The sequence below is a fragment of the Motilimonas pumila genome, from assembly GCF_003596335.1.
Lineage (GTDB): Bacteria > Pseudomonadota > Gammaproteobacteria > Enterobacterales > CBDFNC01 > Motilimonas > Motilimonas pumila.
Window position 1 is genome coordinate 1 of the sequence record NZ_QZCH01000001.1, and the last position, 57,204, is coordinate 57,204.

58 protein-coding genes and 3 pseudogenes (1 of these 61 only partly in view) are annotated in these 57,204 nt (G+C 46.0%); 33 read left to right on the forward strand and 28 right to left on the reverse strand.

Translation table 11 applies throughout. The features are described from left to right. The 3 genes and pseudogenes from D1Z90_RS00005 to D1Z90_RS00015 all read left to right on the forward strand — a co-directional run. The coding region (locus D1Z90_RS00005) for an ISAs1 family transposase (protein WP_119908711.1) at positions 1–335 on the forward strand (335 nt) is incomplete at its 5' end. Continuing rightward, positions 325–702, forward strand: a pseudogene (locus D1Z90_RS22180) (transposase); the annotation flags it as partial. The gene D1Z90_RS00005 and the pseudogene D1Z90_RS22180, both read left to right, overlap by 11 nt. Next, positions 695–954: pseudogene (locus D1Z90_RS00015) on the forward strand (IS66 family transposase); the annotation flags it as partial. The pseudogenes D1Z90_RS22180 and D1Z90_RS00015, both read left to right, overlap by 8 nt. A gap of 213 nt (positions 955–1,167) precedes the next feature. Here the strand turns inward: D1Z90_RS00015 and D1Z90_RS00020 are convergent. Beyond that, entirely contained in the window at positions 1,168–3,084 is a 1,917-nt protein-coding gene (locus D1Z90_RS00020) for a S8 family peptidase (RefSeq protein WP_119908713.1), read from the reverse strand. 416 nt (positions 3,085–3,500) lie between these two features. On the opposite strand from D1Z90_RS00020, the gene D1Z90_RS22055 reads away from it, so the two are divergent. From D1Z90_RS22055 to D1Z90_RS00035, 3 genes are read left to right on the forward strand one after another with little or no spacing between them, the layout of a single operon-like run. Beyond that, a complete protein-coding gene (locus D1Z90_RS22055; RefSeq protein WP_369122267.1) occupies positions 3,501–3,680 on the forward strand; it encodes a DUF2798 domain-containing protein in 180 nt (59 codons plus the stop codon). Between the two features lie 5 nt (positions 3,681–3,685). Next, positions 3,686–3,871 carry a DUF2798 domain-containing protein gene (locus D1Z90_RS00030; protein ID WP_119908715.1) on the forward strand — a complete coding sequence of 62 codons (186 nt, stop codon included), beginning with the start codon at positions 3,686–3,688 and terminating at the stop codon, positions 3,869–3,871. Positions 3,872–3,916: 45 nt separating this feature from the next. Next, positions 3,917–4,225 (forward strand): DUF3861 domain-containing protein, encoded by a 309-nt coding sequence (locus D1Z90_RS00035; RefSeq protein WP_119908716.1) that lies wholly within the window; start codon positions 3,917–3,919, stop codon positions 4,223–4,225. A gap of 298 nt (positions 4,226–4,523) precedes the next feature. On the opposite strand, the gene D1Z90_RS00040 is transcribed toward D1Z90_RS00035, so the two are convergent. Continuing rightward, positions 4,524–5,456 carry a LysR family transcriptional regulator gene (locus D1Z90_RS00040; protein ID WP_158587015.1) on the reverse strand — a complete coding sequence of 311 codons (933 nt, stop codon included), beginning with the start codon at positions 5,454–5,456 and terminating at the stop codon, positions 4,524–4,526. 168 nt (positions 5,457–5,624) lie between these two features. On the opposite strand from D1Z90_RS00040, the gene D1Z90_RS00045 reads away from it, so the two are divergent. Then, positions 5,625–6,479, forward strand: a complete 855-nt coding sequence (locus D1Z90_RS00045) for an SDR family oxidoreductase (protein WP_119908718.1) — start codon at positions 5,625–5,627, stop codon at positions 6,477–6,479. A 104-nt stretch (positions 6,480–6,583) separates the two neighbouring features. Here the strand turns inward: D1Z90_RS00045 and D1Z90_RS00050 are convergent, their stop codons facing one another. Next, positions 6,584–7,306, reverse strand: coding sequence for a YebC/PmpR family DNA-binding transcriptional regulator (locus tag D1Z90_RS00050; RefSeq protein ID WP_119908719.1), 723 nt, complete (start codon positions 7,304–7,306; stop codon positions 6,584–6,586). A gap of 234 nt (positions 7,307–7,540) precedes the next feature. Here D1Z90_RS00050 and D1Z90_RS00055 point away from each other — a divergent pair, with 234 nt between their 5' ends. Further along, a complete protein-coding gene (locus D1Z90_RS00055; RefSeq protein ID WP_119908720.1) occupies positions 7,541–9,274 on the forward strand; it encodes a C13 family peptidase in 1,734 nt (577 codons plus the stop codon). A 49-nt stretch (positions 9,275–9,323) separates the two neighbouring features. On the opposite strand, the gene D1Z90_RS00060 is transcribed toward D1Z90_RS00055, so the two are convergent. After that, a complete protein-coding gene (locus tag D1Z90_RS00060; RefSeq protein ID WP_232525169.1) occupies positions 9,324–10,484 on the reverse strand; it encodes an MFS transporter in 1,161 nt (386 codons plus the stop codon). 488 nt (positions 10,485–10,972) lie between these two features. Continuing rightward, positions 10,973–12,595 carry a cellulase family glycosylhydrolase gene (locus D1Z90_RS00065; protein ID WP_198419008.1) on the reverse strand — a complete coding sequence of 541 codons (1,623 nt, stop codon included), beginning with the start codon at positions 12,593–12,595 and terminating at the stop codon, positions 10,973–10,975. A gap of 205 nt (positions 12,596–12,800) precedes the next feature. On the opposite strand from D1Z90_RS00065, the gene D1Z90_RS00075 reads away from it, so the two are divergent. Further along, positions 12,801–13,352, forward strand: a complete 552-nt coding sequence (locus D1Z90_RS00075; protein WP_119908723.1) for a hypothetical protein — start codon at positions 12,801–12,803, stop codon at positions 13,350–13,352. Between the two features lie 59 nt (positions 13,353–13,411). Here the strand turns inward: D1Z90_RS00075 and D1Z90_RS00080 are convergent, their stop codons facing one another. Both D1Z90_RS00080 and D1Z90_RS00085 read right to left on the reverse strand, forming a co-directional pair. Further along, positions 13,412–14,200: an SDR family NAD(P)-dependent oxidoreductase gene (locus D1Z90_RS00080; RefSeq protein ID WP_119908724.1), complete on the reverse strand. Its 789-nt coding sequence runs from the start codon at positions 14,198–14,200 to the stop codon at positions 13,412–13,414. Positions 14,201–14,343: 143 nt separating this feature from the next. Continuing rightward, entirely contained in the window at positions 14,344–15,330 is a 987-nt protein-coding gene (locus D1Z90_RS00085) for a zinc-dependent alcohol dehydrogenase family protein (RefSeq protein ID WP_119908725.1), read from the reverse strand. A gap of 221 nt (positions 15,331–15,551) precedes the next feature. Between D1Z90_RS00085 and D1Z90_RS00090 the strand changes: the two genes are divergently transcribed. Beyond that, positions 15,552–16,445, forward strand: coding sequence for a LysR family transcriptional regulator (locus tag D1Z90_RS00090; RefSeq protein WP_119908726.1), 894 nt, complete (start codon positions 15,552–15,554; stop codon positions 16,443–16,445). 52 nt (positions 16,446–16,497) lie between these two features. Here D1Z90_RS00090 and rluB read toward each other — a convergent pair whose 3' ends face one another. From rluB to rnm, 3 genes are all read right to left on the reverse strand, one after another. Next, complete coding sequence (gene rluB, locus D1Z90_RS00095; RefSeq protein ID WP_119908727.1) at positions 16,498–17,361, reverse strand: 23S rRNA pseudouridine(2605) synthase RluB; 864 nt, start codon at positions 17,359–17,361, stop codon at positions 16,498–16,500. A 141-nt stretch (positions 17,362–17,502) separates the two neighbouring features. Beyond that, on the reverse strand, positions 17,503–18,123 hold the full coding sequence (locus tag D1Z90_RS00100) for an L-threonylcarbamoyladenylate synthase (RefSeq protein ID WP_119908728.1): 621 nt from the start codon (positions 18,121–18,123) through the stop codon (positions 17,503–17,505). Positions 18,124–18,132: 9 nt separating this feature from the next. Then, positions 18,133–19,017, reverse strand: coding sequence for an RNase RNM (gene rnm / locus D1Z90_RS00105; RefSeq protein ID WP_269777019.1), 885 nt, complete (start codon positions 19,015–19,017; stop codon positions 18,133–18,135). Positions 19,018–19,334: 317 nt separating this feature from the next. On the opposite strand from rnm, the gene D1Z90_RS00110 reads away from it, so the two are divergent. The 8 genes from D1Z90_RS00110 (at position 19,335) to D1Z90_RS00145 (ending at position 27,217) form a co-directional block, all read left to right on the forward strand. After that, positions 19,335–20,927 carry an anthranilate synthase component 1 gene (locus tag D1Z90_RS00110; protein WP_119908730.1) on the forward strand — a complete coding sequence of 531 codons (1,593 nt, stop codon included), beginning with the start codon at positions 19,335–19,337 and terminating at the stop codon, positions 20,925–20,927. Beyond that, positions 20,920–21,513 (forward strand): aminodeoxychorismate/anthranilate synthase component II, encoded by a 594-nt coding sequence (locus tag D1Z90_RS00115; protein ID WP_119908731.1) that lies wholly within the window; start codon positions 20,920–20,922, stop codon positions 21,511–21,513. Before D1Z90_RS00110 ends, D1Z90_RS00115 begins: the two co-directional genes overlap by 8 nt. A gap of 15 nt (positions 21,514–21,528) precedes the next feature. Beyond that, on the forward strand, positions 21,529–22,536 hold the full coding sequence (trpD, locus tag D1Z90_RS00120; RefSeq protein WP_119908732.1) for an anthranilate phosphoribosyltransferase: 1,008 nt from the start codon (positions 21,529–21,531) through the stop codon (positions 22,534–22,536). After that, a complete protein-coding gene (gene trpCF, locus D1Z90_RS00125) occupies positions 22,530–23,903 on the forward strand; it encodes a bifunctional indole-3-glycerol-phosphate synthase TrpC/phosphoribosylanthranilate isomerase TrpF (RefSeq protein ID WP_119908733.1) in 1,374 nt (457 codons plus the stop codon). The genes trpD and trpCF overlap by 7 nt, the downstream gene beginning before the upstream one ends. A 9-nt stretch (positions 23,904–23,912) precedes the next feature. Further along, positions 23,913–25,100, forward strand: a complete 1,188-nt coding sequence (trpB, locus tag D1Z90_RS00130) for a tryptophan synthase subunit beta (protein WP_119908734.1) — start codon at positions 23,913–23,915, stop codon at positions 25,098–25,100. Then, the gene (trpA, locus tag D1Z90_RS00135) at positions 25,100–25,909 is read left to right on the forward strand and encodes a tryptophan synthase subunit alpha (RefSeq protein ID WP_119908735.1); all 810 of its coding nucleotides are present in this window, start codon (positions 25,100–25,102) and stop codon (positions 25,907–25,909) included. The genes trpB and trpA overlap by 1 nt, the downstream gene beginning before the upstream one ends. Before the next feature lie 153 nt (positions 25,910–26,062). Then, a complete protein-coding gene (locus tag D1Z90_RS00140) occupies positions 26,063–26,419 on the forward strand; it encodes a hypothetical protein (protein WP_119908736.1) in 357 nt (118 codons plus the stop codon). Between the two features lie 372 nt (positions 26,420–26,791). Beyond that, positions 26,792–27,217 carry a GNAT family N-acetyltransferase gene (locus tag D1Z90_RS00145; protein WP_119908737.1) on the forward strand — a complete coding sequence of 142 codons (426 nt, stop codon included), beginning with the start codon at positions 26,792–26,794 and terminating at the stop codon, positions 27,215–27,217. A 76-nt stretch (positions 27,218–27,293) separates the two neighbouring features. Here D1Z90_RS00145 and ptsG read toward each other — a convergent pair whose 3' ends face one another. From ptsG to D1Z90_RS00160, 3 genes are all read right to left on the reverse strand, one after another. Further along, positions 27,294–28,724 carry a PTS glucose transporter subunit IIBC gene (gene ptsG / locus D1Z90_RS00150; protein ID WP_119908738.1) on the reverse strand — a complete coding sequence of 477 codons (1,431 nt, stop codon included), beginning with the start codon at positions 28,722–28,724 and terminating at the stop codon, positions 27,294–27,296. Positions 28,725–29,186: 462 nt separating this feature from the next. After that, on the reverse strand, positions 29,187–30,005 hold the full coding sequence (gene truC / locus D1Z90_RS00155) for a tRNA pseudouridine(65) synthase TruC (protein ID WP_119908739.1): 819 nt from the start codon (positions 30,003–30,005) through the stop codon (positions 29,187–29,189). Then, positions 30,002–30,334 carry a YqcC family protein gene (locus D1Z90_RS00160; RefSeq protein ID WP_119908740.1) on the reverse strand — a complete coding sequence of 111 codons (333 nt, stop codon included), beginning with the start codon at positions 30,332–30,334 and terminating at the stop codon, positions 30,002–30,004. The genes truC and D1Z90_RS00160 overlap by 4 nt, the downstream gene beginning before the upstream one ends. Positions 30,335–30,440: 106 nt before the next feature. On the opposite strand from D1Z90_RS00160, the gene D1Z90_RS00165 reads away from it, so the two are divergent. From D1Z90_RS00165 to D1Z90_RS00190, 6 genes are all read left to right on the forward strand, one after another. Then, complete coding sequence (locus tag D1Z90_RS00165) at positions 30,441–31,469, forward strand: DUF3549 family protein (RefSeq protein WP_119908741.1); 1,029 nt, start codon at positions 30,441–30,443, stop codon at positions 31,467–31,469. A gap of 12 nt (positions 31,470–31,481) precedes the next feature. Further along, positions 31,482–31,772 (forward strand): DUF3301 domain-containing protein, encoded by a 291-nt coding sequence (locus tag D1Z90_RS00170; protein ID WP_119908742.1) that lies wholly within the window; start codon positions 31,482–31,484, stop codon positions 31,770–31,772. Between the two features lie 340 nt (positions 31,773–32,112). Further along, positions 32,113–33,429, forward strand: a complete 1,317-nt coding sequence (locus D1Z90_RS00175; protein WP_119908743.1) for an erythromycin esterase family protein — start codon at positions 32,113–32,115, stop codon at positions 33,427–33,429. Between the two features lie 319 nt (positions 33,430–33,748). Next, entirely contained in the window at positions 33,749–33,982 is a 234-nt protein-coding gene (locus tag D1Z90_RS00180; RefSeq protein WP_119908744.1) for a DUF2789 domain-containing protein, read from the forward strand. A 49-nt stretch (positions 33,983–34,031) separates the two neighbouring features. Continuing rightward, positions 34,032–34,376, forward strand: a complete 345-nt coding sequence (locus tag D1Z90_RS00185; protein ID WP_119908745.1) for a hypothetical protein — start codon at positions 34,032–34,034, stop codon at positions 34,374–34,376. Between the two features lie 3 nt (positions 34,377–34,379). Beyond that, positions 34,380–35,153 (forward strand): Zn-ribbon-containing protein, encoded by a 774-nt coding sequence (locus D1Z90_RS00190; protein ID WP_119908746.1) that lies wholly within the window; start codon positions 34,380–34,382, stop codon positions 35,151–35,153. A 62-nt stretch (positions 35,154–35,215) separates the two neighbouring features. Here D1Z90_RS00190 and syd read toward each other — a convergent pair whose 3' ends face one another. Beyond that, positions 35,216–35,779, reverse strand: coding sequence for a SecY-interacting protein (gene syd, locus D1Z90_RS00195; RefSeq protein WP_158587016.1), 564 nt, complete (start codon positions 35,777–35,779; stop codon positions 35,216–35,218). A 64-nt stretch (positions 35,780–35,843) separates the two neighbouring features. Between syd and queF the strand changes: the two genes are divergently transcribed. The 5 genes from queF (at position 35,844) to xni (ending at position 42,869) form a co-directional block, all read left to right on the forward strand. Continuing rightward, positions 35,844–36,689 carry an NADPH-dependent 7-cyano-7-deazaguanine reductase QueF gene (gene queF, locus D1Z90_RS00200; protein ID WP_119908748.1) on the forward strand — a complete coding sequence of 282 codons (846 nt, stop codon included), beginning with the start codon at positions 35,844–35,846 and terminating at the stop codon, positions 36,687–36,689. Between the two features lie 82 nt (positions 36,690–36,771). Continuing rightward, positions 36,772–38,994 carry a tetratricopeptide repeat protein gene (locus D1Z90_RS00205; protein WP_119908749.1) on the forward strand — a complete coding sequence of 741 codons (2,223 nt, stop codon included), beginning with the start codon at positions 36,772–36,774 and terminating at the stop codon, positions 38,992–38,994. A gap of 159 nt (positions 38,995–39,153) precedes the next feature. Then, positions 39,154–40,644, forward strand: coding sequence for a GGDEF domain-containing protein (locus D1Z90_RS00210; protein ID WP_119908750.1), 1,491 nt, complete (start codon positions 39,154–39,156; stop codon positions 40,642–40,644). An 80-nt stretch (positions 40,645–40,724) separates the two neighbouring features. Continuing rightward, positions 40,725–42,086 carry a nucleotide 5'-monophosphate nucleosidase PpnN gene (ppnN, locus tag D1Z90_RS00215; protein ID WP_119908751.1) on the forward strand — a complete coding sequence of 454 codons (1,362 nt, stop codon included), beginning with the start codon at positions 40,725–40,727 and terminating at the stop codon, positions 42,084–42,086. Next, complete coding sequence (gene xni / locus D1Z90_RS00220) at positions 42,087–42,869, forward strand: flap endonuclease Xni (protein ID WP_119908752.1); 783 nt, start codon at positions 42,087–42,089, stop codon at positions 42,867–42,869. 390 nt (positions 42,870–43,259) lie between these two features. Here xni and D1Z90_RS00225 read toward each other — a convergent pair whose 3' ends face one another. Continuing rightward, the gene (locus D1Z90_RS00225) at positions 43,260–44,495 is read right to left on the reverse strand and encodes a GIY-YIG nuclease family protein (RefSeq protein ID WP_119908753.1); all 1,236 of its coding nucleotides are present in this window, start codon (positions 44,493–44,495) and stop codon (positions 43,260–43,262) included. Between the two features lie 12 nt (positions 44,496–44,507). Continuing rightward, entirely contained in the window at positions 44,508–45,857 is a 1,350-nt protein-coding gene (locus D1Z90_RS21455; RefSeq protein WP_198419009.1) for an SNIPE associated domain-containing protein, read from the reverse strand. A 242-nt stretch (positions 45,858–46,099) separates the two neighbouring features. Between D1Z90_RS21455 and D1Z90_RS21240 the strand changes: the two genes are divergently transcribed. Next, positions 46,100–46,237, forward strand: a complete 138-nt coding sequence (locus D1Z90_RS21240) for a hypothetical protein (protein ID WP_158587017.1) — start codon at positions 46,100–46,102, stop codon at positions 46,235–46,237. Between the two features lie 202 nt (positions 46,238–46,439). Here D1Z90_RS21240 and D1Z90_RS00235 read toward each other — a convergent pair whose 3' ends face one another. The 3 genes from D1Z90_RS00235 to D1Z90_RS00245 all read right to left on the reverse strand — a co-directional run bounded on the left by D1Z90_RS00235 (position 46,440) and on the right by D1Z90_RS00245 (position 48,644). Then, positions 46,440–47,159, reverse strand: a complete 720-nt coding sequence (locus tag D1Z90_RS00235; protein ID WP_119908754.1) for an SDR family oxidoreductase — start codon at positions 47,157–47,159, stop codon at positions 46,440–46,442. A 152-nt stretch (positions 47,160–47,311) separates the two neighbouring features. Further along, on the reverse strand, positions 47,312–48,211 hold the full coding sequence (locus tag D1Z90_RS00240) for a LysR family transcriptional regulator (protein WP_119908755.1): 900 nt from the start codon (positions 48,209–48,211) through the stop codon (positions 47,312–47,314). Positions 48,212–48,284: 73 nt separating this feature from the next. After that, on the reverse strand, positions 48,285–48,644 hold the full coding sequence (locus D1Z90_RS00245) for a YgiW/YdeI family stress tolerance OB fold protein (protein ID WP_119908756.1): 360 nt from the start codon (positions 48,642–48,644) through the stop codon (positions 48,285–48,287). Between the two features lie 442 nt (positions 48,645–49,086). On the opposite strand from D1Z90_RS00245, the pseudogene D1Z90_RS22210 reads away from it, so the two are divergent. Both D1Z90_RS22210 and D1Z90_RS00250 read left to right on the forward strand, forming a co-directional pair. Further along, positions 49,087–49,140, forward strand: a pseudogene (locus D1Z90_RS22210) (hypothetical protein); the annotation flags it as partial. A gap of 21 nt (positions 49,141–49,161) precedes the next feature. Next, a complete protein-coding gene (locus D1Z90_RS00250) occupies positions 49,162–49,338 on the forward strand; it encodes an NINE protein (RefSeq protein WP_119908757.1) in 177 nt (58 codons plus the stop codon). Positions 49,339–49,432: 94 nt separating this feature from the next. On the opposite strand, the gene rlmM is transcribed toward D1Z90_RS00250, so the two are convergent. From rlmM to hemA, 9 genes are all read right to left on the reverse strand, one after another. Continuing rightward, on the reverse strand, positions 49,433–50,569 hold the full coding sequence (gene rlmM, locus D1Z90_RS00255; protein WP_119908758.1) for a 23S rRNA (cytidine(2498)-2'-O)-methyltransferase RlmM: 1,137 nt from the start codon (positions 50,567–50,569) through the stop codon (positions 49,433–49,435). Beyond that, positions 50,566–50,961, reverse strand: a complete 396-nt coding sequence (locus D1Z90_RS00260; RefSeq protein ID WP_119908759.1) for a DUF423 domain-containing protein — start codon at positions 50,959–50,961, stop codon at positions 50,566–50,568. Before D1Z90_RS00260 ends, rlmM begins: the two co-directional genes overlap by 4 nt. Continuing rightward, positions 50,951–51,565, reverse strand: coding sequence for an alpha/beta fold hydrolase (locus tag D1Z90_RS00265; protein ID WP_119908760.1), 615 nt, complete (start codon positions 51,563–51,565; stop codon positions 50,951–50,953). Before D1Z90_RS00265 ends, D1Z90_RS00260 begins: the two co-directional genes overlap by 11 nt. 80 nt (positions 51,566–51,645) lie before the next feature. Then, positions 51,646–52,488, reverse strand: coding sequence for a 3-deoxy-8-phosphooctulonate synthase (gene kdsA, locus D1Z90_RS00270; protein WP_119908761.1), 843 nt, complete (start codon positions 52,486–52,488; stop codon positions 51,646–51,648). 17 nt (positions 52,489–52,505) lie between these two features. Next, entirely contained in the window at positions 52,506–53,321 is an 816-nt protein-coding gene (locus D1Z90_RS00275) for a SirB1 family protein (RefSeq protein ID WP_119908762.1), read from the reverse strand. Positions 53,322–53,327: 6 nt separating this feature from the next. Beyond that, positions 53,328–53,711 carry a SirB2 family protein gene (locus tag D1Z90_RS00280; protein WP_158587018.1) on the reverse strand — a complete coding sequence of 128 codons (384 nt, stop codon included), beginning with the start codon at positions 53,709–53,711 and terminating at the stop codon, positions 53,328–53,330. Positions 53,712–53,716: 5 nt separating this feature from the next. Then, positions 53,717–54,556: a peptide chain release factor N(5)-glutamine methyltransferase gene (gene prmC / locus D1Z90_RS00285; RefSeq protein ID WP_119908764.1), complete on the reverse strand. Its 840-nt coding sequence runs from the start codon at positions 54,554–54,556 to the stop codon at positions 53,717–53,719. Continuing rightward, on the reverse strand, positions 54,546–55,637 hold the full coding sequence (prfA, locus tag D1Z90_RS00290) for a peptide chain release factor 1 (RefSeq protein WP_119908765.1): 1,092 nt from the start codon (positions 55,635–55,637) through the stop codon (positions 54,546–54,548). The genes prmC and prfA overlap by 11 nt, the downstream gene beginning before the upstream one ends. A gap of 27 nt (positions 55,638–55,664) precedes the next feature. Continuing rightward, positions 55,665–56,942 carry a glutamyl-tRNA reductase gene (gene hemA / locus D1Z90_RS00295; protein WP_119908766.1) on the reverse strand — a complete coding sequence of 426 codons (1,278 nt, stop codon included), beginning with the start codon at positions 56,940–56,942 and terminating at the stop codon, positions 55,665–55,667. 129 nt (positions 56,943–57,071) lie between these two features. Here hemA and lolB point away from each other — a divergent pair, with 129 nt between their 5' ends. Continuing rightward, positions 57,072–57,204: the start of a lipoprotein insertase outer membrane protein LolB gene (gene lolB, locus D1Z90_RS00300; RefSeq protein WP_147378716.1), read on the forward strand. 464 nt of this gene lie beyond the right edge of the window; 133 of the gene's 597 nt are visible here — the first part of the coding sequence; the start codon lies at positions 57,072–57,074; its stop codon lies off the right edge, out of view.

A 57,204-nucleotide genomic window follows, 5' to 3' on the forward strand; every position in this document is an offset into this window, starting at 1 on the left:
TGAACTTCAGGCAGGCGAAAGGGAAAGAAATCGAGCTGACATATCGCTATTACATCAGCTCCGCAGCTCTTGATGAGGTGTCACTGGCTCGCGCCGTTCGGGCTCACTGGGGTCTGCACTGGGTATTAGATGTCAGCATGAACGAAGACAAGTGCCAAATTTATCAAAATCACGCTGCAGAGAACTGGGCGATGTTGCGCCAATTATCACTTAATATGCTAAGAGCGGAGCCCTCAAAGGGAAGTATCCCCGCCAAACAAAAGCGAGCATGGATGAAAACAAGCTTCCTCGAAGGCGTGTTACATGCGGGATTGAGTCAGCTGATTGAAATATGAGCATTCATGCGGTTGCCCTGCCAATTGGAAGCAATACAACCATGCATTGAAGCAGCGAGGTTCGTTGACCTTTTGGATGGACGAGCAAGCCATAGCAAAGTGGAACAACACTGAGCGTAGCGGCCGCCGAGGACGAAGCCAGGCCTACAGTGACACCGCTATCGCAACCTCGCTGATGATTAAAGGCGTGTTCAAACTACTGTTCCGCGCTCTTGAAGGCTCTCTCAATTCATTGTTTCGTCTTCTGAAAGTTGATTTAAAGTCCCCCGACTACACCTGCATCAGCAAACGAGCGAAGACAGTTGAGTTTAATTACCGCTTACCTAGCCATGGCCAAGCAGCGCATCTTGTGATTGATGCCACAGGGTAAAGCAATAAAATATACGCTCGGCTAATGGCCAAAGCTCAGCGACTATATCGATGATGGTCACTTCTCTATCGACAATAACCATGCTGAACGCGAAGTAAAACCGCTGGTAATTAAAAGGCTCTTCTCGACCAAACCTAACGGGGCTGAAGCGAGCGCGATGCTTTACAGCATCGCCGAGACCGCGAAAGCCAATGGGCTCATCCTCTACGGCTACGTGGTCAAGTGCATGCCAGATTAGCGAAGTCTTAGCCCAATATCGATACACTCCTGCCATGGAGCTTCAAACACTAACAATATCACCCCGTGGGTTTATGGGACGCATACTAAGAGTCGTTGTGTACGTTTTGATACATCAAAAAAATATCCGATGATTCTAAGAATCATCGGATATTTTAGTTTTCCAGCTACCGCATTATCGGTAGCAGCTTAAAACAACCGTGACAGCATGATTATTGATCTTGCTTAACAGCCAGACGCATCAAGGGAACGCCATACGCCACATGGATTGTTTAGGCTTGGCTCGTTACCTTTAGTCCACCATTGGTTTGTCCAAGTATTCCCCTTCCAAATAACAATGTTACCTTTTCTACTATAAGTAGTGGCCTTATCCCACATAGGGTAAGTAGGTGCTGAGTCAGGAGTCTGTGTTAAAGTGACATTTGTTACCGCTTCTGATTGTCCATCACTAACTTTAAGTTCAAACACATAAACAGTATCTTGGGTAACTGCTTGCAGTTGAGCACTGGTATTTGCACTTTGGCTACTACTAAATGTCGCTAAAGGTTGTAAGGGTGAAACCTGACGCCACTGATAAGTGAGTAAATCACCATCGAAATCAGATGATTCTTCACCAGATAAATCAACACTGCCTGCGCCTGTCAAGGTAGCGGTGCTAATGCTTGCTATCGCTACCGGTGGCTGATTAATAATTTCGTCACTTAGCAGTTTAATACTTGCGGCGTGTAAGTCAGGGTGAGTACCAATAAATTGAGAGTTCGCAATATTAGGGTCAAGATCCGTTACTTTATAGGTTGCTGGAGAAGTGACAACATAACCAGTATCGGTCAATAAAGTACGCATAGCTTGTGGTGAGAGAACGCCTTTACCGTGTGCAATTGCAATCCCCTGTAAACTGGCTGCAGTGGCAGCAACAATTGGGTTTGCTGAAGAGGTACCGTTGAAGTGATGGGTATATAATGATTCATTATCATTATTCCCTCCAGCCGTTGTGGTTACTGATTTGCCCCAGGAGAATGAATCAATCCGTGAACCATAATTGCTAAAACTTGCTACATTGCCATAAGGGTCTGATGCCGCAACCATAATTGCACCCGAATCACGCTTGCTACGATCAAACTTTCCGGCAAAAAAAGCATGGTCTAGGTTTTCAAAGCCATTACCAGCGGCCTGAATAACATGAATGCCGTGCTCTTTAGTGGCATAACGGATAGCATCAACGACAGCATCACTCCAATCTGCCGGCACCAAACAGCTTGGGTCACAATGTTGGCCTAGTGCTGCCGAAAGTCTATATTGCACCCCCAACTGAATGACGCTGCCTGGTTTAAGCTGTTGTGCTACTTTTATAAGGTTCTGACCGTGTGCGTACTTTGCCCAACCTTGCCTTGCCTGATTCGCTATCCCTGTTACCCCATAACCATTATCGAAAGCCGTCATGACACCCACACTCTGAGTATCGTGATCAGGTGAGCTCGCAGACATATAAGAGGTATCACCAATCACAAGGAATGGGTAAGGCAAGTCATCGTGGTTAAAATGATAAGCTCCCATTTCAATACTGACAATATCAACCTCCTGTCCTTTACCTCCTGGCAGGGTCCAAGCATATTTAGCGTCCATGCCTCCCATCAAGGTACCGAGGTTATTACCATTTTTACCGTTTAAGTGATATTGAGCAAAGGTAAAGTCATCAACCGAAGCACGTTGAAGGTTGTTTGCTTGGCTATTAAGCTCAGCGGTAATAGAAGCACTTTCAACAGGGGGCTCAATGTAGGCAGTATCAACCTCAGGGTTGTTCTTAAGCTCTGAAAGAATTTGTTTTACTTTTTCTTTATCGGTTGAGTCAACTTCAACAATAAAATACTTATCCAGGTTATATTCGTTGTTTGTTGAGCGACTTAATATACTTGGCTTCGAAAACTCTGGAAAAAGGGGCTCGGCATCTGGCCTGACTGCTACTGAATTAAGTAAGCTTCTTGACTGGGGGCTAGCACTTTTTAATCGATAAATAATATTGACAGGGTTACCTTGGAAAAGGTCTAAATCAACATTGTCAATATATTCTTTTTGAGGGGTAGCATAGGTGTTTATACTGGTTAACAAACAAGTTGCGAATAACAACTTCAAACGTCCATTCACATTAATTTCCTTTGAGAATAAATATAAGGCATTATTTTTAAATAAGAAACAGTAAAGAAACTCACTGTTGAAAAGCGGTCATAGCTCGCTTAGCCACAACCTGGCAAAGACGGTAGTTGTAAAGACTAAAATTGTCCACCGCTATTTGATTTTATTTTTATCTCACAACGATTGACAATTGTGGAGCGTTCGATTTTGCGTTTTAATCTGCCCTTTTTAGACGTTAGGTTTCAGCTAGCCGTTGTCATGGTGTCGGGTACGAGATCAAAAAACACCAAAAATATTTGAAAAAATACAAGTCGGGGTAACACGATGACTGACAAAGCTATCATCAATGATGTATTTATGGCGCCACAAAAGCCCTCTTTTATACAGAAGAGATTGGAAGTGTAGGCCATAATTAGCCTATGGGTGGTATGATCACTGGCACAATGACCTACCTTCACCTTGGCTTAACAAACACTTTTTTGACTGATTGGGCTGTGAATTTTTTAACCGCATTGGTAACTGTTATTCCATTAGGTTTAACGATGATGGTGCTACTAACTAAAAGGGCAAAAAGCTACTACCCAATGACGAGACGCGTTTGTCATTAGTAGTTATGCCGCTGCTCATGGAAACATGCATGGCCTTTACGAGCGCCTATCACAATATTGGGATAGAGAACCACACCGAGTTTATCAGCGCCTGGGGCGATGGAGCGCTGAGTGCGCTTCCTGTGGTACTAGCACTTATGATTACGGTATCAATGGCGATTAAACCAAAGGTTGAAAAATTCCTTAATTAAAAATTAAATCAGGGCCCTACCGCATATTAGACAAGGGTAATGAATATGAATTCGACAATTCGCAAAGAGAAGCATTACAAAATCACCATTGAAGAAGTCGGTATAGAGAAACCGAAAACACTTGAGCTCAGCTACCAAGACCGTGAAGACCTGTTCAAGGCTGTAGATAACTTAAAAAAAGGAAGTGGCTTAACGCCAGAAACCGCAACTCAGGTAGCAGTCGCGTTGCGCTTGTTAGGGCCCGTGATGATTAAAGATCGCAAGCACCCATTGTTTGTGGCTTTTATGCCGCACTTTAAAAACTTTATGCAACACCTAAAAAGTACCGTGAAACAAGCAGTGAGTGGCGCGTAATCAGTCAGTGAAATGGATGTTGGAGAATTCACTTCTCAAACGCTTTAAGGCTTATTGTGTGGTGGAAAGTATTAACGCTAAAGATATTGCTGGTTTGTCATGCCATGTAGGCTTGAGTTCAATCGTGAGTATCGCAGCAAGCAGCCAGCGGTAATGCTTTGCGCCTTGCTTACTCTTGTTCGGTGGGTTGCTGGTGAGTCAACAGTGAAAGCACTTTACTTAACAGCCTGGTACGCTTCTTGGAGCCTGTCACCATTGCACTTATGGCAAGCATGCCGCTTCTACTGATACTCGGGCTTTACCCCTCGTTTAAAGATTGCATTTGCTGCCTGATAAAGGCGATAAATGCTTTGTCTTTCGCGGCTTGTAACTGACGCTCTGGGTACACCATGTAAAAGCCTACTGGCGCGGGCCAATACTCTTGCAAAAGAGGAATAAGTGGCGAAAGCCCTGTGGCTTGTAGCTGAGGGGGAGATTGTCCGTACGAAGCTGTCTGGTAGAACGCGAGGTTAGCTAAAAAAGCACAACCTAAACCTTGCATGGCTGCTTGGTAAGCCAGGTGCGAGTCTTCAAACTTCATCGCCGCAGAAGGGTAATACGCTCGGTCCTTACCGGCTTGTTGTAATAGCCAAGGCAATACTTTGGTGTCAGCAGTCAAGTTAATACAAGGCCAATCGTTTAGTTCATCTGGCGTTGAAATAACCTTGCCTTGTAATAGCTCTGCGCTGGCGTAAACCCCATATTGCAAATCTACCAGTTTTAAAGCCACTAAATTGGAATCCACTAAGGGGCCTTGGCGAAAAGCAAAATCAAACTTGTCTTGGTGTAAGTCCACCAGCCTGTTACTGCTAACGAGATCGATATCTACATCGGGATAAGCTTGGCGAAAGGCCATTAACCATTGCCCTAAAGGCCAATGAATAAAGCCTTGTGGCGCACTGATGCGAATTAAGCCTTGTGGCTTAACATGTTGACTCACGCTGATATGACCAATCGTTTCTTTGATGCCAATCAACTGCTCAGCTTGCTGCAACACCATGGTTCCCGCTTGCGTTAATTTAACGTGCCGCGTGTTTCGTAGCAGCAACTTTACCGCTAGCGCTTGTTCCAAGTTTTGTACCAACCGGCTAACGCTTGAGCTTGGCATTTGTAACTGACGCGCAGCTTCAGCAAAACTGCCCCACTTCGCCACATGCGCAAATACGTAAGCGGCATTTAAGTCTAACTTCATCTCACACTCTCCGTTAACACCCTGCATTTGCTCCTTATAGCCTAACCAAAACGGTAACAAGCGCCCTATTAACCCAAATATGGGATAGTTAATGCAATATTAACCTATTATCATCGCGAAAGTATCTCGATAACCTGTGTTTACATCAGCCAATGTAGGGAATGAGACATGAAAACAATCGCCGTGATAGGTGCCAGTGGCATGCTGGGGCAACCTGTAGTAAACGCGTTATTACAAGCCAACTTTAATGTGGTAGCCATTGCCAGCAATTTAACCAAGCTTAAAGCAGTCATGCCAAGCGCCGTGATTTGTCGTCAAGCAGACGTAAGAGATCTAACCCAAACTCAGCAAGCGCTGAAAGGCTGCGATGGCGTGCACATTAGTCTCGCCGCATTCAGCCCAGCTCAAAGCCTCGCCATTCAAGAGCAAGGCTGTCGCAATATAGTGACTGCGGCAAAGCAGCAAAAGCTGTCTCGCATCACTTATTTGTCGGGCACTACGTCATTTGCCAACAACGCTTGGCACTATGACACTCAAGGCAAGTTAGCGGCTGAACAAGCCATTAAACAAAGCGGCTTAGACTACCTCATTTACTGTCCCAGCTGGTTTATGGAAACCTTGCCACAGTTTGTGCAAAACCGCCGAGCAACCATTTTTGGCCCAGCAGACCGTCCCATTAAATGGCTGTGTGCGAACGACTACGCCGATATTGTTTGTCGCAGTTATCAGCAATCTAAACTATTAAACACACGGTTATACCTGCACGGACCCCAAGCGCACACCATGGCAAGCGCCATTAAACGTTATAGCCAAGCGCAGCAACCTGAAATTGCCGTTTCACGGCTGCCATTTTGGGCCGGCAAAGGGCTGGCTTGGCTGAGCCGAGATGAAAAACTTAAAGATGCGATGGCGCTACTGGCTTATTACCAACAAGTACAAGAAGCAGGCGATCCAGAGATCAGTAATCAAGCATTTGGCGCGCCTCGCACAGAGCTTGATCAATGGCTCGCAGCACAAGCATAAACTGACATAAAAAAACCGGTCGAATAAGACCGGTTATAAAGTAATGGCGCGTTCAGTTATGCCGCGTTATACCTTGCTGCAAGCGGCTCGGTATAACAGAGGTATTATTCTGCTACTTGCGCGTTGTGGTAAACGTCTTGCACGTCGTCACAATCGTTGAGCATGTCCATGAACTTTTGGAATACTGGCACATCATCGCCCGATACTGGCGCTTCTGTTTGTGGCACAAAAGTGATCTCTTCTACGTCTAACACGATGTCAGGAAATTCATCTGCCAACGCTGTTTTTACTTTAAAGAACTCGGTGTGCGGTGCAAAAACGGTGATCACACCCTCTTCATTTTCAATGTCCGTCACGTCTACGTCAGCCATCATTAAGGCTTCTAACACGGCTTCGTCGTCTTCACCTTTAAATGCAAAAATAGCGAGGTGATCAAACATATGCGCCGCGGAGCCTTGCGCGCCTAACTTGGCGTTGTTCTTAATAAAAGCCTGACGTACTTCGGCGTAGGTACGGTTAGTATTGTCAGTTAGGCAGTCAACTATCACCATACAACCGCCTGGGCCAAAACCTTCATAACGGGCGTGAGCATAATCTTCGCCACCGGCACCACTGGCTTTTTCAATTGCACGTTCAATCACGTGTGTTGGTACTTGGTCTTTTTTGGCTTTTTCAATTAATCGCTTAAGAGACAAGTTAGTGTCAGGATCAGGGCCGCCATTTTTCGCTATCACGTAGATCTCTTTACCGTATTTAGAGTAAATCTTGGTCTTCATGCCCGCTGTTTTGGCCATGGATTCCTTGCGGTTTTGATACGCTCTTCCCATCTTAAGTCTCTCTTGAAATTTCAATGTCTAAAAAAATTGCCTGATTTTACCCGCAAAGCAGGGTCATTGGCTAGCCTTGAAGCAACTATGGCGCCGCTTCCTTGACCCACCTCATTGGTTTTGCGCTTTGGTTGCGGTTTATTGCCATTTCCGGTGCAGGAGCAAAAGCAGCGAGGCCGGCCTTAACAAGTAAAATTCACGCTATTCTCACCGACGCGCTATCGTGGCCGTGCTATGCTGGCGGCCATTAAGAATTACCCTTTCATTTATATCATGGCTTTTAATCATTACCTTATACCTGCCATTGTGGGCATTGCCTGTGGCACAGGCAGCTATTTTATCGCCCAGTACAGCGCCCCGGTTTACCAAGCTCAATTGGCTGACGGTGCACTTTACCAAGGCGATATGGAAAATAACCTATTACACGGCTTTGGCCGTTTAAACTGGCCCAATGGCAATCAATTTACGGGTGAGTTTGTGGCCGGCGTGATGCAAGGTTATGGCGAGTATCACGGCATTGATGGCGAACAGTATCAAGGTATGTTTGATCAAGGTATCCGCCATGGATCCGGCGAATTAACACGCCAAGACTACCATTTTTCGGGTTTGTTTGAGCACGGCCAACCTCGCCGTGGCGAAGTCACTGCGAAAGATTTTAGCTACCAAGGTGAAATTCAAAATAATCAGCTAAACGGTGAAGGTCGCCTTACCTTAACCGGCGGCGAACGCTACAGTGGCCAATTTAAAGACGACCAATACCATGGCCAAGGTCGCCTAGAGTTACCCACTGGCGGTGTATATATTGGCGAGTTTAAGTTGGGGCAATTTGACGGCGTAGGCACCTACACTGATCGCGAATACAAATACATAGGTCAATTTCAACAAGGCCAGCTCACCGGCCAAGGCTTATTTAGTGGCCCCAACGGCGAGCGCTACAAAGGGCAATTTGATAATTGGCTTTATCAAGGCGAAGGCGAATTACGCAGCGCCAATGGCAACGTATTTACGGGGGCGTTTGATCAAGGCTATAAACATGGCCCAGGAGAGCTGCGCTTTAAAGATGAACAAGGCCAATGGCAAACACGCCAAGGTACTTGGCAGTATGACGAAGCCACTGATGGCGACATCATGGCAGGCTTTGATATCGCCCAAGCGGCCGAGTTATCACTTTATCAGCAAGCCAGTTTACTCAAGGCGCAAACCGCGCAAATAAAAGCCAGTGATGCCGACGCTACCAATGTCTACTTTTTAGGCATTGCGGGTGATGGCAGCCAAGCAGTTTTTCGTCGTGAAGTGCAATATGTTAGCCAATTAATGGCAGATAAGTTTCCTCACCTTAAAGCTAACCTAACCTTAATGAATAGTCGTGATACCTACGACAGCGTGCCGTTAGCCACCCACACAAGCGTTAAACTGGCGCTTGAAGCGATTGCCGAAAAAATGGATAAAGACAAAGATGTTTTATTTTTATTCGCCACCAGCCATGGCTCACAAGACCACGTATTTTATATCAATCAGCCCGGCTTTAACTTACCCGGTGTCTCTGCTGAGCAGCTCGCTAATACACTGAATGAGCTCGAGCTTAAGAAAAAGATACTGGTAGTCTCGGCGTGCTACTCGGGTGGCTTTATACCAGCATTAGACGATGGTAACAGCGTGATTATTACCGCAGCAAGCGCTGACAATACCTCGTTCGGCTGCGCTGATGAAAATGACTTCACCTATTTTGGGCGCGCCTTTTTTGAACAAAGCTATAGCCAAGGGCTCGATTTACAGTCAGCATTTGAGCAAGCAACACAATTGGTCAGCGAATGGGAACAAGCAGAAGATTTCACCCCTTCTAATCCGCAAATGCATATGCCTGTGACCAGCTTAACTTGGTTAAAAGAGTGGCAGCAGGAAAGTGAAACCGACACCACTTTTGATGATAAATCCCAGCCAGAGCTAGAAAAGGCCGCGCAGCAATAAACCGACAAAATACCTACGCCAACACAGTTATGTGTCGGCGTTTAACGCGTTATTTAGCGGCTTGAATTTGGCTTTTGTTCTCTATGCTGGCAATCAACATGTAAATGCTGGTTGCTAATAGCATTATGAACAAGTACGCAAACAAACCATGAGGTTGGTTAATAAAATAACCTGCCAGCGCTGGCCCGGCGACCGAGCCTACGCCGTAAGCAAACAACATCACTTGCGCGACGGATACCATGTACTTTTCATCCAACTGCTGACAGCCCAAGCTAATGGCGATGGGATACAGAGCAAACGTTGCCATCCCCAACCCTACTAGCGCAACGGCTAGTATAAACACGTCTTGGGTCAACAAGGTTAAACCAATCGAAAACACACCAAGCAAGCTAAACATCAGCATTAATATAATGCGTTTAAATTTTTTGCTCATTACCGTGACTAAAGGCTGCACCGCCATGCCACCTAATATGACCAAAGCCATCAATACTGCAATGTTGTCATGGGCGATATTGCGAGAGCTCAGCTCCACGGGCATCAAACCGTAAATAGCGCCTAAAGTCAGGCCGGAAATAATACAGCCGATAATGGCAGCATGATTTAGCTTAGACATTTGCTTTAATGTTAAGCTGGCATCCTCTTCGGTTGACGGCTGCTCACTTTTCACAAAGGTTAAGACCAAAACGGCCACGCTCAATAAACTGGCGATAACGATAAATGGCAACAAACCTTCTACCCCAAAAATGGCGATGCCAAATTGGCCAAATGCCGAACCACCGTATAGGGCAATCATGTAAAAGCTTAATCGCTTGGCACGGTTGGCTTCATCCCCCGCCATTAACCAAGACTCAACAGTGACAAACACGCCAGCCACCGCAAGTCCAGCCACAAAACGTGCTAACAGCCAAGCAAGTTGCGACGGCAATAAAGGTAAACACATCACGGTGGCAACAAAAGTCAACAAACACACAATGAATGCACGGCGATGCCCTAACAACGAAACGACCCCTTCAGCAAACACCGCACCAATCAATAGTCCAGCGTAAAACGCACTGGCTAACCAGCTTGCCGTTGCTTCAGAAATACCGTATTGCGCCAACATCAAAGGAATAATGCTCATCAGGTAACCGGATGAGATAGCGTACAAAGTTAATGCAATCACAGGCACTAAAATGCGAGGAGTTGGCAATACAGTCAGTTCTTTTTCCACCGTCGGTGAGCCTCCAAAATAAGGGAAAACACAGGATTTTCGCCACTATGAGACTTGCCACTCCGGCAGTACAACAAATAAAATCTATCGCCTAGATAGATATTTTAAAACATTGATAAATATACCTTAAATTGATTTAACTAATGAAATCATCGGTCATTATAGGTACAAACCCCTAGCCAAAAAATGGCGAATTGAAACAGCGAAAAACGCTGCTAACTAACGTGAAACAGGAAGGCTAAACAAGCTTAACGAAATTAAAGTGCAGTATTGCTACTCGACGACAGAAATCGAAAACAGGGATACAAACTAAAACCCTGGGAAGGTTGAATATACGGCCAACAAATGGCCACTAATGGGCTACAGCTTTGGATAAGGCTTTGGGCGTCGCTCACCTCAATTGCGTACGCTGACAGCAAGTTACTCTCTCGCTAAGTTAAAGCGGCAGCGAGAGGCTGCCGCTGTAACTGTTTCACCTTAGGTAACGATTATTTACGCATTTGCTCGCGTACCCATTGGCCAGCAGGCTTGAGGCTGGCTTCAGTCCAAGGACCGTCATTGCGGCAAGTGCTTTGCTGCCATACTGCACCACTGCGAAAATCGTCTGAGTAATTCCAATTTACCCAGCTAATTTGCTTCGCATTGAGTATATCTAAATAGGCTTGAGCACTGACAAAATCATTTTCGCCGTCGCCGGTGTAAGTTTGAGTGCCAAACTCAGTGACAAATAAGGGTAAAAGCTCGCTCGCAGCACTCAACTGCTGACGGTAATAAGCATCGTGACTGGCAGCGTAAAAATGGAAGGTATACATGATATTGTCAAACGGCACGGGATTATTGACGATGTCTTGATAACTGGCGCCATCAGACACCCCTAAACTTGCCCAACCGTGAGTGCCAACTAAAATCACCGCATCGTTATCAATGGCGCGGATCACTGGGATAATTTTGCTGGCATACGATTGAATGCTGTCCCAACTTACTTTATTTGGCTCATTCGCAATGTCATAAATGATGTTATTTCTGTCTTTATTGGCGCTGGCAATATCAGTGAAAAATTGCTTGGCATTGTCTAAGTTATAGTTAGGATCTCCAGGGTTAAGTTGATGCCAGTCAACCAAGGCGTACATACCACGCTCAGACGCTTCTGCAATAAGCCGGTTTACCTGCGCGGTATAACCTTGTGGGTCGGTTTCATAACCGCCCTCTTGTACATATAAAGAGATACGCAGTACATCGGCTTGCCAATCTTGGGCTAACGCATCTAAAGATTTTTCGGTTAAACAGTTATTCCAACCATACCACTGTAAGCCATGGCTGCTCATCCCTTGTAGCTGCACAGGTTGCTGTTGCTCATTACACAGTTTGGTACCACACACCGCCAACTGACCATGAGTGGCTACCGGTGTTTGTTCAGAGCCGGTGCCATCACCCGTACCATTTCCATCGCCGCTACCGGAACCATCGCCTGTACCGGAGCCATCACCCGTCCCAGAGCCATTACTGCAACTGCCTAAGTGGCTCCATACTTGCCATGGGCCAGAGTTCGCAGCAGGATCTGCTCCTTTTGTCCACCAATTCGATTGATACCTTTGCCCTTGATGGTCAATGATCGTGCCGCTGCCGTATGCTTGTGTGGCTTGCCAGTCCTGCGTGGCGTTACACAATGGTGCATCGGGAGTGCCCGTGCCGCCGTTATCTGTGCCTGTACCGCCGTTATCTGTGCCTGTACCGCCGCTGTCCGTACCCGTACCGCCGTTATCTGTACCTGTACCGCCGCTGTCCGTACCCGTGCCGCCGTTATCCGTACCCGTGCCACCGTTATCTGTACCTGTACCGCCGCTATCCGTGCCGGTATCGGTTCCTGCATCACAAACACCAAGGTCTTGCCAAGCACCACTGGCAGCCCAACCTACACCTGGCTCATAAGGACCATCAAGGGCGCACCACCCCGGTACTGAACATTGGAATTTGCTGTTATTGTGAATAACTTGCTGGCCTTGGCTGTAATCGCCTTTACCTTGATAAGGTAATAAACCTGAACAGTCAGCGGCCAAACTGGATTGACTAAATGCCAGGGAAAGCCCCAGCGCGATAAGCGTTTTATTCATATTTTCTATCCTTGAATTGAATCCTTCATCTGCTCACTTAATAAGCAGAACGTTAATATTACAGTCAAAAATGTGTAAAAAAGGCTGAGAATAGGCAATATGAGATCAGCGACAAGATTAAGCATCGAAATCAGTGAATTAATTGGTTTAAAATTCCGTTAAAGCGATAAACTGAGTGCAAGCTAATGATATTAAAGGAGCAGTAATGAAGTATTGTCTTGGAGTTGTGTTATTTCTCACCGCCATGACCCTGCAAGCAGGCGGCTATTACAAGCAAATGGATGATGGCTACGATCCCCACAGTGGTTTTTACTTTTTGCCTCAACTCAATAAGCCGAGCAATAACGGTATTTTCTCTAGCTCGGGAGATCGCAGAGTCGATAACATTGCGATATTTGATCCGGCTACCGAACAACATCGGTTGTTATTTAAACCTGATCGCGCTTGGAACATAACTGTTTTTACCTTTGAGATGGCTTTATCTGAGAATCAGCAGGTCGAATTTTTTGGCCGAAGCTACCGCATGCTCAATAATCAGGTCGAAAAAGAAAGAGAAATAAAAGACAAGTTACTTATCGTAACGGAAGATCAGGACAGCGAACAGCTCACCTTATGGTTCGCCAACAAGCAAGGGCAAGATCTCAAAGCCATTTATACCTTTCATCGTGACACCCGTTGGCATATCGACGTTAAAAATAGCAAAATCCGATTTATTACTCGTCAACCAGAGTTAGGCTTTCACAGTATTAATTGGTGAGCCTTGGGAATAACAATGGCCGTGATACCGAGCCATTAATGACTCGGTATCAACAGCGCTTAAGCAACCAGCTCTTCGATTGCTTGCATAACAGCTGCACGCTTTTGTTTATTCGCCACATCAGAGTGAGGCTCGGCAAAACGACCTATGTCATTATCGAAATAGCGGCCCGTTGCACTGGCAAACTCATCTTCTGTGGCCGCGCGGGCTAAAATAGTGGCGCCAATACTGATATCGCCACCGGCTACGCCGTAAGCTTGTTTAACCATTTTACTGCCCAGCATTGAAGCAGGATTTACCGCTATCATCACAGGCGAGCCAGGCTGTAAAGAGAGCTCATAATTCCACATCGTAATGGCTAATTTACTTTGCGCGTATGCCAAACCATCGTTGAGTGCTTGTTTACCTTGCAGTGCACTAATACTCACTTCAGCTTGCGCCGCAGAAGAAAGGTTGACCACCCTGCCGCTTGAGCCCAGTAGTGACATCAAGGCGTTGGTTAAGATGTAAGGAGCCAAAGTGTTTACCGCAAAGCGAATATCTAAGCCCGCTTCAGTGCGCGATTGCGGGGTATTAAATACGCCAGCATTGTTAATCAAACAATCCAGCTCAGTCAGCTCCTGCGCTAAGCTATTAGCCCATTGCTTTACCGCAACCAGATCAGATAAATCAGCCACATAAGTGACAATTTCATGCTGTGATTTAGCTGCTAACTTTTGTTTTACTTGCGCCAATTTGGCTTCATTACGACCATGTAGCATCACTTTATGGCCTAATTCCAACAACATTTCAGCGGCGGCTAAACCAATACCGTCAGTTGCTCCTGTGATAAGAATTGTTTTTGACATAAGTCCTCATGTATAAACGAAATTGTCTGTACTGGATGAATGGCCACGGCCAGGCTCTTTAATGCTTTGACTAAAGGCCCAGTACTTAATTGTGGGAAGCCTCTGTTGCCGTAAAAAAGGCGCCGTTGATGGCGCCAAACGAACTAGATCTCGACAACCACTTTACCCATACCTTGACCACTGGCCAAACGTGCGTGAGCGTCACCCGCTTGAGTTAAATTAAAGCTTTGTTGGTCTAACACCGGCGTTAAGGCGCCCGCTTCAACAATTGCAGTGATCTGTCTGAGTATTTCACCGTGAGCCGCGCGACGAAATTGATGCAGCATAGGAATAAGCATAAACACGACGTGTAAAGACAAACCTTTAAAGTGTGCTACCGACAAATCCAATTCAACCATTGCCACGGTTGAAGCCACTTGGCCATTAAGCGCTGCAGCATTAAATGAGTTCAGCATGTTGGCACCACCGACTGAGTCAAACACCACTTCAAAACCGGCTCCATCGGTATATTTAGCAACGTAATCTTCAACCGACTCTGTTTTATAATTGATCGCTGTCGCGCCAAGTTGTTCAATTAAAGCGAGTTGACTCTCACCCCCACCAGTGGCGAACACGTCTGCGCCAAAGTGTTTCGCCAGTTGCAATGCAACATGACCCACCCCGCCTGAGCCGCCATGCACTAACACCTTTTGGCCTGTCGTAACGCCAGCGCGCTGCAAACCTTCATAAGCAGTAATGCCCACCAATGGTAATGCTGCCGCTTCGCGCATGGATAGATTTTTCGCTTTGTGGGTAATTAAATCTGCATCCGCGACAATATATTCAGCCAATGTACCTGGTAAGTCTGCTAAACCACCGGCGCAACCATATACTTCATCGCCTACCGCAAAGCCTGTCACGCCGGCACCCACTTCGGTCACAGTACCCGCAAAGTCCATGCCCAAAATAGCCGGTAAATCAGGTGACAAAGGCAACTCTTTTCCCATTTGGCGGATCATCGTATCAACGGTATTCACGCTAGTCGCAGCGATTTTCACCATGACATGACCAGACTTCACTTCAGGTTGTTCAACTTCTGCTAATTGAAATACCTCTGGACCACCAAACTCTTTAATAATCATTGCTTTCATTACTGTTTACCTTCATTTCATTGGATAAATAGAAGTATATTTAATAAAACTAAAATATATAATAGCCTTGAATCTATAATTACTTTATAGAAAATCTATATAGAATGATAACCGTGATCCCCACACAGGCAGCTCAGGTGTTTAAACGCTTGCCGATCAATTTGCTTGAGAGCAAAACTGTGAATCACTTGCCCATCAGTTAAACAACAAGGTAATGCTAAGTGAATATAGAACATTTACGCTTGTTTACCCGCTTAGCCAGCACCCAAAATATCAGTGCTGCGGGTAAGGAGTTTGGATTATCGCCTGCAGTCGCGAGTAATCACCTCAACAAACTTGAACAAGACTTGTCTGCGCGTTTGTTTCATCGCACTACTCGCAAAGTGGTGCTAACAGAAGAAGGCCAATCTTTATTACCTTATGCCATCGACATCTTAGAAAAAGTGACCCTCGCTGAAGCAGCTATTGGCGGTGAAGACCAACAACCCAAAGGCACGTTAAAAGTTTCTGCGCCGGCGTCATTTGGCAGAATGCACTTATTGCCCGCCATGAAACAGTTTTTAAGCTTGTACCCTAAATTGACCATCGACTTTCGTTTGTCGGATACACTCACCGACCCCGTTGCCGGGGGCTTTGACGTGACGATTCGCAACGCGCAATTAGATGACTCAAGCTTGATTGCGCGCAAGCTTGCCGCTGATAGGCGCATTGTGACCGCGGCTCCCGAATACCTCGCACGTTGCGGTGAGCCCGCTCATCCGGCCGATTTATTGCAGCATCAATGCATTAATCTCTCGGGCTTTAACCACTGGAGCTTTGCCACCGAACAAGGTAAACAAACCATCACCACTGCCGGACCTTTGCATACCGATAATGGCGATGTTATTCGGGAAGCCTGCGTGGCAGGACTGGGCATCGCGATAAACTCCAAGTGGAGCGCGTACAAGCAGTTACAGTCGGGAGAGTTGGTTGAAGTGCTGGCGGACTATCCGTTGCAAAGTGATACCGCCATTTGGGCAATGTACTCCAGCCACAAATTACTGGCGCCTAAAATTCGAGTGTTCATTGATTACTTGTTAGAGTATTTTGGCCCTGAGCCATATTGGGAGCAATAAAAAAGCGAGCCTAGGCTCGCTTTTTTATTGCATGAAATTACACTCTCAAAGCTTAACGGCGACGGGCTTTTTTACGCTCACCTGTTTGCTTCATTTGGTGTTTTCGCACCGAGCGACGGATCCGGCGATTTTGATTTTTCGCTGGACGCTTATCTACTTTCGCTTTGCTTTGCGTTTCTGGCCCTAAGCCTACTTCAGCGCGTAAAGCGTTAAGTTCAGGTAATTCAAGCTCGGTCCAGCCACCTTTCGGCAAGGCCTTTGGTAAGTCTAATTTACCGTAACGAACACGGATCAAGCGACTTACTTGCATGCCTTGGCTTTCCCATAAACGGCGAACTTCGCGATTACGGCCTTCACTTAAGGTCACATTAAACCACTCGTTAATACCTTCACCGCCTGACTTTTTGATTTTACTGAAGCTGGCGGGGCCATCATCTAACTCGACGCCATCGGTGAGTCGGGTCAGCATTTCGTCTTCAATTTCACCAAACACACGCACTGCGTATTCACGCTCAATTTCATGGCTCGGGTGCATCATGCGGTTGGCCAGCTCACCGTCGGTAGTGAACAATAACAAACCTGCAGTGTTAATATCTAATCGCCCTACGGCAATCCAGCGGGCACCATTGATGCGCGGTAAACGGTCAAATACGGTTGGTCGACCTTCTTTGTCAAAACGGGTGCACAGCTCGCCTTCAGGCTTGTGATACATCAGTACACGACAAATCACATCTTCTTGCGCCTTAATATCAATAATGCGGCCATCAACGCGTAATACTTGTTTGGGCTCAACCCTGTCCCCGAGTTTCGCCATTTTACCGTCTACGCTGACTTTGTTTGCTGCCAGCAGCTCTTCCATTTTTCGACGAGAGCCTAAACCCGCTCGGGCTAGGACTTTTTGAATTTTTTCACTCATGGCGATTCCTAAATCATGTATCACTACAGGGACATTACGCTAATAATTAGCAGGGTGCGGAGCGCTCTTTATCGAGCGGCCGCGGATTATAACAGCTTTTTAAGCGGCCACCAGCGCGTTTTCTCAGGCAGCCTTGATTGTTTATTCAAATGGCGCGGGGTCGCCCTCGCCAACACGGACCACTGCTGGATCACCTTCCGAAAAATCCACCACTGTAGTGGGTTTTTCATCGAGGTAACCGCCGTGCATGATCAAGTCAACTTGATGTTCGAGCTTGTCGCGGATCTCGTCGGGGTCAAACTCGGTATGATCATTGCCCGGTAAAATCAAACTGGAACTCATTAATGGTTGTTCCAGCTTTTCTAATAACGCTAAGGCAATATTATTATTAGGCACACGAATACCGATGGTTTTTTTCTTAGGGTTCATCAAGCGCTTTGGCACTTCTTTGGTGGCTTTAAAGATAAACGTGTAAGCCCCAGGGGTATTATTTTTCAGTAATCTAAAAGCTTGGTTATCGACCCGAGCATACAATGAAAGCTCAGATTGGTCGCGACATACCAAGGTGAAATTATGATCTTTATCGATTTTGCGTATTTGACAAATGCGCTCCATCGCGGCTTTGTCGCCGACCATACAACCAATGGCATAACCTGAATCTGTGGGATAAACCACTACGCCACCTTGATTGAGGATTTCAACCGCTTGATTAATTAAACGCCCTTGCGGGTTGTCTGGGTGTACGTAAAAAAACTGACTCATGGTAACTTCCTATTGCTGCGGCAACTGCGGTGACTCAGCGAGGTTTCGTTTCACGCTAAGTTCTTGCCAGTCTTGCCAAATTGGCTCGGCGTCTTTAGGTAAATATAGGTTACGACCTAGATCACACCAAGCACTTATTAAATGAAAATCCGACCCTTGGGAAGCTTTTAACTGCGCTTCTTTGGCCCACAAGGCTAAATTTGTTCGTGTTTGCGGTGATTGCTGCGAACTTGCCACTTCTACACCGTCGCCACCTGCGGCTTTAAAGCTTTGAAAAAGGCGCTTTAACCACTTGTTGGATAACTTGTAATGGCTTGGGTGCGCTAGAATGGCCACCCCTCCAGCTTGCTGGATCACGGCGATAGCTTCGCTAAGTTCAGGCCAGTTGTGAGGCACATAACCTGTGTTGCCTCGACTCAAATACTTTTTAAATACGGCCTGAAAATTAGCTGCTACCCCTTGGCTAACAAGGTAACGGGCGAAGTGCGCGCGGGTAATTGCACCTTCTGCCGCCAATGCTTTCGCGCCTTCATATGCGCCTGGAATACGGTTCTTTTCAAGCCTGCGCCCCATTTCCAACGCGCGGTCTTCCCGCCGCTGGCTTTGCTGCGCAATAAACGCCTGTAATGCAGGGTTGTCTGGGTCAAACCGTAAACCCACAACGTGGATCTCGTGGTTTTCCCAGGCCGATGAAATTTCGATACCGTTCATCAAAGTAATAGGTAAGTCTTGTTCGGCAATAAATTGCTTCGCAGGAGCCAAAGCCGCAACCGTGTCATGGTCGGTGATAGCCAATACGTCTACGCGCCGCTCTACGGCTCTTAATACCAACTCCTCAGGAGTTAACAAACCGTCTGAGGCCGTGGTATGAGAATGAAAATCGACTAACATCACTTATCCATAAATATCGCTTGACTTTTACCGTCAAATAAAAGAAAAATTAGGTATTATTTCTATAGCAAAACACCCGAATGACTAATTTAACACATTCTTCTCTAATTTGGTGGTGGCACAATCCAGAATAAGCGGGTTGTGGGGTTTGCTATGTTTAAAATAGATTAAAGAAAACCGACAAAAAGCCCGCAACTAAGCGGGCTTTTTTCTTGTCAGGGTATTAAAAATGATTTTTCAGCTTAAAAAACATAATTGGCGATGGTGAAGCTCATCATTTTCTTAGTAAAAACAGTATTTTAATTTTATCGGAGCCAACCATGAAGCCATCTAATTGCAGTGGTGATTTAACCACTATTAGCCGCAGCGCCACCTACGTGTCTGAGTCGCTGCCGCTGTATCAACATTTAAGTCGTCCAGGCGACAACAGCCTGCTACTCGACTCAGCTGAAATAGACAGTAAAGCGAATTTAAAAAGCCTGATGTTGCTCGACGCCGCGGTCAAAATCACCTGTCACCACCTCGAGGTAACGTTACAGGCCCTGACCGACAACGGCCAACACCTGCTCGCATTTATTGAGCATAAATTACCGGCAGAAGTCAGCGTCACGCCAGAAAGCGACAAACTCTTGCTCACCTTCCCTGAGCCTGACCGCAACTCTGACGAAGACACTCGCTTAAAATCCCTTTCTCCTGTTGACGCCCTGCGCAGCATTATCAATCAAGTCACCGTTCAATCTCCCCTTAACGAAGCCTTATTTCTAGGCGGCGCTTTTTCGTATGACTTTATCGGTACTTTTGAAACCCTGCCAGAGGTGCCAAACGGCACTAACCAATGCCCGGATTATGTGTTTTACGTAGCTGAAACCTTGCTACTCAAAGATCACCAAAACCAAACCTGTCAGTTGTTAGGCTCGGTTTTCAGCGGTGAGCGATTTGAGCAAAACTATCAAACCATAAAGCAAAAGCTGATTGATATTGAACAAGGCTGCGCCAATTTTAACCAAGCAGAATTTGACGATGTTGCGCCGATCACTGATGGCATTCGCGTTGACGTAGACGATGACACCTTTAAAGGCCAAGTGGATACGTTAAAAGAGTACATTCGCAAAGGCGACATATTCCAAGTGGTGCCATCGCGCAGTTTCTCGGTGTCTTGCCCGAGCTCATTAGCCGCATACAGCAAACTCAAGCAAACCAACCCAAGCCCGTATATGTTTTATTTAAACGATGCGGACTTTGTATTATTTGGCGCCTCTCCTGAGAGCGCAATCAAATATTGCCATCAATCAAACGACGTTGAAATTTACCCTATTGCAGGTACTCGCCGCCGCGGTTTTAACCCAGACGGCAGCATCAATAAAGACTTAGACGGGCGCATTGAACTGGAACTTAGGCTCGACAAAAAAGAAATGTCTGAGCATTTAATGTTGGTTGATTTAGCCCGTAATGACGTCGCTCGTATTTCTCAACCAGGCACTCGCCATGTGGCAGACCTACTCAAAGTAGACAGATACAGCCACGTGATGCATTTGGTGTCGCGGGTAGTGGGTAAATTACGCGATGATCTTGACGCGCTGCACGCCTACCAAGCCTGCATGAACATGGGCACCTTAACCGGCGCGCCAAAGATCCGCGCCTCAGAGCTCATTCGCGATACAGAACAACAACGCCGAGGCAGCTACGGTGGCGCAGTGGGCTATCTCACCGGCCAAGGGGAAATGGACACCTGTATCGTTATCCGCTCTGCGTTTGTAAAAGATAAGGTTGCCCACGTGCAAGCCGGCGCGGGTGTGGTATACGACTCAGATCCGCAATCAGAAGCTGACGAAACGCGCAACAAAGCAGCGGCAGTATTAAACGCCATCGCACTGGCTCACGGCACTAACTTAGAGGCACTGAACAATGGCTAAGACACTCTTTTTTCTCGATAACTTTGACTCGTTTACCTACAACTTGGTGGACCAGTTTCGTGACTTAGGCTACCCAGTGCGTATTTTTCGTAATAGCCTAGCCGCCACCACCATTAAACAATTTATAGACCAAGCCCAAGATCCCGTGTTGATCCTGTCCCCAGGCCCAGGTTGTCCCAGTGAAGCCGGTTGTATGCCTGAGTTGATCAAACTGTGCGCAGGTAACGTACCTATGCTCGGCATTTGTCTCGGCCATCAGGCCTTGATAGAGCATTATGGTGGTGTGGTAGGCCCTGCAGATGAAATCATGCACGGTAAATCGTCCAGTATTAACCATTGCCAAGACCGCATGTTTGCTGAGCTGAGTCATCCTTTGCCTGTGGCGCGTTACCACTCCTTGGTGGGAACTTCGGTTCCTGCTGCATTAGAAGTAGTAGCAGACTATAATGGCATGCCCATGGCCATCTATCAGGCAGATGACAACGTCATCGGCTTTCAATTTCATCCTGAGTCGATTCTGACCAGTGAAGGGGCGCAGCTGTTAGAAACCAGCTTAAACCACATTTCACCTAATTTAACTGCTTAAGCTAAGGACAGTAATATGAGCAATGCATTAGAGACACTCTTACAAGGTCAAGACCTTAGCGCAGAGCAAAGTCACGACTTTTTTAATCAGGTGGTACAAGGGAATGTAGATCCTATCGTACTGTCTGCTGCGGTAACTGCCCTCAAGCTAAAAGGCGAAACACCAGCAGAAATTACCGGTGCCGCATCGGCGTTATTGGCGCAAGCGAAAGCTTTTCCGCGTCCGGATTACGATTTCACAGACATTGTTGGTACAGGCGGCGACGGCTACGGCACCATCAATATTTCTACCGCGAGCGCATTTGTAGCAGCCGCTTGTGGCTTAAAAGTGTGTAAACACGGCAGCCGCAGCGTATCGAGTAAATCTGGCGCGTCTGATTTGTTGTCTGAGTTTGGCATCAACATCGACATGACGCCGGAAGTAGCCCGCAAATGTTTAGATGAGCTAAACGTTTGCTTTATCTTTGCGCCGCAATACCATGCCGGTATGCGTTTTGCGGGTCCGGTGCGTGCTGCACTTAAAACCCGTACCATTTTTAACGTTCTGGGACCTTTGGTTAACCCCGCAAGGCCGACCACAGAATTAAACGGCGTGTACGACCCAGCCTTGTTAAAACCGATTGCGCAAGTGCACAAAACGCTGGGGCTTAAGCGAGTGATGGTAGTGCACGGCTCAGGCCTTGATGAATTTGCCTTACACGGCCCAACACAAGTGGCGGAGTTAGAAAATGGCATTATTAAAGAATACCAAGTTACCCCAGCAGATTTTGGCCTAGAGAATCACCCAATTGAAGCCATCTTAGGCGGCGAGCCAGCTGAAAATAAAGTGATTATCGAGAAAATTTTATCGGGTCAAGGCACGCCAGGTCAGCAAAGCGCAGTAGCCATTAACGTGGCAGCCTTACTGGTGTTAAATGATATTGCCGACAACTTCAAACAAGGCGCCGACATGGCCCTTGCGGCAATGAACTCAGGTAAACCTTTACAACTCGTTAAACAACTGGCGGAGATGAGTCAATGTTAGAAAATACAGTATTAGGTAAAATCATTGACGACAAAAAAATCTGGGTAGCTGAACGTAAGCAACAGCAGCCTTTAGCCAGCTTCGAAGCCGACCTAACGCCCAGTGACCGCAGCTTTTACGATGCGCTGCACGCCGACGGTACTCACTTTATTTTAGAGTGTAAAAAAGCGTCGCCATCAAAAGGGTTAATTCGCGCAGATTTCGACATACCACTGATTGCAGGCGCTTATAAAAATCATGCCAGCGCTATTTCCGTGCTGACAGACACCAAGTACTTCCAAGGCGAATTTGAGTACGTTACCCAAGTGCGCAACTTGGTCAGCCAGCCTGTCTTGTGCAAAGACTTTGTGATTGACGAATACCAAATTAAACTGGCCCGTCACTATCAAGCCGACGCAGTGTTACTTATGTTGTCAGTATTGACTGACGAAGAGTACGTGGCCCTTGCAAAAGTCGCCCATCAATACAACATGGGGATTTTAACCGAAGTCAGCAACGACGAAGAGCTTGAGCGTGCTCTTAAGCTCGACGTGAAAATCTTCGGCATCAACAACCGTAACCTGCGTGATTTAAGCACCGATTTAAATCGCACGAAAGAACTGTCACCCAAAATACCGGCCGGTAAAGTCGTCATTTGTGAGTCAGGCATATACACCCATGACCAAGTCAAAGACTTACGCCATCACGCCAAAGGCTTCTTAGTAGGCAGCTCACTGATGGGCCAAGACGACGTCGAACTTGCTTGTCGTAAACTGATTTTAGGCAACAACAAAGTTTGCGGGTTAACCTCAGCAGAAGATGCCCACAAAGCGTATCAAGCTGGTGCGGTATTTGGCGGTTTGATTTTTGCCGAAGGTTCGCCGCGCCAAGTGGACTTAGCCAAAGCGCAACAAGTTCAACAAGGTGCGCCGCTGCAATACGTAGGCGTGTTTCAAAATGCTGAATTAGCACAAGTGGCGCAAACAGCCAACACCCTGAACCTTGCCGCGGTGCAATTACACGGCCAAGAAGACCAAGCCTACATTAGCGATTTAAAAGCCTTGTTACCTGAACACGTGGCCGTATGGAAAGCACTTGGCGTAACGGACGAAGTGCCTGCATTTATCGATAATGCTGATATTCAACTGCTCGACACTCGCATTGGCAAGTTGTCTGGTGGTACGGGTAAGACCTTTGATTGGCGACTGTTAGCCGGGCACCCGAAAAGCCAGCTAATGTTGGCCGGCGGCATCTCTCCAGACAATGCCAACGAGGCGGCGAATCAAGACTGTTTAGGCTTAGATTTGAACTCCGGAGTTGAGTCCGCGCCAGGCATCAAAGATCAACAGAAATTAGACAGCGCATTTGCCGCTATCAGAAAATATTAAGGTAATACCATGAGTAAATTAGACGCGTATTTTGGCGAATTTGGCGGTGCATTTGTACCACAAATTCTAATGCCCGCGCTCAAGCAACTGGAACAAGAGTTTATTGATGCGCAAAACGATCCTGAATTTATTGCTGAATTCAGAGAGCTACTGAAAGAGTATGCTGGTCGCCCAACACCTTTGACTTTGTGTCATAACCTGACCAAAGGTAAAAAGACCAAGTTATACCTAAAACGTGAAGACCTGCTGCACGGCGGTGCCCACAAAACCAACCAGGTGTTAGGTCAAGCCTTGCTGGCTAAGCGTATGGGTAAAACCGAGATCATCGCGGAAACCGGCGCCGGACAACACGGCGTGGCATCCGCATTAGCCTGTGCTTTGTTAGGCCTTAAATGTAAAGTTTACATGGGCGCGAAAGACTGTGAGCGCCAAAAGCCAAACGTGTTTCGTATGAAGCTAATGGGCGCAGAAGTCATTCCTGTTACCTCTGGCTCATCTACCTTAAAAGATGCCTGTAACGAAGCGCTACGTGACTGGACCGCCAGCTACGACAAAGCCCATTACCTGCTTGGCACCGCTGCGGGCCCACACCCATTCCCAACGATTGTGCGTGAATTCCAACGCATGATAGGTGAAGAAGCCAAAGCCCAGCATTTAGAAAAAGAAGGCGTATTGCCGGATAAGCTGATTGCTTGTGTTGGCGGTGGCTCTAACGCCATTGGTTTATTTGCCGATTTTATTGATGATGAGTCAGTTGAACTGATTGGCGTAGAGCCAGCCGGTAAAGGCATCGACACAGACCAACACGGCGCACCGCTTAAACACGGCCGTAAAGGCATCTTCTTTGGCATGCAGTCAATGATGATGCAAGACCAGTTTGGCCAAGTTGAAGAGTCTTACTCTGTGTCTGCGGGTTTAGATTTTCCTTCTGTTGGCCCGCAACACGCTTACCTCAATAGCATCGGCCGCGCCAAGTACGAGTCTGTTACCGATGACGAAGCTCTGGCAGCATTTGAAGCCCTTGCTAAATACGAAGGCATCATTCCCGCACTCGAGTCTGCTCACGCCTTGGCTTACGCTCTGCGCGTGATTGAAGAAGATGATAAAGAGCAAAATATCATTGTTAACTTGTCCGGCCGTGGCGATAAAGACATTTTCACCGTGGCAGAAATTTTTGAAGAAAAAGGAATGCTGTAATGAGCCAAAGATACCAAGAATGTTTTGCAGCATTAGCTGAGAAAAACCAAGGCGCGTTTGTTCCCTTTATTGCACTCGGGGATCCTAGCCGCGAATTGTCGATGAAAATCGTTGACTGTTTGGTTGCTGCTGGCGCTGACGCGCTAGAGCTTGGCATTCCATTTTCCGACCCTGTAGCTGATGGCACTACCATTCAAGACGCCGCTACTCGCGCATTAGATGCTGGCACTACGCCAGACACCTGCTTTGAAATGCTGGCTGAAATTCGTCAAAAGCACCCGCAAGTACCTATTGGCCTATTGCTATATGCTAACCTGGTATTTTGTAACGGCGTTGATGAGTTCTATCAAAAATGCGCCGAAGTAGGCGTCGATTCAGTGTTGGTGGCCGACGTGCCAGTAGAAGAATCTAAGCCGTTTCGTGACGCCGCCATCGCCCACAACATTCAGCCTATTTTTATCGCCCCACCCAACGGCGACGAAGAAACCATGCAACAGGTGGCAGAGCTAGGCGGCGGTTACACCTACCTACTTAGCCGCGCGGGTGTAACCGGAGCAGAGACCAAAGCCGGTATGCCAGTAGAAAGCTTACTGGCTAACCTTAATAAGTTCCAAGCACCGCCGGCGTTATTGGGCTTTGGTATTTCACAGCCACAACAAGTTCAAGACGCAATCGCTGCCGGCGCAGCAGGCGCGATATCAGGCTCTGCCGTGGTAAAAATCATTGAGAAAAACCTCAACGATGAGACGCAATTGCTGGCTGAAATGCACGCTTTCATCAGCACAATGAAAGCCGCTACGCAAAAGTAAGCGAAGCAGAACCCTTGAATGCAAAAACCTCGCCTTTCGCGAGGTTTTTTTATGCCATCAACACGCAAAATGAAATAATTACGACTATTTACCCATTGAGTCAAAAATCGATTAAAATTATAAATAATCTATAAATTCGATATGGGTATATATATGAAATATCTACTGCTATTGATAATAACAGCCAGTGGCACTTTACTTTATCAACAGCAACCTCGTGACCATGCACCGGTGAGCCATTACGCCGAGCTTATTGAGCGCGTAAAAGTAGGCTCTGTCAGCCAAGATGAAGTGAAACAAGGAGTGAAGCTGTTAGCTGAAGATTTTTGCAACGACGACGAGTTTCAACAAACCACCGGCTCAAATACCCAAGAGTGCCTGCAAAAGCTCGCCAGTTATGACGCCATGTGCACTAAACGCATTTTTGCCGATGCCCCGCAAGACTATGAAGAAAAGCAGCAAATAGCACAATTTGCGAAACGCTATACTCACTGCGTAGATACCCTCTAAGCAAAGCTGTAAACACAAGGTATGGCGGCAAGTTAGTCATAAGTGCACTTCCAATTTACATTGTTAGCCAAAGCCTTATTGCTCAACATCACTTAACACCTTGGCCTCATTATCGAGGTAGGCATGACACAAGCATTCTCAACACATCATTAAAAGGTAAGCCAGCTGAAGCGTCAGTGGCTCTCGAGTCTAAGTTTTTAAGCTGGCTTTATTGTTGCCAACTTCATGACATTTATCACCATAGGTGATACAGCTTTTTATCTAAACATTATTCGCTAAGATAAAAGCCGGTATATGATTTCTACTGTGTTGGCATTGCTACACACAGCAAAATCTAATTGTTGAACAAGGCAATAAAAGGACAGCCATAACATGGAAGTATTATTTTTAGAAATAGAGTCAGCTGATTATGACGCTGTAGCCGAAGTGATGTTACAGCTTCGCCCTCACTATGATCAGGCAGGCCTCTTTGCTCAAATACACAAGCAACAAGCTTTAGGTTATCAAGTAGTTTACGTTAAATCCGCGCAGGGTATTTTGGCCGTAGCGGGATTTCAAATAGGTGAAAAGCTGGCTTGGGGCAAACATCTTTATATCGATGATTTGGTGACTAATGCCGATAGTCGCTCTAGCGGAGTGGGACATTTTTTACTTGATTGGCTAAAAATTTACGCACAAGGACAAGGCTGTAAGCAAATACACCTCGACTCTGGCGTGCAACGTTTTGCTGCCCACAAGTTTTATCTACGTGAAGATTTCCATATCGCTAGCCATCACTTTGCCCTGACAGATATTTAAGTCTTAACATCAAAAAACAAGCACAAAAAAGGGGCCTTAACGGCCCCAAAAGTTACTTACAAATTTAACGTCTGGCTTATAGCCCGCTGATGTACTCTTCCATATCGGTACGTAAGTTATCAGACTTAGTACCAAAGATAGCTTGCACACCTTCACCTGCAATCACCACACCTTTAGCGCCAAGGGCTTTCAGTTTAGCTTGGTCAACCGCATCAACTGATTTCACGCTGATACGAAGACGTGTAATACAAGCGTCTAGGTTAGTAATGTTTTCTTTACCACCAAACGCTGCCACGAGTTCTTTTGCCATTTCAGTGCCTTCAACAGCTACGGTATCGGCTTCATCTTCGTCTTCACGGCCTGGTGTTTTCAGGTCTAACTTGATGATGGTGACACGGAAAATAATGTAGTAAACCGCTGCGTAACAAAGACCAAGTAGCGGGAACATCCAACCTTTTTGTGAGTTTGCAAATAACACCACAAAGTCAATGAAACCGTGAGAGAAAGACGTACCGTGAACCATGCCTAGCATGTTAGTAAGTACGAACGCTGAGCCTGCTAATACCGCGTGAATTCCGTAAAGTACTGGCGCCACGAATAAGAAAGCAAACTCGATTGGCTCAGTAATACCGGTTAGGAAAGACGTCAGCGCAGCTGAAATCATCACACCACCCACTTTGGCGCGGTTCTCTGGTTTAGCTGTGTGCCAAATTGCAATCGCTGCTGCTGGTAAACCGTACATCTTAAACATGTAACCACCCGCTAACTGACCAAAACCATTGCCCGCTTCACGAGATGCCGCGTCTGCTACTTGGTAACACGTTAAGATACCAGTTTGCGCTTCACCTGCTGCGTTTACACAGTTACCCGCTTCGAAGAAGAAAGGTACGTTCCAGATGTGGTGAAGACCAAATGGGATCAACGAACGCTCAATTACGCCGTAAATACCAAAAGCAACTTCAGGGTTTTGGTACGCCGCCCAATGTGAGAAAGAGTTAATCACCGCACCAATAGGTGGCCAGACAACAGATAGGATCAAAGCCATCGCGATGCTTAAGAAACCGGTAATAATCGGTACCGCACGTTTACCGGCAAAAAAGCCAAGGTAGTCAGGTAGCTGAATACGGTAGTAACGGTTAAACGCCCAACCCGCTAAACCACCAGCAAGGATCCCCCCGAGCACACCCGTGTCGATTTTATCCACTCCTAGTACGCCGGCCATAACACCTAACGTTGCGACCATGATGCCGTAACCGACGACAGCTGCTAATGCGGCGACACCGTCATTTTTGGTAAACCCTAAAGCAACACCTACTGCAAACAGCAAGCCCATTTGGCCAAATACAGAGCCACCCGCTTGCTCCATGATTTGTGAAACGATGTCTGGCAGAAAACTAAAGTTCGCTGCACCTACCCCAAGTAAAATACCCGCAACCGGCAATACCGATACAGGCAACATAAGTGATTTACCAACCTTTTGTAGATTAGCAAATAGCGCTTTAAACATAATCGCTCTCCTAATAGTAAATTGAACCGGTAGACCGCTTCTAAGTTGTTGCTTACCAGTGCTTAATTAAATTAAAGCACAGAATCACCAAATAGAAACTTGTGTTACTTCAAAAACTTACATAAGCCAATGTAACATAATGTAACATAGCAATAATGATTAAAATCAACAACTTAAAAATAGAACAGGGGAGCGTAAATACACCAAGTTACAACGCCGCTACAGATGAAAGGTAATGTAACCAAGATATGTGAATTTTTCAGGAAAAAACAATCGTTATTATCGGTTTTAAATCACCTCTCTTTGAGGCTTAACACTGTAAAACGACTTTATGCAAATGCTGGTCAAGCAAAGAAAGTCAGTTATAAAAGCTTAACCTGAAGTAAACAAGAGCAGTTTCTGAAAAGCAAAAGCGAGATTAGACGAAATATACTGATCGCCGCCTTATCGTGTTAACGCCGGCTAACGAAAAGCTTCAGGCGCCGCACTCAGTAGCTGCGTTTGTTCCAGCACTTGACAAAAATCTGCAGTTAGAGGTGCAGTAATACACACGGCTTGCTTCGTCACAGGGTGGCAAAACCCTAACTGCGCAGCATGAAGCAGCAGCCGATGATTATTAAACTCAGTTTTGAAAAAAGCATTTTGTTTACCGTCACCGTGACTGGTATCACCGATAATGGGGTGGCGCAAATGGGCACAGTGGCGACGCAACTGATGTTTACGACCGGTTTCTGGCTTGAGTTGAAGTAAACTAAAGCGCGCAGTTTGATAACGGCCAACCGCAAAAGGTAACTCTACCTGACCTAAACAGTCATAACCCGTCACCGCATCTTGCTTGGGTTTATCTTGGGAGGCAAATTTATCAGCCACCTTGTCTAACTCTTGCGTAAGAGCATAGTCGAGATGGCCCGAGTCGCACCAGCCTCTGACTACAGCAAGGTATTCTTTGTGGGTTTCGCGTTCAGCAAATAAAGTCGTCATTAGCGCTGCAACTTCAGAGCTAAGAGCAAATAACAAGACGCCCGAGGTTGGGCGATCGAGTCGGTGTACCGGATAGACATATTGCCCAAGTTGGTCTCGCAGCATTTGCATTGCAAACTGAGTGGCACCTTTGTCCAACCAGCTACGGTGCACCAATAGCCCTGATGGCTTATTAATGGCTACCAAGTACTCGTCTTGATAAACAATTTCTAATTCAGCAATTTGGGGGGTAACAGAGTCAACGTCATCGACTGACGTTGCGGCAACAAATTGCTGAGCTATTGGCGCGTTTTCACTCATCCTTTCACTTCACCTGTGGTACAGAACTGGTCAATCATTCTTAAGGTTTTAATAACACTTCGGGTGTTAGGCACTTGCAAAAATGCTTGTTCACCCATTGGCGCTAACGCCATACGCGTTGGCACCGGCTGCTCATTGGCCAAAATATCCATCATCTTAGGCACAAATACAAACTGTAACCACTGTTGGTACGTCATGGTATCGGCGCAAAAAGGCATTTTACTCTCAAATGCTTTACCGTTAATGAGGTGGTCTTGCCACAGCTCTGCTGCGTGCATTTGCTGACACAGAGTTTTTAATAAGTCTTCTAAAATATCACTTGAATTCATATGTATTCCTTTACATTAAAATTAGTCGCGCCTAAATATACCATCTCTATGGCAATCCCCCTATAATCCCATGCTATTAGTTTGTCAGCAACCAGAGCAGTAAGAGATGGAAATTCACTACCTCAGCGATTTTTTAGAAAAAGCCCAATGCCAATTTCGCATTTATGATCTCGGCCGTAAGGTCAAAAAAATCAGCCCCAGTGATTTCAAAGCGGTAGAGCTAAACCAACGTCCTTACCCTTTTCCGCTGCAGCAACAAGCCTGCATTGCCGTGGTTTTCTGGCAACCGGGCGCAGAGCAACAACATTACATTTGGTTTTTAAAGCTGCCTCTGGATGAGCGCGGCTTATTAAAGGCAGGCCCGCAAACTCACTTTATTCAGCTTGTGGTTGAGGCGTTAGGCAATGAACTACAGAGCCAGCCAACAGAAAAGCAGCAAGAGCGTTTAGCCAATAATCCATACACCTTTAAGCCCGCAGAAAACAAAAAAGCCGTGTTCAACGCCATCATAAACAAGGAGCTGGTTCGTCCTGCTTCGCGTTATTACGAAGATTGCCATGCATATTTAAGTGGTCAACTGGGTTGGTCGAACTGGCAAGATCTTGGGTTACAAGGTTTTGCTGATATTGCCGCACGCTTAGATAGCGACAATAACCAACAACATGTCATGGATGCCCTGCCCCACTTACCGACCGAAGTGTTCTGTAACCTTTGCGAAATGCTAGAGCATCACGCTTTAAGTACTGCGTTGGTTGAAGCTCTGATCATCATCAGTAAAGCGAAACAAAGCGCCGGAGACGATATCAGCGCCATTTTGGCATTACGTGCCACCGCTTCTAGCCCGGCATCAGGGTTAAGGCAAGAATTAATTAAACATCACTTAAACAGCGAACTGGCAGTGAACCCTCAGTGGTACGTGGCCGTAGTAGCTAGATGTTGGCAGGATTTAACCGAGCCGTCGCTGTTGGATGGCTTTTGTGAGGCCGCCGCCCAGCTATCCGAAGGGCAAGTATTTGCGCAGCTGTTTGTAGATTTAGTGGCGCAACCTGAACTTCGCCCCTTGTTGTTACAAAAAATTCGCTCACCAGAGCGCAGCCCTGCCATGGCAAAAGCCGTGTCATTACTCTTTTCATAAGTTGGATCAAGGATGAAAGACTTATTAATACTGTTTGCCGTTTTTCTCATTTGCATGTGGTTTTGGCAACAAAGAAAGCAATCAGAGCGAGCCAAAGTGTTGATAACCAAGCACTGTGAATCGCTTAATTTACAACTGCTGTCGGTGGCGCAAAAAAATATTTGTTTTCGTCCCGGCGCGGACTTTTTCCGTTATACCTTTGAGTTTGAATTTAGCAGTGACACCGAGTCTTGCTACGTCGGTATGCTATACCTTAACGGAGAGTACAAATATCACTTCGAGTTGCCCCCTTATCGCGTGTAAACCCACCGTATAAAGTACCTTTGCTTACGTCGCTCCGGCGCTAAGCAACGCTTTTCATTTCAACTTGACTAACACATTGCAACTGAGTGTTGGTCGAGTGCTCAACGGTTAATACCGGCCCACTTTTACAAGCCTATCATTTAAGTAATCTGACATTTAACAAACCTCGCCATTTAACAAGTAGTTAGGTAATAGAGCTGTAGTTTTTCCTTCCACATGAAACACCTCCAAAGTGATATATAAATAAACCTTTCATCACATTTTGTGAAAAGCCTACTAGCCAATCATGGTGAATCTAAAATACATTCAAGTGATATTCATTAAGTTGTTGAGGTAGTTGATGAAATCCCTATGGAAAGTATTACCATTTACAGTGATTATTGCTGCATGCGGTGGCAGTAATGGTTCCAGTGAGGATATTGGCAGTTCAGTCCAATACAATGCCATAGCCAGCACACAAATAAGCAGCGATAACAGCGACCTACAACCAATTATTGCGACACTCAAAGATTATGACATCATAGGTTTAGGTGAACCCACCCATGGCGGCGCTTTAGCTAACCGACTACGCGGACGAATATTAAAAGGCTTGCACCAAGAAGGAGAGCTGGAATTAATCATCTTTGAAGCAGGCCTGTATGACGGCCTTGCTGCGTGGCAACAATACCTGACTAAGCAACAACCTTTAGTAGAAGCAATCACTGGCCCTCATGCTAACTACATGTTTATGCAACGCCACAGCGCAGACATTGCACAAATAGTGAACTACGTAGACGAACAAGACCAGTTACTTGAGCCTTTGGCTTTAGTTGGTTACGAAGCGCGTTTGACCAGTGATCCAGCTTGCTTAATTCAACCCGGCGAAAGCCGAAGTGTGATGTTCGAAGAACTTTATCAGTACCTTGCGAGTAAAAACATAAACCTCACAGCCATGAACACAATTTATGATATTGCTCCTGTCATGATGTGTAGCTGGTATTTCAACACTCCTTACGAGCAAGCTCAGCACCAAGAGTTAATGGCAGCATTACAACAACTTGAACAAGCGCTTGAGCAACAAAGCCAGCAAGAAGACATTCCAACTTATGACCCTGCTAGCCCGCGAGATTTTCGCCAATATGCCAGTTTCTGGTTACAAATTGCCAAGAGTCTGCAAGGGCAAGCCCTCACAACCTTGCATAATGAGGCTTACGAGTATGCTGACGCACGCTCTGCTGATAACGTGCGTTGGTTACGAGACGTATGGTTTGCCACCAGCAAACAGTCTGCGATTTGGGGCCATAACATTCATGTCTTAAATGATCCTGGAACGGTAACCGACGTGCTTGTGGCGCAAAACCCTGCGCTGTCTGCCTATAATGTTGGCTTTATCCAAGGCAGCGGCGAAGTGGTATTGATGGAGTTTGACTACACCCTGTGGCCAGACACTCGTTATAGCTTCAATTATGACGCAAACACCTTAAACCGACAGCTCTTAAGCGCTGGTTTACCCATTGCTTTTATTGACTTGACGACTGAAAACCAAAACCTGCTTTTGTTCTCCGGTAACTACCCTATTCACTACCACTGGGGCGGCGGAATTCACAATGCTACGGCCAATATTATGAACGGGTTAGTGTTTATTCCGATCGAAGAGCCAACCACAGATAGGTATTGATGCACTTTACGGCGTCTCGAAAACTCTCACAGGCTCCCCTGCGGGAGCCTTCCCTTAGAACGGATGGCGCGAATTTGAGTAAGTGCAATAGAGCTGTCCGCAACGGCAGCCACAGCCAAGATCTCCGCTTTTTGACCGTTCAGTCTCATCAAGCCGAGTTTTTATTTTGCTTTTCCATTGTTAATTCTTACGCAAAAAGAAAGGCTTAAAAAAGCACATTGTTAACGCTGTTTTTTTGTCTCCTTTTGCATTGTGAGCGCTGGATTTTGCTGACTATACTAGAAGCAATATATGCAATGTGCGTTTGGAGGCATTGACGATGGACTACTCACAACCCACGATAAGTCGGTTGTTTAGCCAGTTAGGGTTAGACAATGACGAAGTCAGCATTCAGCGCTTTGCGCGCCAGCATCAGCTTGATAACACCACGCTGTTAGCCGATGCTAAATTTTGGAATGATTCGCAAGCCGATTTTATTCGCGAACAAATTTGGCAAGACTCGGATTGGGCTGAAGTGATCGACCAACTGGATAATATGTTAAGACAAGGCTAAATGCGCTAATATAGCGGCCTCTTTTTGTCACAGAAGCAGCCTATTATCTATGGAAGACGTTATCCGCATTGCCCAACAACTTAACAAAGCTGGGCAAAAACCCACTGTCGCACTTGTAAAGGCGAAGTTAAGCCCGGGCTACCCGCTGCCAAAAATCATTGCTGCGTTGAAAAACTGGCAATCGCACCCTGATTTAACCGAGCAAGCAGAGGAAAATAAAGCGTCAATTGATTCTGACCAAACGTCTGCCACAGCAGCGCCTGCGCCGATTAGCGTCGATCAGTTAATCAAGCTGCAAATCAGCCAATACATAGAGCAACAAGTCACACCGCAAATAACCGAACTGCAACAACAAATTGCCGACCTTAAAGCCCAGTTAGCAGCAAAAGAATAAGCAATGCATATCAACGAGTTAACTTTTGAGTGTTTTCAAGACACCACCTTCTCCCAAGTAGAACAAGCCATCAATCAATACTTGGATGCACTGCGCTACAACGGCCAGATTTTAGGCCGCGAGTTTCCTTTAGCGGTGAAAGAAGCCTGTTTTACGGTGCGCCTTGTGACCCCAGAAAAAAACAGTACACATCAACAATTTTTAAGCCCGCAAGGCCGCAGAGCCGTTGATTTACTGCATCAAGCTGGCGTATTAAGTCCCAAAGTTAAATATATAGGTCCAGATCTTAATTCTCACGCCAGCGACACGTGCGACCAGCGGAACTGGCAAATTCTGTATACCACCTATGTCCACTCTTGTTCTCCGCTACGCTGCGGTGATGACCTTGCGCCAGTGCCTTTGTATCGCATTCCAGCCGTGGCCAACGGCAGCCAAAAGCAAATTATTAAATGGCAAGAAGACTGGGAAGCCTGCGATCAATTACAAATGAACGGTTCAATCTTAGAGCACGCGGCGCTCAAAGAAATTGGTGAAACCAGTTCTGACGTATTTCGCCGTGGTTATGATTTGTGTAAACGCATTCAATACGTCACGAAAGTACCCACTTATTATTACCTGTACCGCGTAGGGGGTGAAAGCCTTAGCGCTGAACAGCAAAGGCGCTGTCCCCTTTGTGACGGTGAATGGGCCTTGCCCGAAGCCCACTTAGACATTTTCGATTTTAAATGTGATAACTGCAATTTATTGTCGAATATCTCGTGGGATCATAAAAAGTAAGCCAAAGCGGTGCATATTTTTACCGAGCTCAAGCGCCACGGCTGAGCTCGGCAGGCGGGAAGCTAGAGTTGTGCGGGTTTAAGCTTGGATAAAAAACTGGCCAGATCGCCTGCTAAAGTTGTGATGATGCCCTTACCTAATTGCTCTAGCACTATCTCACCACTGTCATTAACCAGAGAAATAATCTGCATCTCATCTTCACAGCTGGCAATAAACACGGTTTCAGCTTGGCCAATGCGGCGCTGCATCATCACGTGGGCGATAATATTCTCTTGCAAGCGTTCAAAGTCTTGCGCGTTCCACGCTTGCACCAGCTCTATGGTCATATTGCGTCCCTCATGGTTAAGCTCTGCGCTCACCACGTCTGCGTACCAATAACAAAAAAGGCCACTGAGGTCTGGGTGTAGCTCCATCTCTAGCGCACGGGCAATATTGTCTAGCGAATGAGGCTCACTGAGCGCATGAGGCTGCCACTGTATCATGGCCTCTACCGGCTCACCTTTTTCGCAGGGAGATGGCCAATCGCTGTCATAAGCAACCATAGGCAATTGATTTTGTTGTTGCCACGAGGTTGCACAACGGGCGTAAAATGCAGACAAGCTTTCGCTAGCAGAAGATGCGGACACTGGTTTATGCCTTATAATCAGTTAGAATAGAGCCATTGTAACGACTAATTCGAGACAAACATAGATGTCTAAATACCAAGGCCACCAAGCCCTGGCCGGTTTGACGCTGGGCCAGCAAAGTGATTACTCACACGGCTACGACGCCAGCTTATTACAACCCGTGCCGCGCAGTCTCAACCGCGATGACTTAGGCTTAGTGGCTGGTCAGTTGCCTTTTCACGGCTTTGATAGCTGGGGGTTATACGAGCTTTCTTGGCTTAACAGCAAAGGGAAGCCTGTGGTGGCAACAGGGCAAGTGAGAGTGGACGCAAACAGCGTCAACCTGATCGAGTCAAAGTCGTTTAAGTTATATCTCAATAGCCTTAATCAGCATAAGTTTGCATCCACTGAAGCGGTGCAGCAGGCTTTAACCCAAGACTTGTCGGCATGCGCCGAAGGCCAGGTAGAGGTGGCTTTGCATACCCAGTTAGACACCAACAATGACGTGTTAGGCAGCTTCACGGGCACTTTAATCGATGATCTCGACATCGAAGTAGCAGGGTTTGAATTTAACCCTGACTGGCTTGTTGGTAGCACCCAAGACGAGCTTGTCAGTGAAACCTTGTACAGTCATTTGCTCAAGTCCAATTGTTTAGTCACCAACCAACCAGACTGGGGCAGCGTGCTGATCAAATACCAAGGACGAAAGATACAGCAAGAAAAATTGCTGCAGTACTTGATATCTTTCCGCCAGCATAATGAATTTCATGAGCAGTGCGTGGAGCGTATTTTTCAGGATATAATGCGTTATTGCCAACCTGAGCGATTAACGGTTTTGGCGAAATACACCCGCAGGGGGGGCCTAGATATTAACCCATTTCGCAGTAACTTTGAGACCGAGCTAACAACCCCGAGACTTTTGCGCCAGTAGTTATTTGTTTGTCATGCTGTTGCCATTATCATGTTAGTTTGCGATTAAGCCTATGTGGCTGAATTTTGGAAAATAGATTACGTTGAAGCTCTCTCGTCTTATCCCCTCTTGGTGTCTTTTTATTTGCCTTGGTTGGTTCAGCCTTGGCTTACAGGCCCAAGATATCATCAACATGGATCTCAACCGTGAGCTTGGCGCTGCTTATCAGTTGCACCGCAAAGCGCCGTTGCAATGTATCGAGATTGTTGACGAGTTTCTGTCGGAAAATAAAACCCAACTGCAACAAAGCCGCAACGCTTTCAACAACAAAGACAGCTTTTCACTGAGCTCAGACAATACCCAAGCCATTATTCACGCATTCCAGATAAAGTCCATCTGTTACAGCAAGCTGAAAAACTTGGACCAAGCCCAAGTCAACATTGAAATTGCCATCGAGTTAGCTCAAGTAAACAAGCAATTGTTTGAATTGGCTCATTCACAATTATTGTTTGGGCAACTCTTATTTGACCAAGCACAAAAACCGATAGAGGCACTGCGACAAGTGCAACAAGCCTCTTTACAGGCAGAAAGCTTGTCAGGGGATGAAACCGCTAACCTGCAGTTAGCCATTCACCTTGCACTGGCCGACTTTTACACCCAAAAAGATAAATTCCAACAAGCCAATCAAGAATTAGAAGCGGCCAAGTCTATTGCTAATAAGCTGGGTCAAGCACCGCTCATTGCCTGGGTGAACTTTTACTGGGGCCGTTATTACATCCGTATTTCTCAACCTCAATTAGCATTGAGTCACTACGTGGACGCCAAAAGCATGGCGGAAAATACTCAGGACCAAGAGTTAATCGCCCGTGCTACTCATGAAATTTCTGATATTTACCGGATCCAAGGGAAATTAGACAAAGCCCTGCATTATGCCAACTTATCCGCGTCAGCCTACCAAGAGCTTGAAGACGAGCGCGAACTGGCTCACGCCTTGATTTACATGGCTATTTTGCACCGTAAAAACCAAGAGTACTCCCTTTCAATGGTGTATTTTGGTAACGCCGAAGACTTGCTAACTAACCTTAAAGACGTGCCTGGTATTGCTTTGTGTTACTTTGAAATGGGTAAAACCTTTTTGAAAATGCACAGCGTAGACGAAGCCCGCGACGCGTTAAACACGGCCCGCTTTCAGTTTAAAAAACTCGATGACACTAAGCGCTTAGCCGACACGTTACTGTTACTCGGTCGCCTGAACATTGAGCAAGGTGAAGCCGGCATCGCCCGTATTCAGCTTGAAAAAGTATTGGCTATCAGTGAATCTCTGGCGCTATTAGAGCAACGTGAACGCGCGTATGAGCTTTTAGCAGCAGCCTACGAGCTCACCGGTCATTATCGTAAAGCGATAGAGAACTTTAAACAGTTCCACGCGCTACAGACAAAAATCAAACAGCTTGAATTTACCCTAGAACAGAATAAATTTAATGAGCAGTATCAGTTAATTGAACGTACTCAGCAAATAACGGTATTAGAGCAAGACAACCAAAAGTTGTCAGACAAGCTGCAAATTTTCCTTACCGTTACCGTGGTCATTGCGGCTTTACTGTTTGTGCTGTTTTATCGCTACACCAGCAATTGGCTCAAGCTTAAGCATTTAAAGAACAGCAACAGGCAATTAAACCAGCAGCTAAACCAGCACCCCTCTACTCTGCTGCCGCTGTTTACTGATCAAGTTCAACAGTCTCTCACTCATACGAACCAGCGCCCTGCCGAAATTTTCTGCTTGCTAACAGTGCCGTTTTTGAATGAAATATATCAACAATTTGGCGTCTTAAAAGCGCAACGAATTGAAAAAGAATTTGGTATGTTTTTACAAACGCGACAAAAAACCGGGGAAACCTTTTACCAAGTAAAAGATAACCAACTGCTGTTTATTTGCCCGCGCGAACCGGAACACAACCCGGCAAAAATTGCCGACAAGCTGGCTCAAAAAGTGGATGAATTTGCCAGCAAACACGACCTTAATACCCGTATAGCCATGGGTATGATTGGTTTTCCTTTCTTGCCCAAAGCCCCTGGCGCCATTGACCATAAACGTGGCGTTGACTTGGCATACTTGGCATTATTAGGAGCACAACAATTGCAAGTTCAGCACGAACAAACTTGGCTAGAGTTGTACGCGATAGACTGTCCTCAGGCTGCCTTCTTCAATGGCGACATTTGGCAACTGGGGCAACAAGCGATTGCCAAAGGCTTAGTAAAAGTAAACTGTAATGGCGATAAAACCCTGTTGTCTTGGCCGCTACTGCAAGCCAGCCATCACCATTAATTACGAGTGACTAAGCTGATTAAGATATTTTATATATAAAAGATAAAGATGAATTATGTGATCTTGTGTCACATTTACAACTGGGGCAAAATGGTTTTATAAAATTTGACTCAGTAAATAGTACCAACTAGTCATCAAACGGATATCGGCAAAGCACATATGGAAAACAAACTCGTCTGCCAGCTCATCACGCAACTTGCCAACACTGTTAAGGCGCAAGATCATGAGTTGGACGAAAAACTCGATAAGCTGACACGAAAAATCGTCAGCAGCGGCTCTTACCATGGCGCAGCCAGTGAGCTCCACGCCATTTTAGCTTACCTCGATGAGCACACTGTCGGCCTTAAGCCCGCGATTGCGGAATACGAAGAAAAAGCCAATAACGCCTTGGAAAAACTACAGAAAGTTCAAGGCCTATCGCATTCAATGCACGACGACATTCGCTCGTTTTTATCCGAGCCCGCGCCAAGCTCTTTACACGACCACCAAGAACGCTTGCTGGAAGTGATAGGGTTTTATCAAGAAACCTTAAACACCAAAGAGAAAACCAATCCCGACTTTTTGCGTGAGCGAAATCAAGGCGAAGAAAAGCCAACCGCGGAAATGGACCCTAAAGTGCATGAGCGCACTTGTGATGAACTACAACGCCTTATTACCGAGTTAGATTTCGCCGGTGAATTTGGCGAAGCTCTCTCCCGTGTACGCAGCCAACTGCTGAACGGCGTAGAGCCACAAGCGTTACCGGCAATTTGTCTAAAAATCATAAACTTAATTATCGATGGCACCCGGGAAGAGCGCAAAGCATCTCAAGCATTTTTGTACTCTTTAAACGAAAGCTTAAGCTCATTCCACTATTCATTTAACTCATCAATGAGTGAAACCCGTGGTTTGCACAGTGACCAACAAAACCTGAATGACGAGCTCAAATCGCACATCAAAACTATGGGGCTGCAAATTGACAGTACTCATGACTTATTGCACCTAAAACTGTCTATCCAAGGTCAGCTGAAAGAAATTAACAAGCTATTAGAAACTCGTGAAGATTTTGAGAGTAAAGAAAAAGAGCTGCAAAGCCGCCTGAGCCAAATGGAAGCCAAGCTCAAGCTGATGAAAGAAGAAACATCAGAGTATAAAAAACGTTTAAGCTCGCAAAAGCATAAACTGTTTTTAGACAGCTTAACCCACGTTTATAACCGGGCCGCATTAGACGAGCGCTTAGAGCTGGAATTTAAACGCTGGCAGCGTTATCACAACCCCTTATGTCTGGCCATTGTTGACATCGACTTCTTTAAGCGAATCAATGACAGCTACGGACATATGGCAGGCGACAAGGCGTTAAAAGTCATCGCGCGCGCGCTGCAAAAATCTTTACGGGATACCGATTTTATCGCCCGCTTTGGCGGTGAAGAGTTTGTCATTTTAATGCCGAACCTGGATTCAGAAGATATCGCTATACCGTTCCAAAAGCTGATTGATACCATCAAGGCTATCCCATTCAAATTTAAAGATAATAAAGTTTCCATCACCATTTCAATCGGCACCACCTTATTCAAAGAAGGTGACCAGCCATTAGACGCATTTGAACGTGCCGATCAAGCCCTGTACGACGCTAAACACCAAGGTCGCGACCAGGTTGTGATCAGTCTTTAGGAATAAAGCTGATATAAAGCTATACTAATCATAATGTTAAAGGGGCAATTTTGCCCCTTTATTTATCCTAAGGGGGCCTTATGATTACCCACATTAATCCTGTGGGCAGCATGGATTTGCTGTCTCAACTTGAAGTCGACCGTCTTAAAAAAACCGCCAGCAGCGAACTTTACCAAATGTATCGTAACTGCTCTCTGGCTGTGCTCAATTCCGGCAGTAAAACGGATAGCAGTAAAGAAATCCTTGAAAAATATGCCAATTTTGAAATCAGCGTCATTCGCCGAGAACGAGGCGTAAAGCTCGAACTGTTTAATGCGCCTGAGCACGCTTTTGTGGATGGTGAAATCATTCGCGGTATTCAAGAGCACCTATTCTCTGTGTTGCGCGACCTAGTCTATTTAAACAGCCAATTGCCGCAGCAGATCCCCACTGAAGAAGCCGAGCTTACGACGTACACCACCAACAAAGTATTCTCAATCTTACGTAACTCTCGGGTATTAAGGCCGGGCGTAGATCCCAGCTTAATCGTTTGTTGGGGAGGTCACTCGATCAACGAAGGTGAATATAAATACACCCGCGAAATAGGCAACGAATTAGGCTTAAGGGAACTCAACATATGTACCGGCTGTGGCCCAGGTGCAATGGAAGGCCCGATGAAGGGTGCCACCGTTGGCCATGCTAAACAAAGGGTTAAAGGCGGTCGATACGTGGGTCTGACCGAGCCAAGCATCATTGCTGCGGAGCCACCTAACCCTATCGTTAATGAACTGGTTATTTTACCCGACATTGAAAAGCGCTTAGAGGCCTTTGTGCGCATGGCACATGGCATCATTATCTTCCCAGGTGGCGTGGGCACGGCTGAAGAACTTTTATATATCTTGGGCATCATGATGCATCCAGAGAACAAGCGCCAACCGCTGCCGATTATTCTGACCGGACCAAAAGAAAGCGAAGAATACTTCCGCACCATTGATGAGTTTATTGGTGCAACCTTAGGTTTTGAAGCCCAGCGCCATTACCAAATCATCATCGATGATGCTGCCAGCGCCGCGCAATTGCTAAAACAAGCCATGCCGAAAGTAAAAGATTACCGTCACGCCATTGGCGACGCGTATACCTTTAACTGGTCACTCAAGATTGAGCATGACTTTCAAGTGCCATTTGTGCCTAATCACGAAAATATGGCCGCATTAAACCTTAATTTAGACCAAGAGCCGCAAGTGCTCGCCGCTCAATTACGCCGAGCATTTTCAGGTATTGTGGCCGGTAACGTCAAAGAAGAAGGCCTAGAAGCAATTGAGCAACATGGGCCGTTCCAAATCAATGGCGACCCTAAATTAATGAAAATGATGGATAAACTGTTACAAGATTTTGTCAAACAGCATAGAATGAAGCTGCCCGGTACAAAATATTCACCTTGTTACGAAATAGTCAAAAGTTAAATGCCCAATACCTTACTGATAGTGGATGCGATGAACCTCATTCGTCGCATTCACGCGGTGTCAGAGAACCAACACCCAACTGAAAAATCGAGTTTAATCGCCACCTTACACGCCAGCGTCAATGCTTGTTTAAAGCTGCTAAAACAGGTGCCATCAAGCCATGTAATAGCCGTATTTGACGGCCAGCAGCCTAGCTGGCGTCACGATATTTATCCAGAGTACAAACAAGGCCGCAAGCCTGCGCCCTCTGCTTTGGTGGAATACTTAGAGCCAATTCAAGACGCCCTGCTCGCCCAAGGCATTGAATCCTTAGTCAGTGAAAGTGACGAAGCGGACGACTTGATTGCCACCTTAGCGAGTAAAGTAGCCAGTAAACACAAGCAAGTGTGCATTGTCTCTACCGATAAGGGCTTTTTTCAGCTGCATCAAACCTACATAGTGCAATACGACCACTTTGCACAAACCTGGTTTAACAGTCAGCAACATTGTCAAAAATTAGGCATTCAAACCTCGCAGTTACTTGATTACTGGGCTTTGGTGGGGATCAGCGGCAGCAATATCAAAGGCGCGGCAGGCATCGGCCCTAAAAGCGCCGCGAAATTGTTGCACGAGTTGCAAACGATTGAAGACATTGAAAAAGCAGACAGTGAAGATAAGCTGGTTCGAAAGGCCCAAGCCGATATCAGCAATGTAAAGCTGGCCAAACAGCTGTTAACACTCAAGCATGATATTCCCTTAGGCTTTAGTTTAAAAGAGTTACGCTATTCGCCGCAGTCACCTTAATTACCAGTGAAAAGCACTCATGTGTGGCCATGCCAATAAAGTTCACTTGCGGGTGTAACGAGTTGGCGTGATTAGGCTGGAAGAGTTTTTGCTTTGAAAGCAATTAGAGTAAATACTTATTTATAATCCATTAATGCTAAAATCGAATTAACGCTCATAAATAAGGCCGCCTGAGTGGCAGCCTCTTATACGATAGATATCTGGTTAACATTGCCACCTTCGCTTAGCTACAAACAACATAGCGAGAGGGCTATTAGTCCAACCGAGAGACCAGCGCCAGATGATGAGCTGTTATCATCACAACCGATATTTCCGCCATCACTATCGATATCTGCCACAGTCACCTGTATTAGGAAAATGTATCGAAAATACGTAGATTAGTGGTGGATTTTAAGCTGCGCTCTCGCTTAGCTCATACATACCATCAAATTTTGATAGCTCTGATAAAACTTCATCTGGCTCAACAAAGAAGAACTCTTTCCTGTTATTGACTAGGTTCACTCGCTGCTCTGAAAATTTACGGTGAAGATATTTTTCTAGTCTTGGGGCATCATCAGTAAACGCAAACGCATGAACATCAAACAGCTCTGGTACAGACGCATCACCTAATTCTTTAACCCGATCATTTGGATCTGCACGCCTTGTCATCCCAATCTTAACCACGCCCTCGCCAAATGAAACTGGATTAGAAATTACGTACACATAGCCTGCCCTTGTCAGCTGAGCTAAAGATACTGCCCGCTTCTCTTTCTCTCGTAGTGTTTCTAGCTCTTGCTTATGCAGCGCATATAACGCTTTTTGGTCTTCGGTACACGACTCTAACTTACGCAGCTCTTCAGCCACCAATCGCTCCATCACCTCACGGTCTCTTTGGGCTTTCTCTGCTGCAGCCTTAATCCGCTTTTCTTCACGCTCAGATTCCCGTTGCATCCGTGCTTCTTCGCGCTCATCTTCCTTAATTTCCTGTTTTAACTGGTTCAACTCATAACCCAAACGTAATTCTTGAATTTTTAGTTGCAGATAACCTTCGCTAAGGTAAGTTTTTACGATGCTTCCTGAATCGTTGATCTCATTGAATGCCTTCTTAGTCCGATCGATTAACCGGTTCACGTTATTCCAATCAACCAAAGCAGACGCGGCCTTAAATTCATTATCTAGGCAACGTAACCTAAGCTTAATCTCGCGATTAAATAGTTTCTTAGCCTCTGATTTCTTACCATTAACAACAACATCACTACCCATATGGCAGGTGCAAGCCTTCTTCTCGCTTACATGATACTTCAAAGTATTCTTTACTGCCTTAAGTTGGCTATCTATCTCATCCAAATTCTTACTATTAGAAACATTCACATAAGTAACAAGGTCACTAGTACCAACACCCAGATAATATTGAGCAAGACGCTGCTCACTGCCACGCAACTCTATCAACTTGGCTTGATAGCTAGATTGCAACGATGCATATTGCTCTGCTAGTTCAGATAACGTTAACTCGATTTTTGATGCTGGCGCGTAAATTTTCTGGATTTCAGCATCACGAGATTCAAAACTCTTCAATTTTGATCGGGTGTTTAACAGCAAGAGCAAGGAAAACACTAGCATCACCGATAAACCAATAGTGATATACATGATTTGAGCTCCTTAAATTGATGCTGGTAGCTGATTAGACAGGGCTTTAGATTTAGAGGCCTGATGCTTGATAGACTCTCTAATCAAAAGGCTCTCACGGTATTCTTTAGCTTCAATATCAAAATACCAATCACACTCTATGCCCAATTTCTCCATGGCATCAGCGACTTCTTTCGGCGTAACCTTAAAAAACTCTTTCCGATGGTTATCTGTGTTTACACGTCTATCATTGAACTTACGGTGCAGTGTTTTCTCAATAGTTGGAGCGTCCTCAACAAAGGTCAACGTATGGACATCGAACTTAAATGGAACACTGGCATCACCAAGCTCATTAACTCGATCCATTGGCTCTAGACGTCGAGTCATACCAATCTTCACTACTCCTTCACCGAAACTACCAATATTAGAGATTACGTAAATGTATCCGGCTCTAGTAAGTTGTGCCTGAGAAGTAGCTCGCTCGAACTTGCTCTCAAGTTTTTCAATCTCACCCTGCATGCGGTTAATTTTATCTTGCATGTCTACTGCTTTGGCACCATGTAGCTTCTGAGCAAGCTCTTTGGCCTTAATTAAATCAGATTTACGGTAGTAAATATCGTCCTCTAGATCCTCTATGTCACCACCAGATCTCTTAGCTTGTTCACGTAACAAGGCCTGCTGCTTCTTCTTTTCCTGCTTCAAGTCTTCTTTATGTTTTAACTCTCCATGCCAAACTGTTAACTCATGGAGCTTCAGATTGAGGTAGGTGGAAGATATTGTGACATTGGCTGTCTCACCTAATTTTCCTAACTGTTCTTCTAGACGAATCAGCTTCTTCTTTGCTGTTTCATGTGTGGAATGGCGCATCTGCTTTCTGATCATATCGAACTCGGCATTGAACGCTTTCAGTAGCAGGCTCTGATAAGCATACACCATTCGAGCGCCATCTCTTCGGCTACCGAACCAACTCCAATCTGAGTAAGCACTCGTAGCACCACCTGATTTAATTATCTGAAATTGGTCTTCGAGACACGAATCAATCTTATCCTTTAGCGCTTGGCTATCATCAAACTTAAACGTTGGTGGCAAAAGGCCAACATCAATGTATTTCAGCTGTTCAATGTTCTGAGACAACTCATCTTGTAACTGGGAAAATACCGGCCTTCCATCAGATAACTTTTGAGTAACTTTTTGAATCGAATGTACTAATTCCTGCACTATTTCTTCTACGGCTTTCTCTTTTAGAGCATTCTCTTTACGCTCCACATTACTAGCTAAGGCTTTGCTTTTCTTGGAAGTCGAGTACACTTTAAAAAGGATAATTGCTGTCAAAACTGACAGAGCTATCCAAATAGGCTGATACGAATTTGCGTCATCTAACATGGAGTCTCCAATTATCTTTATAGCACCGCGCAAGCGGCCACTGCGAAATAAGCACGAGTAAAGTTAAATCACTAATAGTATACGGCTGGCTGATGAATAACGTTGAAATCAATCAATTCACGGCATAATGTATTGGAAGGACTCATCAATTCTCTGATGTATTTCTCGGTTTCGGTAAGAAAATTTACACATTAGAGCTTTACCCAAAGCAATCGTTAACCCTGGTTGTGTGGGAAGATGATGTGGCAGAAATAAAAGAAAAACACGGCAACTTAGACAGCTTAGTCGACAAAAAAGTGTGCGCCGAAGGCCGCATAACTCAGTACAAAGGCAACAGTCAGATAAGCCTTTATAACTCTTACTCCTTGAGGAGTATCTAATTAAGGCAGCAGGTTTAACACAGTAACGCTTGTTTTAAGCCATTGCATAATGGCTTTGTTCATCTTAAACAAAACCCTGGCTAATAAATGCTTAAGGAGAGAGGATTCACCTTAGTTTTTTTCCGAAATCTATCCAAAAAAAAGCGATAACAAACTGCTATTGTTATCGCTTTTTATCATCCTGTTTAATCGGGCAATTGCATTAAGGCTGCTGACGAGTAGCCGCTATCACAATTTCGCGCACACACACGCCTTGGGGCTGTTGGTAAGCGTATTCCACTGCGCGTGCAATATCGTCAGCCGCTAAGACGCCTTCCATTTGCTCTTTCCACTGCTCATAACCGGCTTTAATTTCATCAGAAGTGGTATGAGAAAGCAGCTCTGTCTCCACCGCCCCTGGCGCGATGGTTGTCACACGTACGTTTGCGTCAGCGACTTCTTCACGCACATTTTCAGAAATGGCGTGTACCGCAAACTTAGTGCCACAATACGCGGCATGGCTTGGGAAGGTTTTACGCCCAGCCACTGAGCTAATGTTAATAATAGTGCCGCTTTTACGAGCTTTCATTGGCGCCAACACCGCTTGCATGCCATGCATTAAGGCGATGACGTTCACGTCAAACATGGTTTTCCACTCTTGTGAGTCTTGGCTGTCTAGTGGGTTAAGCAACATAACACCCGCATTGTTAACAATACAATCTGCCGGGCCATAGGCTTGCTCAGCTTTGGCAATGGCGGCTTCAAAGCTTTCACGGTCGGTAACGTCTACCTTTTCACATAAGGTTTCAGGCAGGTTTAGCCCTTGTAACTTTTCAATGCGACGCGCCAACAACAATAACGGATGACCTGCAGCGCTTAAACGGCGCGCAATGGCTTCACCAATACCTGAACTAGCACCTGTAACCACAATCAACTTTTTCATATTATCTCCAATGGCTTAGTACGAGGATCCGGTTCATTGCCCCGCACCTTCAATAAGTAACGCTTAGATAATAGACCAAAGTGGATTTGTTGATATATAGGGTGAAAATAAAAACACTGTTGTCAGACAGCAACAATAGAGTCAAGGAGCACTCAAATTGAGGCAACAAAGTGTTGTTTGATGAAGCCGATAAAGCTGCGTAATCGCTGTGACTGAAATTTATCTTTATGATAAATCATTGAAAAGTCGACGCTAGGCACTTGCCATTCTGTGAACACCGGCACCAAAAGCCCCTCCTCTATTTCTTGTTGACAATAAAGTGCTGGTACTCGGATGATACCATTGCCAGCAAGGGCTGCGGCTACCAATACCTTGCCATTTTTGCAACTCAGTGTATTGGGCACCACTACATCAATGGCTTTTTGCGGTGCTTGACGACTGACAAAATGCCAGCGCGTAACCGAGCCGGTTAAACAGCGGTGATGGCTTAACACTTTTGGTTCACTCACTGGGCCAAAGCGAGATAAATAAGCAGGACTGGCCAATGTGACCATCTCAATACTGGCCAACTTTTTACCGATAAAGCCAGCATCTTCCAACGCGCCCATGCGAAAGGCAACGTCAAATTCATCGGCAATCAGGTCTATTCTGTGACTACTGAATGCTAATTCAACTTTAATATCTGGGTGTTGCAGCATAAATTGGCTAATGTGCTGGGCGATCAATTCCTCACCCAGATAGCCACCGACACAGTTAACTCGCAAGCGCCCTCGAACTTGTTGATTATCGTCTACCGCAGTCAGCAAAGCGCGATCTATCGCCAATAAAGCTTGCTGACAGTCTTGGAATAAGTTTTCGCCCGCAGGTGTCAGCGCTAGAGTACGAGTCGTTCGCACAAACAGCGTCATGCCAAGCTGGGATTCCAGCGCGCTTACCTGACGTGAAACATGGGAACGAGAAATGCCTAAGCGCTCTGCGACCTTAGTAAAATTACCTTGCTGAGCAATTAATACAAATAACCGAATATTATCTAAACTGACGCTTTCAAGCATGGCACTCTCTGTTCAACCGCATTGGTGCTAAGCATCATGCCGCTAGCTTGGCTTGAACTCAAGGGCAGAGCAATTATGGCTTGCCATCTAACAAGGTTAACTTTTCAACTTCAAGGCTGACGTGATTCCAATCTTTATCCACTTCAGCTAGGATTTCCACCTTGTCAGACGGTGTCACGGTTTGTTGGTTAAATACCGGTGCGTCTATCTCTACTTGTATCTCACCGCTGTCATCTTTGAACAGATAATGTTCAGGTTTAAGCTCTTTAATCAAATAGCCTTGCAGTTTGACAATTGCATCGTCTGTTTGCGCTTCAACTTCAGTCACCGAGATAAGAGGATAAACTTTGCTGGGGCCATCAAAAGCCGCCCAAGAAGCAGAAGTTAATAATGCTGCGCCACTCAATATTACTGCTATCGCCGTTTGTTTCATATCTCACCTCGCCGCTGCTTCGTTTACTTGACGATAGTCCCTAGAATGGCGTTTGTCTAAAAGCATCGCGTGGCTGGCATTTCGCTAACATTCACTTCAAGGCTAAGCTCGGTCACCCCAAAGCGTAAGTGACGCGTGCTAAATAGGATGAAATAAGCGCCCTAAGCAACTCATTTTTAACGTTTTAAAGGTACGAAAAAGCTAGAATAAGCCGTCTTCGCCACTCCCCCTATTAGATAAAACTTCCGAGCCTGAAATACAGACAACCAGCGCTCATACAATGTGTTCTTTCTAAAATAAACCCATTGTAAGTTAAGCCAGTATTAAGCTGTGCCCTCTTACATGACAACGCAAGAAAAGAGTTGTGGTTCACTACCAACAAACCTGTGATTTACTTTGCATTTTGGGTGCAATAAAAGACATGTCTCAATGAGTTTTTTGCCGGGGTTGCGGCGCAGAGGTTTATGAAACAGCCGCCCTCTGCCCTCAATGCGGCGCACAGCAAAAGCAGTCTAGTGTGGCAGATGCCAACTGGGTAGTGGCGTTGCTGCTTTGTTTCTTCTTGAGTTGGCTGGGTGCCCACCGTTTCTACACCGGCCGCATTGGCTTGGGATTATGGACCTTGATTGACTTTATCCTGCTACTTTGTGGCAAGCTACAAGACGGTAAAGGTAACTGCGTTAGCAACTCATAAGCAAGATAACGTAAGCACCAGAACAAAAAAACGCTGAGTATTTTACTCAGCGTTTTTTATAGGTGAACATTGCTTAACGCCATGGCTGGCAAACTTATTTGCGCTTAAACGGTTTCCAACGCACGTGCACCGTGATTTCTTCTCGGTCGTGATATAAATGCTTCGCCTGAAACTCAAACGCTTGTTCTCCTAACTGGCTGATTAATAAATCCAAGCATTCTTTTACCGCGTAATAACGACGCTTCATGGGCAACTTGAGGTTAAAGATAGCTTCACGACAATATGCATGCTCCAGCCAATCTGCCATCAACTTAGCTACGCGGTGCGGCTTTTCTATCATGTCACATACCAACCAGTTAACATGGGTATGCTCAGGATATTGCACTTTTTCCCCATATTCATCTTTCGCGGTCAGCCAAGTTACGTTTCGCAGTAAAGGTTGAAACTTAAAACCGTCGTCGGTGTAATGCTTGACCTGCCCTGTATCCATCAAAGACTGGTCAATGGCGCCATTGTCGACGCAAGAAACAAACAGACCTCGGCGCACCAGTTGATAGGTCCAGCCACCAGGACAAGCACCAAGATCCACCCCCTTCATGCCAGGGTGTAAACGCTGTTCTTGCTCATCTTTGGGGATAAACAACTGTATCGCTTCATCTAACTTCAACGTAGAGCGGCTGGGGGCTTTGGGTGGAAATTTCAGGCGAGCGATGCCCATATAAAACGGCGAGCTGTTGTTAGTTAATGAATAACCAACAAATGCGCTTTGATTACTTAAAAAGCACACGTGCATTCTTGGCTTGCGATCGCTTTCTTTGCTTGTTAAACGGTTACCTTTGCGCAGCGCGGCGCGAAGTGGCACGGTAAATTTACGGCAAAACGTCAGCAGCGGCTTGGTTTCATCGCCTTCTGGCGCTTCAACCCAGATATCGCCACACAACGGATATTGCGCAACCGCATTTAATACTGGTGTAATGCGATCGTTCACGTCCAAGTCGGTCAGCAATTCAGATACTGCAATTAACTGACGGGCAAATACCAAACGAAAGAAATTTAACTGCTTTAATAATGCCGCAACTTGGCTCGGATCGTAGCACTCAAAATACACGTACCCAGATTGGCGTTCGGTTTTAGCAAAACCGTAACAGCCACAATCGGCCGCTTGTTCTTGAATTTCTGCCGCGCAATCGTTTTCAAAGCCAGGGCGGCAATACAACAATAAGCCCTTCATCGTTTTAATCCTCTCAATGCCATTAAGGCAATAAATAACCAAGCCAGTATAAAGCTCGTGCCCCCTACAGGGGTCAACTTCGCCAGCAGTTTTTCTCCGCTTAATGCCCAGATATAAAATGAGCCAGAGAACATCAATATGCCCGCAGCACAACAAGTGGCGGCCAAGTTTGCAAACCGCTGTGCCCACAGGTCAAGGTGTAATAATGCGGTGATAGAGGCAATGACCATCAACAAGGCATGCACCAAGTGATAGTTTACCGCCAATTGAATATGTTGCTGCAGTGCAGTGGGCAATGAAGACATTAAGCTATGACTGGCATAGGCAGAAAAAGCCACCGCAAACGCGCCCAGTAGCCCTGCCAGAGCCAGCAGTGTTTGGCTAATGCGCATGAATAAAATCCACCAGCCATTGCGCCGCAGTTGCAATGTGCTCACTTTGCGTAAAGCCCGATGCTTTACGAGGCTTAAAACTGTGGTCTCCGTCAACCAAAAAGCGTTGCTCAATGGTGGCGGATAAATCGTAGCTGGCCACTTGCGTTTGTGTGCCCATGGTATCGCGTTCACCTTGAATCAATAAGGCGGGTTTGCTTAACGAAGCTAAGTGTTCGCCCTTTAAACGCTCAGGTTTGCCGACAGGATGAAATGGAAAGCCTAGCATCACTACGCCTTGCACTGCAGCATGCTCCGTTAAATGACTGGCCATGCGCCCACCCATAGACTTACCACCAATAAAGCATTGGTCTTGGCCGTACTGCTCAATCACCTCTGTGAAGGCGGCTAATAATTGCGGCATACGATTAGGGGGTAAACGGCGTGCTTCTTGTTTCATTCGCACCATATAAGGAAAGTCAAACCGCACCACCTTGATACCGGCGGCGGCCACTTGCTCAGCCACCGTTTGCATAAATTCGTGATCCGAGCCGGCCCCAGCGCCATGGGCAAAAATAAACACTTTTTCAGCGTCTTGTGGGCCGTCAATGATTACATTAGACATACTGCTCTCATCATAGAAATAAAATGATTAAGGCCAAGTTTCCTTGGCCTTAAGTCTGAGTTTGCGACGCCTAGCGGCGTTTAAATTTCAATGTTACCGAAGCTTTTACGCAGCTCATCGAGTTGTTTAATTTGCTCTAAGAATGGCTCTAACTTGTCCAGTGGCAGCGCACAAGGGCCATCGCACTTAGCGTTGTCTGGATCGGGGTGAGATTCTAAGAATAATCCGCCAATACCTTGGGCCATGCCAGCCAAAGCTAAGTCAACGGTTTGACTGCGGCGACCATCGGCACTGTCGGCGCGACCGCCAGGCTTTTGCAACGCATGAGTCACGTCAAAAATCACCGGGTACTCGGTCTGTTTCATAATGCTAAAGCCCAACATATCAACCACGAGGTTGTTATAGCCAAAGCAAGAGCCACGCTCACACAAAATTAATTTGTCGTTACCGGCTTCTTCAAATTTGGTCAGAATATGGCGCATTTCTTCTGGTGCTAGAAATTGCGCTTTTTTGATGTTAATGACCGCTTGGGTTTTTGCCATGGCCATGACCAAATCCGTTTGGCGGCTTAAAAACGCTGGCAGTTGGATCACGTCAACCACTTCTGCAGTAGGCGCCGCTTGGTAAGGTTCGTGTACATCTGTGATGATAGGCACGTTAAACGTAGACTTTATTTCTTCAAAGATTTTCAAGCCTTCATCTAAGCCTGGCCCACGGAAACTGTTAATCGACGAACGATTGGCTTTATCAAATGACGCTTTAAACACGTAAGGAATACCGAGCTTTTCGGTCACTTTGACGTACTGCTCTGCCATGGTCATGGCTAAATCACGAGACTCTAATACGTTCATGCCGCCAAACAAAACAAATGGCAGTTCGTTACCGACTTGAATGTCGCCGATGTTGATAATTTTTTGGGTCATGGTTATTCCTAATTGGACTAGTGCATGGTGGTCTGAGCATCATCCATTTGTTCAAGTTTGACTTTAATTAAATGGCTAGAAGGGTCATCAGGGCACTTTTCAATAAAGTATTTAAAGTCGTTAATCGCCACACTAATGCAGTCTAGCTCATGATAAATAAAGCCGCGGTCTCTTACTTCAAATGGGTCACCGGGCACCAACCTCAAGATAATGTCAGCACACAATAACGCGCCGGCGTATTGATGCTCTCGCAACAGTGCCGCTTTTTTTACCTGTAATAGGCGACGGGCAATAGTGGTGTCATCATCAGGCGTTAAGTTGTCAGTCTCTAAGCGAGCCAAATTGCCTTGAGTACCGCGCAATTTAACTTCCATATCTTGCCATGACAGAAACTCACCATTAAATGGATCAAGGTACTGCATTTGACCGTCAATGACTAAACTGACAAGAAAATTGCCAGGAAAACAAATGCCGTTCGCTTCAAGGCCGATATGGTGGCAGCAATGGCGTAACACAATACCTAATGTCATTGGTATACCCTGGCGCTGACTCAGCACTTGCTTGATTTCGGTATTGCGGTATTCGTAAAATGTCTGCCAATCGCCTTTAAACTGCCACTCTTGATAAAACTTCAGCAGTAAAATTTCCAGCTTTTGCGCGTCAGACAAAGCACCAGACGCCCTTTCAAATTGCTGCAGGTCTGCGCTTAAGTCTTGCAATAGCTCAGCCAGTGGCGCGGAAAAGTCTGCTTCACCGGGATCTGACAACTCATTTTCAATTTTTTGTACCATGTCCAACAGCGGCACTGCGGTCATGTCTGCATTGATATACATGCTTTACTACCTCAGTATCAGTGCCTGATGACTGAAAGCAACGTGTAAAATGTACGCGACCCAGCCTAGAGCACCAATATATGCAAAGATTTTTAACCCTTTTCCTTGCGCGCCTTTGATCGCCATAAACTGTAATACCAGCAAAGCAATAAACGCAGCAAGTTTCTCGGTTAACCATTCACCGCCTGCGGTAAATGGCATAAAACCTGTGGTGTGCATCAAGCCAACGCCTGTAATCACCAGCAAGGTTAAGCTGGCCATATACATGCCAGTAATGGCTTTGTTACTGGCCAACTTGTGGCCCATTAAGTTAAACGCAAAACGTGCCGTGAACAAGATAATGGTCAAGGCGATAAATAAAAAGTGGCTGTGTTTGAGTGCCATATACATAGTTGTTAAATCCATTTTGCAATAGTGACTCGGTCATTCCCGGCGTAGTCTTTTACCGTGCGACAGTCTTGATAGCCTAATGCTACAAGCAAATCTTGCACCGCTTGACCTTGCTGATAACCGTGTTCAAATAATAAGTAGCCAGAACCATTAAAAAATGCTCTGGCTTGTTCACTGATATGTCGAATATCTGCCAACCCTTGCTCTGGCGCGACAAGTGCCGATAAAGGCTCAAACCTGACGTCACCTTGTTGTAAGTGAGGGTCTTGCTCATCAATATAAGGGGGATTAGAAACGATCACATCGAACCGGCGCTCCCCTAGTGCACTAAACCAATCGCTTTGTAAAAACTCCACATGGTGAAAACCGCACTTTTGCTGATTCAACTTCGCCAGCGCAACGGCATCGGCCTGCTTGTCTAGGCCAACGATACATGCGCTAGGAAGCTCACTGGCAAGCGCAAGCGCAATGGCCCCTGTGCCTGTGCCTAAGTCAAGAATGCAGCTTTCAGCTTGAGCCAGTTGCAGCGCTTGTTCGACTAACACTTCCGTGTCTGGTCGTGGGATCAAGGTGCTATCATTGACGTTTAATGGCAATGACCAGAACTCACGCTCACCGGTTAAGTGAGCCACAGGCACGCCTCGTTGGCGCCTGGAAATTAACTGCTGAAATGCTTGCCATTGCTGTTCATTCAAGGCTTTATCCGGCCAGGTATAGAGGTAGCTATCAGGCTTTTGCAATACGTAACAAAGCAAAACTCGGCAGTCTAAAGCTGCCGAGTCGGATTGCGTAAGCGCCTGTTGCCCCCAACAGAGGGCATCACTGAGCGCAGGGTTAGGCTTCATTTTCTGCCAATGCAGCCAATTGGTCAGCCTGGTATTCTTGCAAGATAGGTTCAACCAAAGCGTCCAAGTCCCCTTCCATCACTTCGTTTAAGCGATACAGGGTTAAGTTGATACGATGGTCTGACACACGCCCTTGCGGGTAGTTATAAGTACGAATGCGCTCAGAGCGATCGCCGCTGGCGACTAAGCTGCGACGCATGGTTTGCTCTTCCGCTTGGCGTTTTTCATCTTCTGCGGCTTGCAAACGCGATTGCAGTACATTCATCGCGCGGGCACGGTTTTTATGCTGTGAGCGCTGATCTTGACACTCAACCACTATGCCAGTTGGCAAGTGAGTGATACGAATTGCAGAATCGGTTTTGTTAACGTGCTGACCACCGGCACCAGAGGCGCGAAAAGTATCCACTTTTAGGTCTGCCGGGTTAATGTCTATGGCTTCTGACTCAGGTACTTCTGGCAATACCGCTACGGTACAAGCAGAAGTATGAATGCGTCCTTGAGACTCTGTTTCTGGAACACGTTGAACACGATGACCGCCCGACTCAAACTTCATCACGCCGTAAACGGAATCACCTTCCATTTTAGCAATCATTTCTTTGTAACCGCCTTGGTCACTTTCATTCACGTTGATGATGCTGATACGCCAGCCGCGCTTTTCAGCAAATTTGCTGTACATACGGAATAAATCGCCAGCAAAAATGGCCGCCTCATCACCGCCCGCGCCGGCACGAATTTCAATGTAACAATCGCTGTCGTCGTTAGGATCTTTTGGCAGCAACAAAATTTGCAATTCATCGGTTAACGTTTGCACTGCTTCTTTGGCTTCTTTGACTTCTTCTTGCGCCATTTCACGCATTTCAGGATCATCGTCATCCAACATGAGTTCAGCGGTTTCTAAATCCGATTCGGCTTGGCGAAAAGATTGGAAACAGTTAACAACGGTTTCAAGCTGCGAATATTCTTTGTTTAAGTTTCTGAACTGATCTTGATCTGAAATCACTTCTGGCTGACTCATCAAGGCTTGCACTTCTTCATAGCGCTCGATCAAGGCTTCCAGTTTACTTACTATTGACGCTTTCATATGACTCCGGGTGATACACCCTGCACGTTATTTAATTTCGCTTTGTTCTAACCCTAAGGCAAAACAAATAGCGGCTGTTTGTTCTTGCTGCCCACGACGAGCAGATTCAGTAAGAGCGATGGTAGGATGGTGAATTAACTTATTAGTTAACTTAAACCCTAGCTCTTTGATGACGCTTTCAGGCTCTGCGCCCGCTTGTAATTTGGCTAACGCAGCAGACACACACTCATCTCGAGTTTGCTCACTGCGCTGGCGGTACTGACGAATATTATCGACAGAGCTCAATGAGCTCAGCCACGCCATAAACTCACCACTGCGACGGCCTATTATGCCTTCTGCATCTACCGCGGCCTTTTGTCTTGCTTCTAAGTTTTGCTCTATGATGCCTTGTAAATCATCTACCGTATAAAGGTAGGCATCATTTAATTCACCCACTTGGGTTTCAATGTCTCGTGGCACCGCAATATCCACTAGCAGCATAGGTTGGTGTTTGCGTTGCTTTAACGCCGTTTCTACCGCTCCTTTGCCCAATATAGGCAACTGCGACGCTGTTGACGTAATGACGATGTCTGCTTGCGGTAAGTATTGCGGGATCTCACTTAATGCCATGGCTTGCACGTTCACTTTATCTGCAAACTGCGCCGCCAAATTTTGCGCCCGCTCAACCGTGCGGTTGGCCACAAAAATATTACTCACTTGTTGCTCCGCTAAATGCTTAGCGGTCAACTCAATGGTTTCACCCGCGCCAATGAGTAACACATTGGTTTCGGCTAAATCAGCAAAAATCTGCTTTGACAAGCTCACTGCGGCGTAAGCCACAGACACTGCATTGGCACCTATTTCAGTCTCAGAGCGAACCTGTTTGGCCACGGTGAAGCTGTGCTGGAACCATTTATCTAAGACCCGAAACAAGCTACCCGCTTCACGCCCTTCATTGTAAGCTTGTTTCACTTGCCCCAGAATCTGAGGCTCGCCCAGCACCAAAGAATCAAGGCCGGCTGCAACCCGATTTAAGTGCACCACCGCAGCTTCGTCGAGGTGTTGATACAAGTAAGGGCTTAATAGCGCCAAGTCGAGTTGGTGAAAGTCTGCCAGCCACTGGCTCACCTTGGCGGTATTGTCATCGTTCATAGCCGCGTAAATCTCGGTGCGGTTGCACGTTGATACCACCGCAATTTCACTTGCTATGCCTAGCTCGACCGCCTGTTTATTGGCCGCACGGACTTGCTCAGGAGAAAAAGCCACTTTTTCTCTGAGGTCTACCGAAGCTGTTTTATGGTTGATGCCTAAGGCTAGCAGTGTCATTCATTTTACTTAGTTTGCGCGCAAGCCGGCAATTTTACGTAAAAGTCACCTCGAATAAAAGGGATAGCTGGCTGGTTTTGCTCTGATTGCCTCGCTATACTGGCAAAGAAATCGCTAAGGGGATGAAAATTGAAAAGAATCAGTCTGTTTTTTATATGTATAACGGTACTTTTAACCGGCTGTAGCACAACCAAGCAGATGACTTCGGTTGATCTCACTCCCGCAGAGCAACGCGATCAATTATTGCAGCTTAATCAATGGC

Coding starts and splice junctions, on each gene's coding strand:
- rlmM (WP_119908758.1), bottom strand. CDS start 50,569: ATGAAGGGCTTATTGTTGTATTGCCGCCCTGGCTTTGAAAACGATTGC.
- D1Z90_RS00260 (WP_119908759.1), bottom strand. CDS start 50,961: ATGCGCATTAGCCAAACACTGCTGGCTCTGGCAGGGCTACTGGGCGCG.
- D1Z90_RS00190 (WP_119908746.1), top strand. CDS start 34,380: ATGCATATCAACGAGTTAACTTTTGAGTGTTTTCAAGACACCACCTTC.
- D1Z90_RS00100 (WP_119908728.1), bottom strand. CDS start 18,123: ATGAGTCAGTTTTTTTACGTACACCCAGACAACCCGCAAGGGCGTTTA.
- D1Z90_RS00045 (WP_119908718.1), top strand. CDS start 5,625: ATGAAAACAATCGCCGTGATAGGTGCCAGTGGCATGCTGGGGCAACCT.
- D1Z90_RS00140 (WP_119908736.1), top strand. CDS start 26,063: ATGAAATATCTACTGCTATTGATAATAACAGCCAGTGGCACTTTACTT.
- D1Z90_RS00065 (WP_198419008.1), bottom strand. CDS start 12,595: ATGAATAAAACGCTTATCGCGCTGGGGCTTTCCCTGGCATTTAGTCAA.
- D1Z90_RS00225 (WP_119908753.1), bottom strand. CDS start 44,495: ATGTATATCACTATTGGTTTATCGGTGATGCTAGTGTTTTCCTTGCTC.
- prmC (WP_119908764.1), bottom strand. CDS start 54,556: ATGAAGCCTAACCCTGCGCTCAGTGATGCCCTCTGTTGGGGGCAACAG.
- xni (WP_119908752.1), top strand. CDS start 42,087: ATGCCCAATACCTTACTGATAGTGGATGCGATGAACCTCATTCGTCGC.
- D1Z90_RS00085 (WP_119908725.1), bottom strand. CDS start 15,330: ATGAAAGCAATGATTATTAAAGAGTTTGGTGGTCCAGAGGTATTTCAA.
- D1Z90_RS00265 (WP_119908760.1), bottom strand. CDS start 51,565: ATGTCTAATGTAATCATTGACGGCCCACAAGACGCTGAAAAAGTGTTT.
- D1Z90_RS00080 (WP_119908724.1), bottom strand. CDS start 14,200: ATGTCAAAAACAATTCTTATCACAGGAGCAACTGACGGTATTGGTTTA.
- D1Z90_RS00280 (WP_158587018.1), bottom strand. CDS start 53,711: ATGTATATGGCACTCAAACACAGCCACTTTTTATTTATCGCCTTGACC.
- D1Z90_RS00075 (WP_119908723.1), top strand. CDS start 12,801: ATGAAGTATTGTCTTGGAGTTGTGTTATTTCTCACCGCCATGACCCTG.
- D1Z90_RS00030 (WP_119908715.1), top strand. CDS start 3,686: ATGCCGCTGCTCATGGAAACATGCATGGCCTTTACGAGCGCCTATCAC.
- D1Z90_RS21455 (WP_198419009.1), bottom strand. CDS start 45,857: ATGTTAGATGACGCAAATTCGTATCAGCCTATTTGGATAGCTCTGTCA.
- D1Z90_RS00165 (WP_119908741.1), top strand. CDS start 30,441: ATGGAAATTCACTACCTCAGCGATTTTTTAGAAAAAGCCCAATGCCAA.
- hemA (WP_119908766.1), bottom strand. CDS start 56,942: ATGACACTGCTAGCCTTAGGCATCAACCATAAAACAGCTTCGGTAGAC.
- D1Z90_RS00210 (WP_119908750.1), top strand. CDS start 39,154: ATGGAAAACAAACTCGTCTGCCAGCTCATCACGCAACTTGCCAACACT.
- D1Z90_RS00275 (WP_119908762.1), bottom strand. CDS start 53,321: ATGTATATCAATGCAGACATGACCGCAGTGCCGCTGTTGGACATGGTA.
- kdsA (WP_119908761.1), bottom strand. CDS start 52,488: ATGACCCAAAAAATTATCAACATCGGCGACATTCAAGTCGGTAACGAA.
- D1Z90_RS00170 (WP_119908742.1), top strand. CDS start 31,482: ATGAAAGACTTATTAATACTGTTTGCCGTTTTTCTCATTTGCATGTGG.
- D1Z90_RS00175 (WP_119908743.1), top strand. CDS start 32,113: ATGAAATCCCTATGGAAAGTATTACCATTTACAGTGATTATTGCTGCA.
- D1Z90_RS22055 (WP_369122267.1), top strand. CDS start 3,501: ATGATCACTGGCACAATGACCTACCTTCACCTTGGCTTAACAAACACT.
- D1Z90_RS00110 (WP_119908730.1), top strand. CDS start 19,335: ATGAAGCCATCTAATTGCAGTGGTGATTTAACCACTATTAGCCGCAGC.
- queF (WP_119908748.1), top strand. CDS start 35,844: ATGTCTAAATACCAAGGCCACCAAGCCCTGGCCGGTTTGACGCTGGGC.
- D1Z90_RS00145 (WP_119908737.1), top strand. CDS start 26,792: ATGGAAGTATTATTTTTAGAAATAGAGTCAGCTGATTATGACGCTGTA.
- D1Z90_RS00180 (WP_119908744.1), top strand. CDS start 33,749: ATGGACTACTCACAACCCACGATAAGTCGGTTGTTTAGCCAGTTAGGG.
- trpA (WP_119908735.1), top strand. CDS start 25,100: ATGAGCCAAAGATACCAAGAATGTTTTGCAGCATTAGCTGAGAAAAAC.
- D1Z90_RS00235 (WP_119908754.1), bottom strand. CDS start 47,159: ATGAAAAAGTTGATTGTGGTTACAGGTGCTAGTTCAGGTATTGGTGAA.
- ptsG (WP_119908738.1), bottom strand. CDS start 28,724: ATGTTTAAAGCGCTATTTGCTAATCTACAAAAGGTTGGTAAATCACTT.
- D1Z90_RS00040 (WP_158587015.1), bottom strand. CDS start 5,456: ATGAAGTTAGACTTAAATGCCGCTTACGTATTTGCGCATGTGGCGAAG.
- D1Z90_RS00055 (WP_119908720.1), top strand. CDS start 7,541: ATGCTGGCGGCCATTAAGAATTACCCTTTCATTTATATCATGGCTTTT.
- ppnN (WP_119908751.1), top strand. CDS start 40,725: ATGATTACCCACATTAATCCTGTGGGCAGCATGGATTTGCTGTCTCAA.
- trpD (WP_119908732.1), top strand. CDS start 21,529: ATGAGCAATGCATTAGAGACACTCTTACAAGGTCAAGACCTTAGCGCA.
- D1Z90_RS00115 (WP_119908731.1), top strand. CDS start 20,920: ATGGCTAAGACACTCTTTTTTCTCGATAACTTTGACTCGTTTACCTAC.
- rluB (WP_119908727.1), bottom strand. CDS start 17,361: ATGAGTGAAAAAATTCAAAAAGTCCTAGCCCGAGCGGGTTTAGGCTCT.
- D1Z90_RS00050 (WP_119908719.1), bottom strand. CDS start 7,306: ATGGGAAGAGCGTATCAAAACCGCAAGGAATCCATGGCCAAAACAGCG.
- D1Z90_RS00240 (WP_119908755.1), bottom strand. CDS start 48,211: ATGCTTGAAAGCGTCAGTTTAGATAATATTCGGTTATTTGTATTAATT.
- truC (WP_119908739.1), bottom strand. CDS start 30,005: ATGAGTGAAAACGCGCCAATAGCTCAGCAATTTGTTGCCGCAACGTCA.
- D1Z90_RS00035 (WP_119908716.1), top strand. CDS start 3,917: ATGAATTCGACAATTCGCAAAGAGAAGCATTACAAAATCACCATTGAA.
- D1Z90_RS00245 (WP_119908756.1), bottom strand. CDS start 48,644: ATGAAACAAACGGCGATAGCAGTAATATTGAGTGGCGCAGCATTATTA.
- prfA (WP_119908765.1), bottom strand. CDS start 55,637: ATGAAAGCGTCAATAGTAAGTAAACTGGAAGCCTTGATCGAGCGCTAT.
- D1Z90_RS00160 (WP_119908740.1), bottom strand. CDS start 30,334: ATGAATTCAAGTGATATTTTAGAAGACTTATTAAAAACTCTGTGTCAG.
- trpCF (WP_119908733.1), top strand. CDS start 22,530: ATGTTAGAAAATACAGTATTAGGTAAAATCATTGACGACAAAAAAATC.
- trpB (WP_119908734.1), top strand. CDS start 23,913: ATGAGTAAATTAGACGCGTATTTTGGCGAATTTGGCGGTGCATTTGTA.
- D1Z90_RS00185 (WP_119908745.1), top strand. CDS start 34,032: ATGGAAGACGTTATCCGCATTGCCCAACAACTTAACAAAGCTGGGCAA.